The 55,484-nt window shown below is 67.9% G+C and carries 53 protein-coding genes, 1 tRNA gene and 2 pseudogenes (1 of these 56 running past the window's edge); 33 read left to right on the forward strand and 23 right to left on the reverse strand.

The annotated features are described in order from the left end of the window. Nucleotides 1-255: pseudogene (locus AC1DOQ_RS21980) on the forward strand (IS1595 family transposase); the annotation flags it as partial. Nucleotides 256-291: 36 nt separating this feature from the next. Here AC1DOQ_RS21980 and AC1DOQ_RS21985 read toward each other — a convergent pair. From AC1DOQ_RS21985 to AC1DOQ_RS22000, 4 genes and pseudogenes are all read right to left on the reverse strand, one after another. Next, complete coding sequence (locus AC1DOQ_RS21985; RefSeq protein WP_477369103.1) at nt 292-642, reverse strand: hypothetical protein; 351 nt, start codon at nt 640-642, stop codon at nt 292-294. Nucleotides 643-995: 353 nt separating this feature from the next. After that, nucleotides 996-1,409: pseudogene (locus AC1DOQ_RS21990) on the reverse strand (YeeE/YedE family protein); the annotation flags it as partial. Beyond that, a complete protein-coding gene (locus AC1DOQ_RS21995; RefSeq protein WP_477369105.1) occupies nt 1,397-1,828 on the reverse strand; it encodes a YeeE/YedE family protein in 432 nt (143 codons plus the stop codon). The gene AC1DOQ_RS21995 and the pseudogene AC1DOQ_RS21990, both read right to left, overlap by 13 nt. Beyond that, entirely contained in the window at nt 1,818-2,162 is a 345-nt protein-coding gene (locus AC1DOQ_RS22000; RefSeq protein WP_477369107.1) for an ArsR/SmtB family transcription factor, read from the reverse strand. The genes AC1DOQ_RS21995 and AC1DOQ_RS22000 overlap by 11 nt, the downstream gene beginning before the upstream one ends. 82 nt (nt 2,163-2,244) lie before the next feature. Here AC1DOQ_RS22000 and AC1DOQ_RS22005 point away from each other — a divergent pair, with 82 nt between their 5' ends. Then, nucleotides 2,245-3,093 (forward strand): TlpA family protein disulfide reductase, encoded by an 849-nt coding sequence (locus AC1DOQ_RS22005; RefSeq protein ID WP_477369109.1) that lies wholly within the window; start codon nt 2,245-2,247, stop codon nt 3,091-3,093. On the opposite strand, the gene AC1DOQ_RS22010 is transcribed toward AC1DOQ_RS22005, so the two are convergent. Further along, nucleotides 3,054-3,983, reverse strand: a complete 930-nt coding sequence (locus AC1DOQ_RS22010) for a LysR family transcriptional regulator (RefSeq protein WP_477369111.1) — start codon at nt 3,981-3,983, stop codon at nt 3,054-3,056. The genes AC1DOQ_RS22005 and AC1DOQ_RS22010 overlap by 40 nt on opposite strands. Nucleotides 3,984-4,104: 121 nt before the next feature. On the opposite strand from AC1DOQ_RS22010, the gene gcl reads away from it, so the two are divergent. From gcl to pyk, 5 genes are all read left to right on the forward strand, one after another. Beyond that, nucleotides 4,105-5,883 carry a glyoxylate carboligase gene (gcl, locus tag AC1DOQ_RS22015; protein WP_477369113.1) on the forward strand — a complete coding sequence of 593 codons (1,779 nt, stop codon included), beginning with the start codon at nt 4,105-4,107 and terminating at the stop codon, nt 5,881-5,883. Nucleotides 5,884-5,896: 13 nt separating this feature from the next. Next, nucleotides 5,897-6,676, forward strand: coding sequence for a hydroxypyruvate isomerase (hyi, locus tag AC1DOQ_RS22020; RefSeq protein ID WP_477369115.1), 780 nt, complete (start codon nt 5,897-5,899; stop codon nt 6,674-6,676). Between the two features lie 35 nt (nt 6,677-6,711). Beyond that, a complete protein-coding gene (locus AC1DOQ_RS22025; protein ID WP_477369116.1) occupies nt 6,712-7,614 on the forward strand; it encodes a 2-hydroxy-3-oxopropionate reductase in 903 nt (300 codons plus the stop codon). Next, nucleotides 7,614-8,888, forward strand: coding sequence for a glycerate kinase type-2 family protein (locus AC1DOQ_RS22030; RefSeq protein ID WP_477369118.1), 1,275 nt, complete (start codon nt 7,614-7,616; stop codon nt 8,886-8,888). The genes AC1DOQ_RS22025 and AC1DOQ_RS22030 overlap by 1 nt, the downstream gene beginning before the upstream one ends. A gap of 85 nt (nt 8,889-8,973) precedes the next feature. Beyond that, nucleotides 8,974-10,398: a pyruvate kinase gene (pyk, locus tag AC1DOQ_RS22035; RefSeq protein ID WP_477369120.1), complete on the forward strand. Its 1,425-nt coding sequence runs from the start codon at nt 8,974-8,976 to the stop codon at nt 10,396-10,398. Between the two features lie 143 nt (nt 10,399-10,541). Here pyk and AC1DOQ_RS22040 read toward each other — a convergent pair whose 3' ends face one another. The 4 genes from AC1DOQ_RS22040 to AC1DOQ_RS22055 are packed head-to-tail and all read right to left on the reverse strand — an operon-like array spanning nt 10,542 to nt 15,270. Continuing rightward, nucleotides 10,542-11,792: a M20/M25/M40 family metallo-hydrolase gene (locus tag AC1DOQ_RS22040; protein ID WP_477369122.1), complete on the reverse strand. Its 1,251-nt coding sequence runs from the start codon at nt 11,790-11,792 to the stop codon at nt 10,542-10,544. 1 nt (nt 11,793) lies between these two features. Next, nucleotides 11,794-13,563, reverse strand: a complete 1,770-nt coding sequence (uraD, locus tag AC1DOQ_RS22045) for a 2-oxo-4-hydroxy-4-carboxy-5-ureidoimidazoline decarboxylase (protein WP_477369124.1) — start codon at nt 13,561-13,563, stop codon at nt 11,794-11,796. A 2-nt stretch (nt 13,564-13,565) separates the two neighbouring features. Next, the gene (gene puuE, locus AC1DOQ_RS22050; RefSeq protein ID WP_477369126.1) at nt 13,566-14,510 is read right to left on the reverse strand and encodes an allantoinase PuuE; all 945 of its coding nucleotides are present in this window, start codon (nt 14,508-14,510) and stop codon (nt 13,566-13,568) included. Nucleotides 14,511-14,520: 10 nt separating this feature from the next. Further along, nucleotides 14,521-15,270, reverse strand: coding sequence for a GntR family transcriptional regulator (locus tag AC1DOQ_RS22055; protein ID WP_477369128.1), 750 nt, complete (start codon nt 15,268-15,270; stop codon nt 14,521-14,523). 114 nt (nt 15,271-15,384) lie between these two features. On the opposite strand from AC1DOQ_RS22055, the gene uraH reads away from it, so the two are divergent. The 4 genes from uraH to AC1DOQ_RS22075 all read left to right on the forward strand — a co-directional run bounded on the left by uraH (nt 15,385) and on the right by AC1DOQ_RS22075 (nt 19,618). Then, complete coding sequence (gene uraH, locus AC1DOQ_RS22060) at nt 15,385-15,741, forward strand: hydroxyisourate hydrolase (protein WP_477369130.1); 357 nt, start codon at nt 15,385-15,387, stop codon at nt 15,739-15,741. Between the two features lie 193 nt (nt 15,742-15,934). Beyond that, complete coding sequence (locus AC1DOQ_RS22065; RefSeq protein ID WP_477369132.1) at nt 15,935-17,197, forward strand: urate hydroxylase PuuD; 1,263 nt, start codon at nt 15,935-15,937, stop codon at nt 17,195-17,197. A 70-nt stretch (nt 17,198-17,267) separates the two neighbouring features. Further along, a complete protein-coding gene (locus AC1DOQ_RS22070) occupies nt 17,268-18,779 on the forward strand; it encodes a nucleobase:cation symporter-2 family protein (protein WP_477369134.1) in 1,512 nt (503 codons plus the stop codon). Next, the gene (locus AC1DOQ_RS22075; RefSeq protein WP_477369136.1) at nt 18,776-19,618 is read left to right on the forward strand and encodes an outer envelope protein; all 843 of its coding nucleotides are present in this window, start codon (nt 18,776-18,778) and stop codon (nt 19,616-19,618) included. Before AC1DOQ_RS22070 ends, AC1DOQ_RS22075 begins: the two co-directional genes overlap by 4 nt. A 7-nt stretch (nt 19,619-19,625) precedes the next feature. Here AC1DOQ_RS22075 and AC1DOQ_RS22080 read toward each other — a convergent pair whose 3' ends face one another. The 10 genes from AC1DOQ_RS22080 to AC1DOQ_RS22125 form a co-directional block, all read right to left on the reverse strand. Then, nucleotides 19,626-20,360: a transporter substrate-binding domain-containing protein gene (locus AC1DOQ_RS22080; RefSeq protein ID WP_477369138.1), complete on the reverse strand. Its 735-nt coding sequence runs from the start codon at nt 20,358-20,360 to the stop codon at nt 19,626-19,628. Next, complete coding sequence (locus tag AC1DOQ_RS22085) at nt 20,357-22,492, reverse strand: FUSC family protein (RefSeq protein WP_477369140.1); 2,136 nt, start codon at nt 22,490-22,492, stop codon at nt 20,357-20,359. Before AC1DOQ_RS22085 ends, AC1DOQ_RS22080 begins: the two co-directional genes overlap by 4 nt. 106 nt (nt 22,493-22,598) lie before the next feature. Continuing rightward, nucleotides 22,599-23,378: a 3-oxoadipate enol-lactonase gene (gene pcaD, locus AC1DOQ_RS22090; protein WP_477369143.1), complete on the reverse strand. Its 780-nt coding sequence runs from the start codon at nt 23,376-23,378 to the stop codon at nt 22,599-22,601. A 9-nt stretch (nt 23,379-23,387) separates the two neighbouring features. Continuing rightward, on the reverse strand, nt 23,388-24,173 hold the full coding sequence (locus AC1DOQ_RS22095; RefSeq protein ID WP_477369145.1) for a 1,6-dihydroxycyclohexa-2,4-diene-1-carboxylate dehydrogenase: 786 nt from the start codon (nt 24,171-24,173) through the stop codon (nt 23,388-23,390). Beyond that, entirely contained in the window at nt 24,170-25,207 is a 1,038-nt protein-coding gene (gene benC, locus AC1DOQ_RS22100; protein ID WP_477369147.1) for a benzoate 1,2-dioxygenase electron transfer component BenC, read from the reverse strand. Before benC ends, AC1DOQ_RS22095 begins: the two co-directional genes overlap by 4 nt. 29 nt (nt 25,208-25,236) lie before the next feature. Further along, a complete protein-coding gene (gene benB, locus AC1DOQ_RS22105; protein WP_477369149.1) occupies nt 25,237-25,728 on the reverse strand; it encodes a benzoate 1,2-dioxygenase small subunit in 492 nt (163 codons plus the stop codon). Continuing rightward, entirely contained in the window at nt 25,725-27,095 is a 1,371-nt protein-coding gene (gene benA / locus AC1DOQ_RS22110; protein WP_477369151.1) for a benzoate 1,2-dioxygenase large subunit, read from the reverse strand. The genes benB and benA overlap by 4 nt, the downstream gene beginning before the upstream one ends. 8 nt (nt 27,096-27,103) lie before the next feature. Next, nucleotides 27,104-28,024, reverse strand: a complete 921-nt coding sequence (catA, locus tag AC1DOQ_RS22115) for a catechol 1,2-dioxygenase (RefSeq protein ID WP_477369153.1) — start codon at nt 28,022-28,024, stop codon at nt 27,104-27,106. A gap of 23 nt (nt 28,025-28,047) precedes the next feature. Continuing rightward, nucleotides 28,048-28,338 carry a muconolactone Delta-isomerase gene (catC, locus tag AC1DOQ_RS22120; RefSeq protein WP_477369155.1) on the reverse strand — a complete coding sequence of 97 codons (291 nt, stop codon included), beginning with the start codon at nt 28,336-28,338 and terminating at the stop codon, nt 28,048-28,050. A gap of 22 nt (nt 28,339-28,360) precedes the next feature. Continuing rightward, nucleotides 28,361-29,470, reverse strand: coding sequence for a muconate/chloromuconate family cycloisomerase (locus tag AC1DOQ_RS22125; protein ID WP_477369157.1), 1,110 nt, complete (start codon nt 29,468-29,470; stop codon nt 28,361-28,363). Nucleotides 29,471-29,572: 102 nt separating this feature from the next. On the opposite strand from AC1DOQ_RS22125, the gene AC1DOQ_RS22130 reads away from it, so the two are divergent. Continuing rightward, the gene (locus tag AC1DOQ_RS22130; protein ID WP_477369159.1) at nt 29,573-30,487 is read left to right on the forward strand and encodes a LysR family transcriptional regulator; all 915 of its coding nucleotides are present in this window, start codon (nt 29,573-29,575) and stop codon (nt 30,485-30,487) included. A 67-nt stretch (nt 30,488-30,554) separates the two neighbouring features. On the opposite strand, the gene AC1DOQ_RS22135 is transcribed toward AC1DOQ_RS22130, so the two are convergent. Beyond that, nucleotides 30,555-31,490 (reverse strand): LysR family transcriptional regulator, encoded by a 936-nt coding sequence (locus AC1DOQ_RS22135; RefSeq protein ID WP_477369161.1) that lies wholly within the window; start codon nt 31,488-31,490, stop codon nt 30,555-30,557. Between the two features lie 90 nt (nt 31,491-31,580). Between AC1DOQ_RS22135 and AC1DOQ_RS22140 the strand changes: the two genes are divergently transcribed. The 6 genes from AC1DOQ_RS22140 (at nt 31,581) to AC1DOQ_RS22165 (ending at nt 38,080) form a co-directional block, all read left to right on the forward strand. Further along, nucleotides 31,581-32,345 (forward strand): SDR family oxidoreductase, encoded by a 765-nt coding sequence (locus AC1DOQ_RS22140; RefSeq protein WP_477369163.1) that lies wholly within the window; start codon nt 31,581-31,583, stop codon nt 32,343-32,345. Between the two features lie 14 nt (nt 32,346-32,359). After that, complete coding sequence (locus AC1DOQ_RS22145; protein ID WP_477369165.1) at nt 32,360-32,830, forward strand: lipocalin-like domain-containing protein; 471 nt, start codon at nt 32,360-32,362, stop codon at nt 32,828-32,830. Between the two features lies 1 nt (nt 32,831). After that, nucleotides 32,832-34,061 (forward strand): L-lactate MFS transporter, encoded by a 1,230-nt coding sequence (locus tag AC1DOQ_RS22150; protein ID WP_477369167.1) that lies wholly within the window; start codon nt 32,832-32,834, stop codon nt 34,059-34,061. Between the two features lie 37 nt (nt 34,062-34,098). Next, complete coding sequence (locus AC1DOQ_RS22155; protein WP_477369169.1) at nt 34,099-35,391, forward strand: NAD(P)/FAD-dependent oxidoreductase; 1,293 nt, start codon at nt 34,099-34,101, stop codon at nt 35,389-35,391. A 3-nt stretch (nt 35,392-35,394) separates the two neighbouring features. After that, nucleotides 35,395-36,723, forward strand: coding sequence for a carbohydrate porin (locus AC1DOQ_RS22160; protein WP_477369171.1), 1,329 nt, complete (start codon nt 35,395-35,397; stop codon nt 36,721-36,723). Between the two features lie 61 nt (nt 36,724-36,784). After that, nucleotides 36,785-38,080, forward strand: coding sequence for a M20 family metallopeptidase (locus AC1DOQ_RS22165; RefSeq protein WP_477369173.1), 1,296 nt, complete (start codon nt 36,785-36,787; stop codon nt 38,078-38,080). On the opposite strand, the gene AC1DOQ_RS22170 is transcribed toward AC1DOQ_RS22165, so the two are convergent. Continuing rightward, nucleotides 38,077-38,976 carry a LysR family transcriptional regulator gene (locus tag AC1DOQ_RS22170; RefSeq protein ID WP_477369175.1) on the reverse strand — a complete coding sequence of 300 codons (900 nt, stop codon included), beginning with the start codon at nt 38,974-38,976 and terminating at the stop codon, nt 38,077-38,079. The two genes, AC1DOQ_RS22165 and AC1DOQ_RS22170, sit on opposite strands and share 4 nt — an antisense overlap. Nucleotides 38,977-39,080: 104 nt before the next feature. On the opposite strand from AC1DOQ_RS22170, the gene AC1DOQ_RS22175 reads away from it, so the two are divergent. The 10 genes from AC1DOQ_RS22175 (at nt 39,081) to AC1DOQ_RS22220 (ending at nt 49,602) form a co-directional block, all read left to right on the forward strand. Then, entirely contained in the window at nt 39,081-39,725 is a 645-nt protein-coding gene (locus tag AC1DOQ_RS22175) for a trimeric intracellular cation channel family protein (RefSeq protein ID WP_477369177.1), read from the forward strand. A gap of 3 nt (nt 39,726-39,728) precedes the next feature. After that, nucleotides 39,729-41,435, forward strand: coding sequence for a peptidoglycan D,D-transpeptidase FtsI family protein (locus AC1DOQ_RS22180; RefSeq protein WP_477369179.1), 1,707 nt, complete (start codon nt 39,729-39,731; stop codon nt 41,433-41,435). Nucleotides 41,436-41,566: 131 nt separating this feature from the next. Further along, entirely contained in the window at nt 41,567-42,544 is a 978-nt protein-coding gene (locus AC1DOQ_RS22185) for a sensor domain-containing diguanylate cyclase (protein WP_477369181.1), read from the forward strand. Between the two features lie 93 nt (nt 42,545-42,637). Continuing rightward, nucleotides 42,638-43,858, forward strand: coding sequence for an EmrA/EmrK family multidrug efflux transporter periplasmic adaptor subunit (locus AC1DOQ_RS22190; protein ID WP_477369183.1), 1,221 nt, complete (start codon nt 42,638-42,640; stop codon nt 43,856-43,858). Between the two features lie 6 nt (nt 43,859-43,864). Continuing rightward, complete coding sequence (locus tag AC1DOQ_RS22195; RefSeq protein ID WP_477369185.1) at nt 43,865-45,424, forward strand: MFS transporter; 1,560 nt, start codon at nt 43,865-43,867, stop codon at nt 45,422-45,424. A 109-nt stretch (nt 45,425-45,533) separates the two neighbouring features. After that, nucleotides 45,534-46,244 (forward strand): methyltransferase domain-containing protein, encoded by a 711-nt coding sequence (locus AC1DOQ_RS22200; protein WP_477369187.1) that lies wholly within the window; start codon nt 45,534-45,536, stop codon nt 46,242-46,244. A 13-nt stretch (nt 46,245-46,257) separates the two neighbouring features. Then, the gene (locus AC1DOQ_RS22205; RefSeq protein ID WP_477369189.1) at nt 46,258-46,977 is read left to right on the forward strand and encodes a methyltransferase family protein; all 720 of its coding nucleotides are present in this window, start codon (nt 46,258-46,260) and stop codon (nt 46,975-46,977) included. Between the two features lie 127 nt (nt 46,978-47,104). Further along, on the forward strand, nt 47,105-48,004 hold the full coding sequence (locus AC1DOQ_RS22210; protein ID WP_477369191.1) for a LysR family transcriptional regulator: 900 nt from the start codon (nt 47,105-47,107) through the stop codon (nt 48,002-48,004). Nucleotides 48,005-48,109: 105 nt separating this feature from the next. Then, nucleotides 48,110-48,895, forward strand: a complete 786-nt coding sequence (locus tag AC1DOQ_RS22215) for a dioxygenase family protein (RefSeq protein ID WP_477369193.1) — start codon at nt 48,110-48,112, stop codon at nt 48,893-48,895. A gap of 20 nt (nt 48,896-48,915) precedes the next feature. Further along, nucleotides 48,916-49,602, forward strand: a complete 687-nt coding sequence (locus AC1DOQ_RS22220) for an alpha/beta hydrolase (protein WP_477369285.1) — start codon at nt 48,916-48,918, stop codon at nt 49,600-49,602. Between the two features lie 7 nt (nt 49,603-49,609). Here AC1DOQ_RS22220 and AC1DOQ_RS22225 read toward each other — a convergent pair. Continuing rightward, nucleotides 49,610-49,694, reverse strand: a tRNA-Leu gene (locus AC1DOQ_RS22225). Between the two features lie 73 nt (nt 49,695-49,767). Beyond that, on the reverse strand, nt 49,768-50,571 hold the full coding sequence (locus tag AC1DOQ_RS22230; protein ID WP_477369195.1) for a lysostaphin resistance A-like protein: 804 nt from the start codon (nt 50,569-50,571) through the stop codon (nt 49,768-49,770). Nucleotides 50,572-50,695: 124 nt separating this feature from the next. On the opposite strand from AC1DOQ_RS22230, the gene AC1DOQ_RS22235 reads away from it, so the two are divergent. From AC1DOQ_RS22235 to AC1DOQ_RS22255, 5 genes are all read left to right on the forward strand, one after another. Next, complete coding sequence (locus AC1DOQ_RS22235; RefSeq protein ID WP_477369197.1) at nt 50,696-51,481, forward strand: hypothetical protein; 786 nt, start codon at nt 50,696-50,698, stop codon at nt 51,479-51,481. 55 nt (nt 51,482-51,536) lie between these two features. Then, a complete protein-coding gene (locus AC1DOQ_RS22240) occupies nt 51,537-53,786 on the forward strand; it encodes a penicillin acylase family protein (protein ID WP_477369199.1) in 2,250 nt (749 codons plus the stop codon). A gap of 150 nt (nt 53,787-53,936) precedes the next feature. Next, nucleotides 53,937-54,560 (forward strand): PEP-CTERM sorting domain-containing protein, encoded by a 624-nt coding sequence (locus tag AC1DOQ_RS22245; RefSeq protein WP_477369201.1) that lies wholly within the window; start codon nt 53,937-53,939, stop codon nt 54,558-54,560. A gap of 75 nt (nt 54,561-54,635) precedes the next feature. Further along, entirely contained in the window at nt 54,636-55,187 is a 552-nt protein-coding gene (locus AC1DOQ_RS22250; RefSeq protein ID WP_477369203.1) for a thymidine kinase, read from the forward strand. A 14-nt stretch (nt 55,188-55,201) separates the two neighbouring features. Beyond that, a protein-coding gene (locus tag AC1DOQ_RS22255; protein ID WP_477369205.1) for a hypothetical protein crosses the window boundary here: on the forward strand, nt 55,202-55,484 show its 5' portion. It continues 227 nt past the right edge of the window; 283 of the gene's 510 nt are visible here — the first part of the coding sequence; it begins with the start codon at nt 55,202-55,204; the stop codon falls past the right edge of the window.

Genomic DNA, 55,484 nt, shown 5'->3' on the forward strand with positions numbered 1-55,484 from the left:
GCGTATCGGCGCTTTGCCGCGCGATCAGGGATCACGCACGCGTGGGTGAACGTGCAGGCGGGAGAGCGCGCACGCGGCGCGATCCACGTGCAAAACGTGAACGGCTGGCATAGCCGGTTCAAGCGCTGGCTGGCGCGGTTCCGCGGCGTGGCGAGCCGTTACCTGATCAATTATTCAGGCTGGCAGCGCATGCTGGATGCGCGCAAGCTGACGAGGCCGCGGCATCTGCTGCAAGCCGCCGTCCAGCTCAGCTAACTGGCGCAGTGACCGAATTAACGCGAACACAGCCTTTTACTTGCCGTGGGCGGGCTTGTGAGGCGCGCTGCAAGCCCGCGTGCAACGCAGGTACTTGTCTTCGCAAGCCCCGATGCGCTCGGACTGGCGGCGATGGAAGCTGTCGCTGTCGGCAACCTGTTCCTGCACCGACTGGCCCTGGCTGTGGCTGGCCGTATTCGCGAAGGGGTTCTTCCGCGATACCGACTCCCCGATCAATTCATCGTTGCCGGTGGCCTTGCGCGCCGTGACCTTGCATTCCTGGCGCTCGCTGCCGCACATCGATTTGCAGAAGCCGGCATCCTCGGCGGCCCAGGCGGAAGGGACGGCGGCAGCGAGGAGGGCTGCCAGGCAGGCGGTACGGAACATGATCAGGTCTCCTGAGATTGAATGGTTAAAGTATAAACTTTCCTCAGGGCAGGGCAAGACCCGACTTGCATGACTCGCACCCGCGCACGACCGTGCGTTTGCAGCCGGTCAGATCGGGGCGTATGCTTGTGCATACAACATTGCTACAAATGGAGACAAACATGAAACTTCGGCTCGCACCCGTGCACCTGACGTCCCGTTTCCATGGTCCCCTGCGCTTCGGCAGCCGCTGGCGCGGCCACGAGCTAATGCTGCGACTCTGCCAGGTGGTGGTGTTTTTCTTGCTGGCGGTGGTCGGCGGACAGTTCATCGCCCTGCTGATCCGGCACACCGTGCGCGCGCTCGCCGCCTCCTGAGCCGCGCCGCTCCAGTAGTTCGAAGGCGGCCATCCCGGCCAGCATCGCAGCGCTGAAGATCAGGGGCTTGACGCCCCCTGCCGCCAGCGAGGCCAGCGCCGGCCCCGGGCAGAAGCCGGCCAATCCCCAGCCGGCGCCGAATGCCAGGCTGCCGAGCACCAGCCGCCGATCGATCCGGGTGGCGGTCGGCAGGCGCATGGGGCCGCCGAGCAGGGCGCGTTCGCGCATGCCGGCAAGACGGAAGGCCAGCAGGCCGACCAGGATGGCGCCGCCCATCACGAAGGCCAGCGAAGGATCCCAGTTGCCGGCGATATCGAGAAAGCCCTGGACCTTGGCGGGATTCGTCATGCCCGCCACGATCAGGCCGATCCCGAACACCAGGCCGACGATGAAGGCGCTCAGGACAGCCATGAGCGCACCACAAACACGGTGAGGAAGCCGGCCAGCATGAAGGCGGCCGTGCCCACCAGCGAGCGCGGCGACAGGCGCGACAGTCCGCAGACGCCATGGCCGCTGGTGCAGCCGGCGCCGTAGCGGGTGCCGAGGCCGACCAGCAGGCCGGCCGCCACCAGCGTGCCCTCGCCGGCGTCGATGCGGACCGCGGGCAGGCGTGCGAACAACGTCCATGCGAGCGGAGCCAGCACCAGCCCGCCCAGGAAGGCCAGGCGCCACGCGACGTCGCCGCGCGCCGGACGCAGCAGGCCGCCGAGGATGCCGCTGATGCCGGCGATCCGCCCGTTCAGCAGGACGAAGGCCGAGGCCGCCAGGCCGATCAGCAGTCCTCCCGCCAGCGCCGTCCATGGCGAAAAGTGAAGCCAGTCAATCGTCATGCTGATTCTCCTGCGGCTTGACGCAGTAGAGCCGATAGAGCACCTGCAGCACCTCCGTCGCTTCCTTGCTGGCCAGCGCGTAATAGATCTGCTTGCCTTCGCGCCGCGTTTGCACCAGTTGTTCTTCGCGCAGCACGCCTAGCTGCTGGGAGAGGGTCGGTTGCTGGATGCCGAGCATGGCTTCGAGTTCGCTGACGCAGAATTCGCCCTGGGTGAGCTGGCACAGCAGCAGCAGGCGGTCCGGATTGCCCAGCACTTTCAATAATCCGCAGGCGCGGGCGGCGGCGGCCCGCATTTCCTCGAGATCGAGCTTGTCTTTATCTTGTGTCACCATATCGCATCGTTGATTAGATCTGCCTGAACATATTATATGAAGTTACGATCTATAATCCAATAGATTGTTGATGCTCCCCGATATGACTGATCTCGCACTCGGCCCCTTCATGCTGCCCCTGCCTACCTTGCTGGTATTCGTCGCCCTGGCCGCGGCGCTCGTGCTCGGCGCGCGGCTGGCGAAGCGCCGGCAGCTGGACGCCGAAGGTCCGCTGTGGCTGCTGGCGGCCTGGATCCTGCTCGCGGCGCGTGCCGGCTTCGTCCTGCGCTACCACACCCTGTATTTCGCGGAACCCCTGCGCATCCTCGACCTGCGCGACGGCGGCTTCATGCCGGCGGCCGGCCTGGCGGCGGCCGGCGCGGCGGCTGCCTGGATCGCGTGGCGCTCCACCCGGAGGACTCCGCTGCTGGGCGCACTCGCCGCGGGCGTGCTGCTCTGGAGCGCCGGGAATGCCGCGCTCAAGCAGTGGCCGCCGCAACAGCGCCTGCCGGCGGCGGAGTTCGCCACCCTGGAGGGGCGGGCCTTGCGGCTGCCCTCCGATACGGGCCGGCCGGTGGTGGTGAATCTATGGGCCAGTTGGTGCGCGCCATGCCGGCGCGAGATGCCGGCCCTGGCCAGGGCCCAGGCCGAGCATCCGGAAGTGGACTTCCTGTTCGCCAACCAGGGCGAGTCGGCGGAGGCGGTGAAGGCCTATCTGTCGGCGCAGGGCCTGGCACTGCGCAACGTGGTCCTCGACACGACCAGGACGCTCGCCCGGCAGAGCAACTCGGTCGGCCTGCCGACGACCCTGTTCTTCGATGCGCGCGGCCGGCTCGTCGACCGCCGCGCCGGCGAGCTGTCGCCCGCGACCATCGCCCAGCGGCTCGAGATCCTGGCCCGGCCGCCGTCGGCTCAGGCGTCTGCCGCTCCCGCGCCCGGTCCTTCCCAATAGCCCGGGCGGTTGTAGATCGCCTTCAGGTAGTCGATGAAGTGCCGGATCTTGGCCGGCAGGTAGCGCTGCTGCGGATACACGGCCTGGATCGGATAGTCGTGCACCGCGAACGCGTCCAGCACCGTCACCAGTTCCCCGCGTTTCAGCTCGGCCTGGATCTCCCAGGTCGAGCGCCAGCCGATACCCAGCCCCTGCTTGACCCAGCCGAACAGCAGTTCGCCGTCGTTGCAGGCGAGGTCGCCGTCGACCCGTACCGCGAACAGCTTGCCGTCGCGCTGGAAGGTCCAGCCGCGCTGCTGGCCGCCCTGCAGGTTGAAGGCCAGGCAGTTGTGGCGCACCAGGTCTTCCGGCACGGCGGGCATGCCGTGGCGTTCGAAGTAGGCCGGGGTGCCGCACACCACGCGCCGGTTCGGGAACAGCGGGACCGCCACATAGTTCGGGTCCTGCACTTCGCCGATGCGGATCGACATGTCGTAACCCTCGCGCACCAGGTCGACCACGCTGTCGGTGAAATTGAAGGACATCTTGAGGTCGGGATGGATGGCACGGAAGGCCGGCGCATGCGGTGCCACATGCGAGCGCCCGAAGGCCGCCGGCGCCGACACCACCAGGTGGCCGCGCACCGTGCTGCGGCCCTCGCTGATGCTGTTCTCGGTGATGTCGAAGTCGCGCAGCAGCTGGCGGCAGGGTTCGATGAACTGTTCGCCGAGGGCCGTCAAGGTGAGCCCGCGCGTGGAGCGGTGCATCAGGCGCACGCCGAGGCGCTGCTCGAGCGCGTCCAGGCGCCGTCCCATCACCACCGGCGTCACACCCTCCACCATCGCGGCGGCGGCGAAGCTGCCTTTTTCGGTGACCAGCACGAAGCTGCGGATTTCGGTATAGCGGTCCATGGCCGGCGCACTCCATACTTTAAGTATCGACAGACTCGATAGTAGCAGCAATTCAACAGTCCCGGCTTTGTCGCTATTCTGGCTTCCATCATCCGATCAATCCACGGCAAGGGAGGCGACTATGGCCCGTATGAGGGCAATCGATGCGGCAGCGGCAGTGCTGCGCAGGGAAGGGGTGGGCAAGGTGTTCGGCGTGCCGGGCGCGGCCATCAACCCGCTGTATTCCGCGATGAAGAAGAGCGGCGGCTTCGAGCACGTGCTGGCGCGCCACGTCGAGGGCGCTTCCCACATGGCCGAGGGCTATACCCGCGCGCGGGCCGGCAACATCGGCGTGTGCATCGGCACCTCCGGCCCGGCCGGCACCGACATGATCACCGGCCTCTACTCCGCCTGGGCCGATTCGATACCTATCCTATGCATTACGGGCCAGGCACCGCGCGCCCGGCTGTACAAGGAAGACTTCCAGGCGGTCGACATCGAATCGATCGCCAAGCCGGTGACCAAGTGGGCGGTCACGGTGCGCGAGCCGGCCCTGGTGCCGCGCGTGTTCCAGCAAGCCTTCCACATCATGCGTTCCGGCCGTCCGGGCCCGGTGCTGATCGACCTGCCTTTCGACGTCCAGATGGCCGAAATCGAATTCGACATCGAGACCTATGCCTCGCTGCCGGTCTACAAGCCGGCCGCCACCCGCGCCCAGGCCGAAAAGGCGCTGTCGATGCTGAACGCGGCCGAGCGCCCGCTGATCGTCTGCGGCGGCGGCGTGATCAATGCCGATGCGGCCGCCAGGCTGCAGGAATTCGCGGAGCTGGTCGGCGTGCCGGTGATCCCGACCCTGATGGGCTGGGGCGCGATTCCGGACGACCATCCGCTGATGGCGGGCATGGTCGGCCTGCAGACCTCCCACCGCTACGGCAACGCCACCATGCTGGCCTCCGACTTCGTGATCGGCATCGGCAACCGCTGGGCGAACCGCCATACCGGCTCGGTCGACGTCTATACCAAGGGGCGCAAGTTCGTCCACATCGACATCGAACCGACCCAGATCGGCCGCGTGTTCGACCCGGATTTCGGCATCGTGTCGGATGCCGGCGCCGCGCTCGACCTGCTGATCGACGTGGCCCGCGGGCTCAAGCTGATCGACGGCCTGCCGGACCGCAGCGCCTGGGCCGAAGAGTGCCGGGCCCGCAAGCGCACCATGCTGCGCAAGACCCACTTCGAGGACGCCCCGCTCAAGCCGCAGCGCGTGTACGAGGAGATGAACCGCGCCTTCGGGCCGGACGCCTGCTACGTCAGCACGATCGGCCTGTCGCAGATCGCCGCCGCCCAATTCCTGCACGTGTACAAGGAGCGCCACTGGATCAACTGCGGCCAGGCCGGTCCGCTGGGCTGGACCATTCCCGCCGCGCTGGGTGTGTGCGCCGCCGACCCGCAGCGCGAGGTGGTCGCCATCTCCGGCGACTACGACTTCCAGTTCATGATCGAGGAATTGGCCGTGGGCGCCCAGTTCAAGCTGCCCTACCTGCACGTGGTGGTCAACAACGCCTACCTCGGCCTGATCCGCCAGGCCCAGCGCGGCTTCGACATGGATTACTGCGTGCAGCTCGCCTTCGAGAACATCAACGCGCCGGCGCTGGAGAGCTACGGGGTCGACCACGTGGCGGTGGCCGAGGGCCTCGGCTGCAAGGCGATCCGGGTGCGCCGCGCCGAGGACATCCAGCCGGCCTTCGCCCAGGCCAGGGGCTGGATGCGCGAGCACCGCGTGCCGGTGATCGTCGAGATCATCCTGGAGCGCGTCACGAATATCGCGATGGGCACCGAGATCGACGCCGTCAACGAATTCGAAGCGCTGGCCGACAGCATCGCCGATGCGCCAACCGCCATCGCCCATGCCAACACCTGAAGGAGACAAGGACATGCCGAAGTTCGCAGCCAACCTGACCATGCTGTTCAACGAGATCCCCTTCCTCGACCGTTTCCAGGCCGCCGCCGATGCCGGTTTCAAGGGGGTCGAATACCTGTTCCCCTACGCCTTCGAGGCCGGCGCGCTGGCCGAACGCCTGGACCGCCACCAGCTGGTCCAGGTCCTGCACAACCTGCCGGCCGGCGACTGGGACCAGGGCGAGCGCGGTATCGCCTGCCACCCGGATCGCGTCGGCGAATTCCAGGACGGCGTCGGCCGCGCCATCGACTATGCCCGCCAGCTCGGCTGCAAGCAGCTGAATTGCCTGGCCGGCATCGCCCCGGCCGGGGCCGATCCGGAGCGCGTGCGTCAGACTTTCGTCGACAACCTCCGCTTCGCCTCCGCCAAGCTGAAGGACGCCGGGATCCGCCTGCTGGTCGAGCCGGTCAACGACCGCGACATTCCCGGCTTCTGGCTGAACCGCACCGGGCAGGCCATCGCCGTCATCGACGAAGTCGGCTCGGACAATCTGTTCCTGCAGTACGACATCTACCACGCCCAGCGCATGGAGGGAGAGCTGGGCAACACGATCGCCAGGCACCTGGCGCGAATCGCCCACATCCAGGTGGCGGACAACCCGGGCCGTAACGAGCCGGGCACCGGCGAGATCAACTATCCCTGGCTGTTCCGCCATATCGACCAGCTGGGCTACGAAGGCTGGATCGGTTGCGAGTACAAACCAGCCGCGGACACCCACGCAGGCCTGGGCTGGATCCAGGCGCTGGCCGGCTGAGCACACGAACAAACATCGAGAACGAGGAGAAGGACATGGCAAAGATCGGATTCATCGGCCTGGGCATCATGGGTGCCCCGATGGCGGGCCACCTGGCGAGCAACGGCCACACCCTGTACACCTACACCCACGGCGAGACGCCGGCCAGCCTGCTGGACGCCGGCGCGCGCGCCTGCGGCAGCAGCGCCGAAGTGGCGCAGCAAGCCGACATCGTCATCATCATGGTGCCGGACACGCCGCAGGTGGAAGAGGTGCTGTTCGCGCCGGATGGCGTCGCGGCTGGCCTGAAGGATGGGCTCAACCGCGGCAAGGTGGTGGTCGACATGAGCTCGATCTCGCCGGTCGCTACCAAGGATTTCGCGCGCCGCATCAAGGAACTCGGCTGCGAATACCTGGACGCGCCGGTGTCGGGCGGCGAGGTCGGCGCCAAGGCGGCTTCGCTCACCATCATGGTAGGCGGCAGCGAAGCGGCCTTCGACCGCGTGCGTCCGCTATTCCAGCTGATGGGCAAGAACATCACCCTGGTCGGCGGCAACGGCGACGGCCAGATCACCAAGGTCGCCAACCAGATCATCGTGGCGCTGACCATCGAGGCGGTCGGCGAGGCGCTGCTGCTGGCGGCCAAGGCCGGCGCCGATCCGGCCCGCGTGCGCGAGGCCCTGATGGGCGGCTTCGCCTCTTCGCGCATCCTCGAAGTGCACGGCGACCGCATGGTCAAGCGCAGCTTCGCGCCGGGCTTCCGCATCGACCTGCACCGCAAGGACCTGAACCTGGCGCTGGCCACCGGCCGCCAGCTCGGTGTTGCGCTGCCGAACACCGCCACCGCCCAGGAATTGTTCAACACCTGCGCGGCCCACGGTGGCGGCAACTGGGACCACTCGGCCATGGTGCGCGCGCTGGAGATCATGTCCAACTTCGCGGTCGCCCAGGAAGCCTGATGGATACGGCGACGGTCACCGATCCGCGCGCGCTGCTCGCACGCATGTTCCAGGCCGCGGTCGACGCCGCCCAGCCGGCGCGCCGCATCCCGGCCTGCCTGCCCGAGCCGCCGAAGGGGCGTACGATCGTCATCGGTGCCGGCAAGGCGTCGGGCGCGATGGCGCAGGCCCTCGAGCGGCACTGGCCCGGACCGCTCAGTGGCCTGGTCGTGACCCGCTACGGCTATGCCGTGCCCTGCGAGCGCATCACGATCGTCGAGGCGGCGCATCCGGTGCCGGATGCTGCCGGCCTGGATGCGGCGCGCCGGATGCTGGAGACGGTGCGGGGACTCGGCCCCGACGACCTGGTGATCTGCCTGATCTCGGGCGGCGGCTCGGCCCTGCTGCCGCTGCCGGGCGGGGGCATCACGCTGGCAGACAAGCAAGCCATCAACCGCGCGCTGCTGGCCTGCGGCGCCAGCATCACCGAGATGAATTGCGTGCGCCGCCACCTGTCCGCCATCAAGGGCGGGCGCCTGGCCGCGGCCTGCCATCCGGCGCGCGTCGTCAACCTCCTGATTTCGGACGTGCCCGGCGACGACCCGATCGACATCGCCTCCGGTCCCACGGTAGCCGACCCGACCACCTGCCTCGACGCGCTGGCCATCGTGCGGCGCTACGGCATCGGGTTGCCGGCCGGCGCCCGCCGGCTGCTCGAAAGCGGTGAGGGCGAAAGCGTCAAGCCGGGCGACCCGCGCCTGGCGAACGTCAGTACCCGCATCATCGCTTCGCCGCAGATGGCGCTGGAAGCGGCGGCCGCGGTGGCGCGCGAAGCCGGCGTCATCCCGCTGATCCTCGGCGACAGCATCGAGGGCGAAGCACGTGAGGTGGCCAAGGTCATGGCAGGCATCGCGCTGCAGGCGCGGCGCCATGGCCAGCCGCTGGCGGCGCCCTGCGTGCTGCTGTCCGGCGGCGAGACCACGGTGACCCTGCGCGGCCAGGGCAGGGGGGGACGCAACGTCGAGTTCCTGCTGGCCCTCGCGCTGGCGCTGAACGGCGCGCCCGGCATCCACGCGCTGGCGGCCGACACCGACGGCGTCGACGGCGCGGAAGAGGTGGCCGGGGCCTTCATGTCGCCGGACACCCTGGCGCGCGCCTGGGCCAAGGGCATGCCGCCGCGCGACAGCCTGGACGATAATGATGCCCATACCTTCTTCGGCGCGCTCGGCGACGCCCTGGTCACCGGGCCGACCTTGACCAATGTAAACGACTTCCGGGCGATACTGCTCGTGTAAGCTGCCCAAGCGGCACCCGCTTTCCTCCATTGGCAGGCGCGGCGCAGCAGCGCTGTGCCTGCCTTTTTTTTCGACAGGACTTGCCATGCTACGCCAACGCCGTTCCCGCATCCTCGCCACCCTCGGTCCCTCCAGCGCCACCTACGAGCGCATCCACGCGCTGGCCGTCGCCGGCGCCGACGTGTTCCGCCTGAACTTCAGCCACGGCAGCCATGCCGACCACGCCGCCCGCTACGCGACCATCCGCGAAGTGGAGCGCGAACTGCAGCGCCCGATCGGCATCCTGATGGACCTGCAGGGTCCGAAACTGCGGGTCGGCCGCCTGGCCGGCGGCAGGGCGATGCTGGAGGCCGGCAAGCGCTTCCGGCTCGACCTCGACCCGGCGAGCGGCGACGCCGAACGCGCCGAGCTGCCGCATCCGGAGATCTTCGCGGCCCTGCACCCCGGCACCGAGCTGCTGCTGGACGACGGCAAGCTGCGCCTGCGCGTGGATGCCTGCGGCCCGGACTTCGCCGACACCACGGTGCTGGTCGGCGGCCCGCTGCTGGAGCGCAAGGGCGTCAACGTGCCGGGCGTGGTGCTGCCGATCTCGCCGCTGACCGCCAAGGACCGCGCCGACCTTGCCTTCGGCCTCGAGCTGGGCGTCGACTGGGTCGCGCTGTCCTTCGTCCAGCGCGCGGACGACATCCGCGAAGCGCGCGCGCTGGTGGGCGACCGCGCCTGGATCATGGCCAAGCTGGAAAAGCCGGCCGCCATCGATGCGCTGGACGAGATCGTCGCGCAGTCGGACGGCATCATGGTCGCGCGCGGCGACCTCGGGGTGGAACTGCCGCCGCAGCAGGTGCCGGTCCTGCAGCGCCGCATCGTGCACGCGGCGCGCGCGGCCGGCCGTCCGGTGGTCGTCGCCACGCAGATGCTGGAATCGATGGTGACGGCGCCGGTACCGACCCGCGCCGAGGTGTCCGACGTCGCCAGCGCGATCTACGAAGGCGCCGATGCCGTGATGCTGTCGGCCGAGTCGGCGTCCGGCCAGTATCCGGTGGAGGCAGTGACGGTGATGGACGACGTGATCCGCGAGGTCGAGAAGGATCCGCGCTGGCGCGTGGGCCTGGACGCCAGCCACACGCCCGCCGAGGCGACCACCGCGGACGCGATCTGCTGCGCCCTGCGGCGCGTCGCCAGCCTGCTGGTGCCGGCGGCCATCGTCGCCTATACCGCGAGCGGCGCCAGCTGCCTGCGCGCCAGCCGCGAACGCCCGGCCGCGCCGATCCTGGCCCTGACCCCGAATCAATCGATCGCGCGCCGCCTGGCGCTGGTATGGGGCGTGCATCCGCTGGCTTTCGTGGAAGCCAGGACCCTGGGCGGGATGGTGGCGGATGGCGCGGTGGCGGCCGTGCAGCATGGGCTGGCCGGGCCGGACGATGACGTCGTGGTGGTGGCGGGATTTCCGTCGGGGCGGGCCGGCAGCACCAATCTGCTGCATGTGGCGCGGGTGCGCGAAGTGATTTGAGCAAGTTGAGTACGTCGTTCCCGCGAAGGCGGGAACCCAAGTTTGTACGCGCTGCGTCAGCTCATGCAGAACCTGGATCCCGCCTGCGCGGGGAGTCGTGTCGGGCAATGCCCGGCACGACGGGGTAGGCGGCAACGGCGGTATCAGTCCAGCAAATCGAACAGCGTACGCGCAACCACCTTGGTCGCGCGGCGCAAATCCTCCAGATCGATATGCTCGTCCGCCCGCTTGGCATTGCTCTCGCCCACCGTGCGCGGGCCGGCGCCGTACAGCACGGCCGGGATGCCGCGCTCGCCGAACAGGCGCGCATCGGTGTACAGCGGGGTGCCGGCCGCTTCGATCGGTTCGTCGAACACGGCGCTGGCGTGGCGCGACAGGGCATCGACCATCGGCTGGTTGCCCGGCAGGGGCTTGAGCGCGTTGGCCAGCAGCAGGCGGCGGATCTCGATCGTGATGCCCGGGCAATCGGCCACCGCTTCCTGGATCAGCTTGCGCAGCGAGGCTTCGACTTCCGCCGGGTTCTCTTCCGGGATCATGCGGCGGTCCAGCTTGAGCACCACCTTGCCCGGCACCACATTCGTGTTGGTGCCGCCTTCGATCAGGCCGACGTTCAGGTAGGGGTGATTGATGCCCTTGACCTGGCTGCGGGTCTGCTTGTAGATGCGGTTCTGGTCGTACAGCGCGACCAGGATGCGGGTCGCGGCCTGCAGGGCGTCGACGCCGGTCTCCGGCACCGCCGCGTGGCCCATCTTGCCGTTGACCGTGACTTCCATCTGCAGGCAGCCGTTGTGGGCGGTGACGACCTGGTAGCTGAAACCGGCCGCGATCAGGAGGTCGGGCTTGACCAGGCCCTGTTCCAGCAGCCAGCCGGGACCGAGTTCGCCGCCGAATTCCTCGTCGTAGGTGAAGTAGAGTTCGACGCCGCCCTTCAGCGGGGCGCCCAGCGCTTCCAGCGCGCGGGTGGCGAAGGTGAAGGTCGCGAAGTCGCACTTGCTGACGGCGGCGGCGCGGCCGTACAGCTTGCCGCCGGCGATCTCGGCGCCGTAGGGCGGATGGGTCCAGCCTTCGCCCGGCGGCACCACGTCGCCGTGGGCGTTCAGGCCGATGGTGCGGCCATTGCCGTCGTCGTCGCCAAAGCGGCGGCGCACCACCAGGTTGGTGACGGTCTGCAGGCCGGCCTGCTCGACAAGCGGTGCCGGTACCGCATGGCGCTCGGCTGCGTAGCCGAAGCCCTGCAGCAGTTCGGCGGTGCGCTCGGCGTGCGGCGCGTTGTTGCCCGGCGGGGTGTCGGTGGGAACGCGCACCAGCTCCTGCAGGAAGCGCACCTCCTCGTCGAAGTGGGCGTCGATCCAGGCGTCGAGGTTCTCGTAAGGGGCAGCGGTATTAGTGGTCATGTCAGGTCCGTGGCATTTGGTCGAGCAGGGTGGAAAAGGCGCGCACGCACAGGTCGGCGTCGTCGTTGGTGATGGATTCCAGCGGGTTGTGGCTGATGCCGGCGTTCAGGCCGCGCAGGAACAGCATGGCCTGCGGCATCATCCGGTGCAGCATCATGGCGTCGTGGCCGGCGCCGCTGGGCATGCGGAACACGGGCAGGCCGAGGGTCTCGACGGCGCGTTCCCAGCGCTGGCGCCATGCCGGGTCGCAGGGCGCCGCCGCCGCACGCATCGATTCTTCGAGCGTGTACTGCAGGCCGCGGCGAGCGCAGATCTCGCGCAGCTTTTCCTGGATGTCGCGGGCGCAGGCGTCGCGGACCTCGTTCGTGGTGGCGCGCACGTCGAGGCTGAAGCGGCAGCGTCCGGGCACCACGTTGATCGAACCGTTCGGCACTTCCAGCATGCCGACGGTGGCGACCAGGTCGGGGACCAGGCCGCCGCGCTCCTCGGCGTACAGCACCAGTTCGGCGGCTGCGGCGGCGGCGTCGCGCCGCATCGTCATCGGCGTGGTGCCGGCGTGGCTGGCCATGCCGACGATCTCGCCGAAGAAACGTACGCTGCCGTTGATCGAGGTGACCACGCCCAGCGGCAGGTCGGCGTCGTTCAGCACCGGACCCTGTTCGATATGGGTCTCGACGAAGCCCAGGTAGCCGGCGGGATCGCGCTTGAGCAGAGCGATGTCGTCGACGTTCAGGCCGGCCTGCTCGATGGCGGCGCGCATGGTGACGCCGTCGGCGTCGGCCTGTTCGAGCCAGCCGTGGTCGAAGCTGCCGGTGAGGGCGCCCGAGCCCAGGAACACCGCCTTGTAGCGCTGGCCTTCCTCTTCGGCGAAGGCGACCACCTCGATGCCGTAGCCCAGGCGGCGGCCCTGGCGATGCAGTTCGCGCACGCAGGCCATCGGCACCAGGATGCCCAGGCGGCCGTCGTACTTGCCGCCGTTGCGCACCGTGTCGTAATGGGAGCCGGTCAGCAGGCGCTTCGCCTGCGGGTCGGCGCCGTGGTAGATACCGACCACGTTGCCGACCGCGTCGATGCGGACCTCGTCGAAGCCGCAGTCTTCGCGCATCCAGTGCGCCAGCTGGGCCGCGCAGGCGCGGTGGGCCTCGGTCAGGTAGGTGACGCACAGTTCGCCGCGCTCGGCGTAGCCGGGGTCGCTGTGCACGGCCAGTTCCTCGGCCCAGTCCCACACCAGGTTGCCGAGCACCGGTTCGTGGCCGAACTTGTCGTTCAGGCGGATCTCGGCGATGCGGTGGATGTTGCGCAGCGCTTCCGCCAGTTCGAAGTCGGGCTGGTTGGCGAGGCGGCGGGCGAAGGTGGCGATGATCTCGCGCTTGGTCAGGCCGGCGCCGCGCGGGCCGCGCACCGCGAGGATGAAGGGGAAGCCGAACTTCGCGTTGTAGTCGGCATTGAGCTGCTGGATGGTGGCGAATTCCTCCGGCGTGCAGTCGGTCAGGCCGGCCTTGTTCTGCTCATTGGTCGATTCCGCCGTCAGCGATTTCGACACCATCGCCTTGCCCGCCAGTTCCGGGTGGGCGCGGATCAGGCCCAGCTTGGCTTCGCCGGGCGCGCTGCGCACCGCCTCGACCAGCGCCAGCTTTAGCTGGGCCAGCGTGGAGAAGGGCCGTTGCCGCCAGGCGCGCGCCGCGATCCAGGGCGAGTGTTCGTAGACGCCGTCCAGCAGGGCGGTGAATTCCGCCTCGTCGGCGGCATTGAGTCGTTCGAGGGTCAGCATGTTTACTCCCAGGGAAAGGCGGTGGCCGGGTCGTAGGGGTGGGCCTGTTTCCAGTGGCGCGCGATGTCGATGCGGCGCGCGATCCAGACGCGCTCGTGTTGCTGCACGTAGTCGAGGAAGCGCTGCAGCGCGCGGAAACGGCCGGGCCGGCCGAGCAGGCGGCAGTGCATGCCGATGCTCATCATCGTGGGGCGCTCCGCGCCTTCGGCGTAATGCACGTCGAAGGCGTCGCGCAGGTAGGCGAAGAAGGGATCGCCGTGCGAGAAGCCCTGTGGCAGGGCGAATCGCATGTCGTTGCAGTCCAGCGTGTACGGCACCACCAGTTGCGGCACCTGCTCGCCGTCGCTGAGGCGTACCCGCATCCAGAAGGGCAGGTCGTCGCCGTAATAGTCGCTGTCGTATTCGAAGCCGCCGTAGTCGGCCACCAGGCGCCGCGTGTTCGGGCTGTCGCGGCCGGTGTACCAGCCGAGCGGGCGCTCGCCCGTCAGGCGCTCGATGGCCTGCATGCCGAGCGCCATGTGTTCGCGCTCGGTGGCTTCGTCGACATTCTGGTAGCTGATCCAGCGCCAGCCGTGGCAGGCGATCTCGTGACCCAGGTCCTTGAAGGCGGCGGCGACGTCCGGGCAGCGCTCGAGCGCCATCCCGACGCCGAACACGGTCAGCGGCAGGCCGCGTTTCTCGAATTCGCGCAGGATGCGCCAGACCCCGACCCGCGAGCCGTATTCATAGATGCCTTCCATGCTCAGGTGGCGGTCGGGGAAGGCCGCCGGATTGAACATCTCGGATAGGAACTGCTCGCTGCCGGCGTCGCCGTGCAGCACGCTGTTCTCGCCGCCTTCTTCGAAATTCAGGACGAACTGCACGGCGACCCTGGCCTGGCCGGGCCATTCGGCATGCGGTGGCGTGGGGCCGTAGCCCTTCAGGTCGCGTGGGTAGTGTTGGGTCATGGAGTCCCTTTCAGTGATTCAGGATGTTCGCGAGGTCGATCCGCTGCGGATCGAGATCGAGGTTGCGCTGGACGTTGCCGAGATGCTTGTCGACCAGGCGCACGGCGGCGCGCACGTCGCGCCGCTCGAAAGCGTCGACGATGGCCACATGCTCGCTGTGCGATTCCTCCGCCGACTGCGAGGACTGGCGCATCAGCGCGATCAGCGAGGAACGGGTCAGCAGCTCGCTCAGCATCTGTTCCAGCACCTGGTTGCCCAGCATCCGCGCCAGTACGATGTGGAAGTCGGCCAGCAGGCGGGTGCGGCCGGGCACTTCCGCATTGCTGACGGCGGCGCGCTCCTGGTCCAGGTGGGCGCGCAGCTGGCGGATCTGCTCGTCGGTGATGGTCGCGCACAGCTGTCGGGTGACGGCGGTTTCGAGGATGGCGCGCACTTCGAAGACGTCCTGCGCTTCCTCGGCGGTCGGGGTGGCGACGAAGGCGCCGCGTGCCGGCTCCAGCACCACCAGGCGGTCGCGGCTCAGCTGGTTGAAGGCTTGCCGCACCACGGTGCGCGAGACCTTGAAGATATCGCCGATCTTCTGTTCGGACAGTTTGGTGCCGGGCATCAGGCGGCGCTCGGCAATCGCATTGGTAATGGAGTCGACGATGCGCTGGGTGGCGCTGGTGGGCGCATCCCCGGCCTCGAGCCCGGCGCCGGACGAAGCCGGGACGTCGAGCTGGGGCGGGACGATCTTGAGCGGCGGGCGGGAGCGGGTCATGGTTCGGCAATCGAATAAATAGTTGACATCGTGTTTGAAGTGTATACACTTTTTTTAAAAATGAAAACAGAAAGTGTATGCAATCCTGCGTACACATCATCTCAAAGGAGAACCATGGGACACCTCAGCACCCACGTGCTCGACCTCATGCACGGCTGCCCGGCGGCCGGCATGCGCGTCAGCCTGCAAGCGATCGACGGCGCCACCGCCCGCACGATCAAGACCCTCACCCTGAATGCCGACGGCCGCACCGACGGCGGTCCGCTTCTCGACGCCTCGACCATGGCGGCCGGGCGTTACCGCCTGGTGTTCTCGGTGGCGGAGTACTTCCGCGGCCGCGGCGTCACGCTGCCGGAACCGGCGTTCATCGACGAGGTGCCGATCGATTTCGGCATCGCCGACGCCAACGGCCACTACCATGTGCCGCTGCTGGTCAGCCCCTGGGCTTACTCGACTTACCGCGGGTCGTAGCGGTTTCGGCGCACGATAAAAATTTTATATCCAAACATAAAAGAATCGTATACAGTTGTTTGCGTCGCCGCGGAGCGCATCGGCAGGCGGAAAAGATCCTGCCGATGGTTGCGATGATTTGCCCCTCACAGAGCCCGCTGTGGTGATGGGACAGTACGGATTTTTGCCGTACTCTCTTTTCGCTTGAGGCTCTATGGAAACCTATCTGCTCGACTGGGCCAACCTGTTGCTGCGTTGGACCCACGTGATCACGGCGGTCGCCTGGATCGGCGCATCCTTCTACTTCGTCTTCCTCGATAACTCGCTGCACAAGCCCACCGCGCCCGACCTGGTCGAAAAAGGCGTGGACGGCGAACTCTGGGCCGTGCACGGCGGCGGCTTCTACCACCCGCAAAAATACCTGGTCGCACCCAAGGCCATGCCCGAGAACCTGCACTGGTTCTACTGGGAGAGCTACGCCACCTGGCTGTCCGGCTTCGGCCTCTTCACGGTGCTCTACCTGTTCAATGCCGGCACCTTCATGGTCGACAAGACGGTCCACGACTGGTCATCCGGTGCCGCCGTCGCCACCGCGCTCGGCTTCCTGGTCGCCTTCTGGTTCGTCTACGACGTCATCTGCCGCGCCTTCGGCCGCAGGAAGAACGGCGACCTGATCGTCGGCGCCTGCGTGTTCGCGTTCGTGATCACAGCAAGCTGGCTGGCCTGCCAGCTGTATGCCGGCCGCGCCGCCTTCCTGCTGGTGGGCGCGATGCTCGCCACCTCGATGAGCGCCAACGTCTTCTTCTGGATCATCCCCGGCCAGCGCAAGGTCGTGGCCCAGTTGAAGGCCGGCCAGCCGGTCGATCCGATCTACGGCTGGCGCGCAAAGCAGCGCAGCGTGCACAACACCTACTTCACCCTGCCGGTGCTGGTGGCGATGCTGTCGAACCACTACGGCTGGCTGTACTCGGGCCGGAACAACTGGTTCGTGCTGGTGCTGCTGATGCTGGCCGGCGCCCTGATCCGCCACAGCTTCGTGGCGCGCCACAAGGCCCTGGTGCTGGGCAAGCGCGTCCCGTGGGAACACGCGGTCGGGGGCGTCGCCGCACTGCTGGCGCTGGCCGTCTGGCTGGTGCCGGCGCCGGAAGCCGAAGCGCCGATGGTCGCCGGCGCACCCGCCGCCGCTCCTGCCGCGGTTCCTGCCGCCGCCGATGCTGCCGGCGCCACCGCGCACCAGGTCAGCTTCCAGCAAGTCAAGGGCGTGATCGACCAGCGCTGCGTGATGTGCCACTCGGCCCAGGTGCAGAGCAAGGGCCTGGCCTTCGACAATCCCGCATCGATCAAGCGCCACGCGCAACAAATGTATCAGCAGGCCGTGGTACTGAAACTCATGCCGTTGAATAACGCCACGCAGATCACCGCCGGAGAGCGGGACTTGCTGAAGCGTTGGTACGAAGAGGGCGCCCCGGTGGAATAAGCAGCCGGGATGGCCAGCAGCATGCATTCTTTGGTTTCGGACGTACGTCAATAATAATCAGGAGACAAGCATGAAACACCAGAGCCGCCATCCGGTGGATGAAAGACTACCCCTTGGGAGATTGACCGCCCTGGGGCTGCAGCATGTGCTGGTCATGTACGCGGGCGCCATCGCGGTGCCCCTGATCGTGGGCCGCGCCCTCAAGCTCTCGCCGGCGGAAGTCACGATGCTGATTTCGGCCGACCTGTTCTGCTGCGGCCTGGTGACCCTCATCCAGTCGCTCGGCCTGTCTCCATGGTTCGGCATCAAGCTGCCGGTCATGATGGGCGTGACCTTCGCGGCGGTCGGTCCGATGGTGGCGATCGCGAATGCCGTTCCCGGCGTCGACGGGGCGCGGGCGATCTTCGGCGCCGGCATCGGCGCCGGCGTGCTGGCGATCCTGATCGCGCCGCTGATGAGCCGCATGCTGCGCTTCTTTCCGCCGGTCGTCACCGGCACCATCATCCTGGTCATCGGCGTCAGCCTGATGCGGGTCGGGGTGGGTTGGGCGATGGGCGGCCCGGATACGGCCGCCCAGAGCGTCGACGTGGCGCGCCTGGCCGTGATGGTCGACGATGCGAGGGCGGCCGCGGCCGCTGCCGCCGCGGCGGCGCCGGAACAGGCCGTGGCGCCGGCGCTGAAGCTGGCCGGTCCGGTGCCGATGTCGCCGAACCCGTCCTATGGCGCGCTGGACAACCTGGCGATCGCCGGCTTCGTGCTGCTGGTGGTGCTGGCCCTGGTGAAGTACGGCCGCGGCTTCATCTGCAATATCTCGGTCCTGCTGGGCATCGTGGCCGGCTGCGGCGTGGCCTACAGTGTCGGCAAGATGCACTTCGATAAGGTCGGCAAGGCCGCCTGGTTCGAGGTCGTGACCCCGTTCGCCTTCGGCATGCCGACCTTCGACATCGTCATGATCCTCACCCTGACGGTTGTCATGATGGTGGTGATGATCGAGTCTGCCGGCATGTTCCTGGCCCTGTCGGACATGACCGGCAAGGAGATCGACCGCAAGAGCCTGGCCGCGGGCCTGCGCACCGACGCCCTCGGCACCCTGCTGGGCGGCGTGCTGAACACCTTCCCGCACACCAGCTTTTCGCAGAACGTCGGCCTGGTGGCCGTGACCGGCGTGAAAAGCCGCTGGGTCTGCGTGGCGGGCGGCATCATCATGATCGTGCTGGGCATGCTGCCGAAGATGGCCTCGCTGGTCGAAGCCATTCCCCAGTTCGTGCTGGGCGGCGCCGGCCTGGTCATGTTCGGCATGGTGGCCGCGGCCGGCATCCGCATCCTGACCCGGGTCGACTTCAAGACCAACCGCTTCAACCTCTACATCGTCGCGCTGTCGATCGGCTTCGGCCTGATTCCGCTGGTGGCGCCGCGCTGGGCCCAGCAGATGTCGCACAGCCTGCATCCGCTGCTGGAATCCGGCATCCTGCTGACCGCGCTCGCCGCCGTGGCGCTGAACCTGTTCTTCAACGGTACCCGCGGCATACCCGAAGAATCGCATGAGGAAGTGGAACCGATGGCAGAAGGGAGCAAGGCATGAAGCGCGCAGTACTGACATTCGCATTGATCGCCGGCGTGGCGGCGTCGAGCATGGCCGCCGACTGGAGCGACACCTCGATCGCCTACCGTACCGGCACCCGCTTCGCCGAGCCCTTCAACGCCAACGACATCCGCAAGGACATCCTGCAGTTCACGCATGCCAGCGGCTACAAGTACGGCAGTAACTTCGTCAACCTGGACATCCTGCTGTCCGACAAGACCGACCCCTCGTCGAAAGGGGCCAGCTCCGGCGCCCAGGAATTCTACGTGGTCTACCGCCACACGCTCGAATGGGGCAAGCTCACCGGAGCGCCGGTGCGCTTCGGCCCGGTGAAGGACCTCGGCCTGACCGGCGGCTTCGACATCAACACCAAGACCGACGCCGGTTACAACTCCAAGAAGCGCATGCTGGTGCTGGGGCCGACCCTGATGTTCGACGTGCCCGGCCTGCTCAACGTCGGCGTGTATGAGCTATGGGAGAGCAATGCGCCCTACAGCAGCTTCACCGGGGTCGGCACGCCGCGCTACCACTACGATCCGCATCCGATGCTGGGCGCGGTCTGGGCCTTCCCGCTGGGGACCAGCAAGCTGTCCTTCGAAGGCTATGCCAACGTCATCGCCGCCAAGGGCCGGAACGAGTTCGGCCGGGGCACCAAGCCCGAGACGAACATCGACATGCAGCTGATGCTCGACGTCGGCGCGCTGCTCGACACCAAGCCGAAGCGCTTCCGCGCCGGTATCGCCTACCAGTACTGGCGCAACAAGTTCGGCAACGACAGCAACACGATTCCCGGCGCCACCGCCAGGACGCCGATGGTCAAGGCCCAGTACCACTTCTAGCGCCGCATCACGCCGCCGCAGGCGCCACCGAGGCGCCGTCGATGCGGTGGCGGGCGAGGGCCGCGGCCACGTAGCCGCTGGCTTTCATGTGTTCGACGAAGCGCGCGAGGAAGGCTGCGGCGTCGGCGCCACGGCGCTTCGGCGTGCCCATCGCCTGCCGGATGACCATGAAGCGGCCGTCCAGCAGGCGCAGGCCGCCGAAGCGCCGCGCATCCGCTTCCAGCTGCTGCTTCACGCCGGCCGCGACTTCCGCACCCGATTCCATGAAGGTGTCGACCACGGTGGGCGAGCTCGGCGCCCGCAGGAGCTGCGCATGTTGCAGCGTGCGGCTCAGGTGGAGATCGTAGGCGCTGCCCTTGCCGACCACGACGCGGTGCGCGGCGATGTCGACTTCCTCGTTGGCCCGGAGCGGCGATTCCTGCCTCACCAGATAGCAGCCTTCGATCAGCACATAGGCCGCGCTGAAGGCGATGTTTGCGCCGCGCAGCGGGTCGATGGCGAAGAAGCCAATGTCGGCCTGCTCCGAGGCGAGCGCGTCGACCGACTCGCCGGCCGTATCGACGACCACCAGCTCCAGTTCCACGCCCAGCAGGCGCGCGAATTCGCCGGCCAGGTCGACGGAGACGCCGCGGGCCCTGCCATCGTCGGCTTTGTACGCCAGGATCGGATTGCCGAGGTTGATGGCGGCGCGCAGCTTGCCGGCGGGAGCGAAGGCGGCGAGGAGGGCAGGAGTCGGGGTCATGGCATGCCGCTTGGTGTTTTAAGAACGTGGTCGATCGCAACGCTGCAAACCGCCACCTCGGCCGCATCCTGCTGCAGCAGACGCAGCCGGCGCTGCAGCGGCCCCCAGCCAGGCCACGCCGCGATCCAGACCGTTCGTTCGCCGGCGGGCGCAGGGCCGGCCGGCGGCGCGTCCCCGAGCGTGGCCCGGACTTCGGCGAACATCCGTTCGAGGGCGGCGTCGACCTCGGCGTGCGGCAGGTTTTCCGCGTAGCGCTGCAGCAGCAGGCGCAGCGCCGCCATGTGGGCCACCAGCAGGTAGTTCTGCACCGTGAAGCGGGCCAGCTCGGCCGGGGCGAGCTGCTTGTTCGCCGGCTCGTCCAGCATGCGGCCGAGCGCCGCGCTCAGCGCCGCCAGGCTGTCCATGAAGCGCTTGCGGGCGATCCGGTAGTGGAAATCGTCGCCGCTGCGGCGCCGCAGCAGTTCGCAGGCGGCGTCCACGTACTTGCGGTTGGCGTCGCGCACCGCGTCCACCAGCAGCGGCAGGTTCTGGTATTCCCAGCTCGGCAGGACGTAGCTGAAGAAGGTGGCGATCAGGGTGCCGACCACGGTGTCCAGCAGGCGTTCGCCGATGGCGCCGCCGCCGTGCGGCACCGTCAGGCCGATCAGCAGCAGGGCCTGGACGCTGGCGGCGATCGCCGTGTAGCGGTATTTCACGTACAGGAAGGTCGGTCCGGCCGCGGTGGCGACGAACAGGAAGCCGAACAGGATGGCCGGCGCGTGGACGAAGTGCAGGATCACGGCGGTCAGCATGCAGCCGATCAGGGTGCCGGTCAGGCGGTCGGCGCGGCGCTGGCGGGTGATGCTGAAGCTGGGCTTGAGGACCACGGCGATGGTCAGCGCGGTCCAGTAGCCGTGCGTCTTGTAGGGCAGCCATTCGGCCGACATCAGGCCCACCGAGATCGCCATCGCCACCCGCAGGGCGTAGCGGAAGGTCGGCGAGGTCCAGTGCAGGTTGGCCAGCAGGATGCCGATGTTGTAGCGCTGCTGGGTGAGGAGGGGCGTCAGGTCGGCGTCGCGCGCCATCGGCAGTTCACCCTGTGGCGCCTGGCTGGCCGCGTGCAGGCGCGCGATCATCGCGATCAGCTCGCGGATCTTGTTGGACGTCCCGCGCAGCACGGCCAGGGCGCCCTCGGCCGCGCCCTCGCCGGGAGCCAGGGTGCGTAGGGCTTCGTCGAGCGCGCGCAGTTCGGCGCGGTAGTCGAAAGCGGCATGGGAGGGCCGGTTGCGCGTCATCGCATAGGCCACCGATTCGATGTCCAGCGCGGCCTTGCCGATCAGGTCGCCCAGCAGCGGCAGGACCGGGCCGTCGGCGAAGTAGTCGCGCAGCAGGGCGTAATCGGTGTGGGTCGACAGCAGCAGCTCGTACAGGTCGAACATGGCGTAGTGGACCTGCACCAGCACCGCCTCGTCGGGCCTGGGCTTGCCGCGCAGGATCAGGTCGCGCGAGGCCTGCTGGCGCTCGGCCAGCACGCTTTGCTGGCGCACCAGCTTTTCCAGCTGCGCCGGCAGCGGATTCGCCAGGTCGTAGCAGCCGGCCTTGTTGCTGGTATAGGCCGCCAGCTCGTACAGCGCTTCGGCCAGCACCTGCTGCTTGAGGCGGCGCCGCAGGATCCACACGACCACCATCGCATAGGCCATGTAGCCGGCGCCGCCCAGCAGGAACAGGCCGCCGTGGCGCAGCGCCTGCAAGGGCGTGGCCGCCGCCTCGCTCGACAGCATCATCACGAACAGGGCCACGAACTGCAGCGGCATCGCCTTCCGGCCATACACCACCATCATGCTGGACAGGAAGGAAACCAGCACGATCACGCTGCGCAGCAGCCAGGGCACCGGCGAAGACAGGCTGACCAGCAGGGCCACCAGGGAGCATGACAGCACCCCGGCCAGCATCTCGTTGAACTTGTGGCGCAGGGGGCCGGGCATGTCCATCAGGCTGGTGCACAGTGCGCCGATGGCGACCGCCATCGCGGCCGGCAGGTCGGCGGCGAGATAGGTCAGGTAGGTCAGGCCGACGATGCCGGTGGCGATCCGCAGGCCGGTGTAGAAATAGTGGCTGAAGAGGAAGGTGCGCGGTGCTAGGGCGTAGTGCATGGGATCGAATGGGCCGCGCCTGCCAGGAGTCGGGTAGGCTTTGCTGGCGATTTTAGCAAAAAACGCCAGCCGGGCCGATTCATCGCACGGCCATTCGTGTCCGTCTTTACGCCGGCAGGAAGCGCCGCAGCAGTGCCGTGAATTCCTCCGCGGCCTCGATATTCGACAGGTGGGACGCGTCCAGCACCGCCAGCTGCGCCCCCGCCACCTGTCCGGCCAGCCATTCGCCGTCGGCCACCGTAGTGACCGGATCGTGGCGGCCCGCGATCACCAGCGTGGGGCTGGCGATGCCCTGCACCTGTTCGCGCAGGTCGCAGCGGGACAGGGCGTCGCAGCAGGCGGCATAGCCTTCGGCATCCTGTGCGCGCAGCTGCCCGATCAGGTGGCGCACCGCGGCCGGCTGGCGCGCGATGAACGGCATGGTGAACCAGCGCGACGCGGCGCCATCCGCCACCGCGCCCATGCCTTCGACGCGGACCAGCGCGGCGCGCGTGGCCCAGCCATCCAGGTTGCCGATGCGGGCCGCGGTATTCGCCAGCACCAGCTTGTCGACGCGCTGCGGCGCATGGATGGCCAGCCACTGGCCGGTCAAGCCACCCATCGAGATCCCGCAGAAGTGCGTGCGCGCGATGCCGAGATGGTCGAGCAGGCCGAGCACGTCCAGGCCCAGGCGCGCAATCCCGGCCTGCCCGTTGCCGCGCGCGGAGCCGCCATGACCGCGGGTGTCGTAGCGCACCACATGAAAGTCCTCGGCCAGCGCCGCGGCCTGCGCGTCCCACATGCCGAGGTCGGTGCCGAGCGAATTCGAAAGGAGGAGGCAGGGCTTCTTGCGGTCGCCATCGGTCCGGTAGTAGAGCCGGCCGTCATCCAGGTGTGCGTAAGGCATGCGGTCTCCTCAGCCCAGGTCGCCGCCGGCCACGGGCAGGACGGTACCGGTGATATACGAAGCCTCGCGCGAGGCCAGGAACAGGATCGCGCCAACCTGCTCGTCGATGCTGCCGTAGCGGTGCATCAGGCTGGTGGCCATGGTCTGGTCGACGATGCCCTGGTACCACGCCTGTTCCGGCCCGCTGAGCGGGTTCGGGTTGCGCGGGACCTTGCGCGGCGGCGCCTCGGTGCCGCCGGTGGCCACCGCGTTGACGCGGATGTTGTCGCCCGCATGCTCGAAGGCCAGGCTGGCGGTGAGCGCGTTGACGCCGCCCTTGGCGGCCGAATACGGGATGCGGTAGATCCCGCGCGTCGCCACCGAGGACACGTTGACGATGGCGCCCGCCTGGCGCGAGATCATCGACGGCAGCACGGCGCGGCAGCACCACAGGGTCGGGAACAGCGAGCGCCGGATCTCCGCCTCGATCTGCCATTCCTCGTATTCCTGGTAAGGCTTGGCCCAGATGGTGCCGCCGACGTTGTTGACCAGGATGTCGATGCGGCCATAGTCGTCGAGCGCGCGCGCCATCAAGGCCTGGGCGCCATCCCAGGTCTCGAGGTCGACTTCCGACACCACGACTTGCGCGCCGAGGGCGGCCACCTCCTGCGCGACTTCGTTCACCAGCGACGAGCGGTCGGCCAGCACCAGCTGGGCGCCTTCGCGGGCGGCGGCCAGCGCCACGCCGCGGCCGATGCCCTGGGCGGCGCCGGTCACGACCATGACCTGGTCCTTGAAACGGTCCGGATGGATCATGCGGCACCTCCCTTGCCGGCGGCGGCGCTGGCGGAGAATCTCTCGAAATAGAAGTTGGCCGGCTTCATGCCGGTGCTGTCCAGCCAGCCGCGCACCGCCTCGACCATCGGCACCGGTCCGCACAGGTAGAGGTCGACGTCGCCGCCGTTCATCCAGGCCGCCTCGACGTGGGCCGTGGCATAGCCCTTGCGCGCATGGCTGCTGGCTTCGGCGGAAACGCAAGTCAGGTACTCGAACTGCGGATGCGCCGCGGCGATGCGGTCCAGGCGGGCGAGTTCGACCAGGTCGTGGTCGTTGGTCACCGCGTAGACCAGCCGCACCGGCTGGGTGAAGCCCTTGGCGGCCATGACGTCCAGCATCGACAGGAAGGGAGCGATGCCGGTGCCGCCGGCCAGCAGCAGCAGCGGGCGCGCCAGCGGCCGCAGGTAGAAGCTGCCGAAGGGACCGCTGAACGAGATTTCCTGGCCCGGCGCGGCGCGCTGCGTGAGGTAGCCGCTCATTAGGCCGTCCGGCACGTTGCGCACCACGAAGCTGGCGTGCGCCGCGCCAGGGGCGGAGCTGAAGGAATAGGAGCGGGTCTCGGCCGTGCCGGGCACTGTGACGTTGACGTACTGGCCCGGCAGGAAGTCCAGCAGCTCCGGCTGGTCCAGCGCCACCGAGAAGCGGATGGTCGAGGCCGAGAGCTGCTCGACGGCGGCGAGCTTGCCCTGGTAGTCGGCGACGCCGGTCTTGCACGCGCTTGACGTGGCGGGAATCTTCACCACGCAATCGGAGGTGGGACGCATCTGGCAGGCCAGCACGTAGCCGGCGGCAGCGTCCTTGTCGTCGAGCGCGTCCTCGATATAGCTGTCGGGCGGCATCTCGTACTGCCCGGACTCGCACAGGCCGCGGCAGGTGCCGCAGGCGCCGTCGCGGCAGTCGAGGGGAATGTTGACCTTCTGGCGGTAGGCCGCGTCGGCCAGTTTTTCGTTGTCGTTGCAGCTGATGAAGCGGGTGACCCCGTCCTCGAACTGCAGCGCGATCGTATGCGTCATGATCGGCTCCTGCTGTGCTTGTGCGTTGCTTAGATGTGGTAGATGTCGATGACCTGGCTGATGTAGTCGTTCTTCAGGACGACGTACTTGTCCAGGATCTGCGGACGCGGACCGGAAAAATCGATCGCGTAGCGCGACATGCCGAAATAGCTGTGGTTCGTGTGGTAGCGGTGGCTCAGCGTGTGCCAGTTGAAGCGCACGGTGACCACGCCGCCTTCGACGCCTTCGATTTCCACGTTGGCGATGTTGTGGCTGGTGCGGGTATCGGGAATCGTCGCGCTGGAGCGCTCGGTCTTGATCCGGAATACGCGGTCTTCCAGGCCCTGGCGGTTCGGGTAGAAGATCAGCGAGATCTCGCGCTGCGGATCGGTGACCAGCTTGTCGTCATCGTCCCAGGACGGCATCCAGAAGCGCGCGTCCGGGTGGTAGCACTGCAGCCACTCGTCCCACTGCTCGTCGTCGAGCAGGCGGGCTTCGCGGTAGAGGAAGGCGAGGATGTCCTGCATGGCGACCGCGCTCATTTCGCTTCTCCTTTGGCGTCGAAGGCCTTTTTCATGACGTCCAGCCAGTAGCGGTGCTGCACCGTGTACAGGCCTTCGTCCTCGGTGCGCACACCGCTCATCACCGGCGCCAGGCCGATGTCCCTTGCCGCCTCGTCGGGGCCGTGGATCCAGTGGGTGGCGCCGCGGCACATGTCGTTCCAGGCCATCGCCGCGCCGGCATAGCCCTGCTGGCAGGCGCGGAATTCCTCCAGGTCGTCCGGGGTCGCCATGCCGCTGACGTTGAAGAAATCCTCGTACTGGCGGATGCGGTGGGCGCGCGCCTCGTCCGATTCGCCCTTCGGCGCGATGCAGTAGATCGTCACCTCGGTCTTGTCCACCGACAGCGGGCGCAGCACCCGGATCTGGGAGCTGAACTGGTCCATCAGGTAGACGTTCGGGTACAGGCACAGGTTGCGCGAGCGCTCCACCATCCAGCCGGCCATGGCCTTGCCATGCTTCTCGGCGTATTCGGCCTGGCGCGCGTGGTTGGGGCGGTCTTCCGGGTTCGCCCACTGCGACCACAGCAGCATGTGGCCGTTCTCGAAGGCATAGAAGCCACCGCCCTGGCGGCCCCAGTTGCCGGCATCCATCGCGCGGATCTTGTCCTCGCCCGCCGCCTGTTCTTCCTTGCGGTGGTTGGTGGTGGCGGCGTAGTTCCAGTGCACGGCCGTCACGTGGTAGCCGTCGGCGCCGTTCTCGGCCTGCAGCTTCCAGTTGCCATCGTAGGTGTAGGTCGAGGAGCCGCGCAGCACTTCCAGCCCTTCCGGCGACTGGTCGACGATCATGTCGATGATCTTGCCTGCCTCGCCCAGGAACTCCTCGAGCGGCGCCACGTCCGGGTTCAGGCTGCCGAACAGGAAGCCCTTGTAGCTGCCGAAGCGCGCCAGCTTCTTGAGGTCGTGCGAACCTTCCTTGTTGAAGCATTCCGGGTAGCCGGCTTCGGCCGGGTCCTTCACCTTCAGCAGCTTGCCGCTGTTGTTGAAGGTCCAGCCGTGGAATGGGCAGGTATAGGTCGCCTTGTTGCCGCGCTTGTGGCGGCACAGCTGGGCGCCGCGGTGGCTGCAGGCGTTGATGAAGGCATTCAGCTCGCCGTTACGGTTGCGCGCGATGAAGACCGGCTGGCGGCCGATATGGGTCGTGTAGTAGTCGTTGACGTTGGCGACCTGGCTCTCGTGCGCGAGGTAGATCCAGTTGCCTTCGAAGATATGCTGCATCTCCATTTCGAACAGGCCTTCGTCGGTGAAGGCGTTGCGGTGCAGGCGGTACTGGCCGGTGGCGGCATCTTCCACCAGGTAGTCGTCCAGGCTCGTGGGCTTGAACGCGTTGACGGGACGGATCGGGATCATGGCAGGCCTCAGGCGGCGGCGCGGTTACGCTCGACGACGGTGCTCGGTGCGGCGTCGGTGTCGCGGTACAGGTGGAAGTCGAAATCGATCGAGGCGAAGGGCTTGTCCAGCTGCTTCGCGGCGATCCGGGCCGGGTCGTCGACGCGGACGATCGGCGGCACCAGGCCTTCGCGGCTGGCGAAGGCGAAGTCGTCCCACAGGTATTCGTCGCCGTCGATGTTGATCTGGGTGGTCAGCTTGCGCTGCCCCGGGGCGCTCACGAAGAAGTGGATGTGGGCCGGGCGCTGGCCGTGGCGGCCGAGCAGGTTCAGCAGCTGCTGGGTGGTGCCGTCCGGCGGACAGCCGTAGCCGACCGGGATGATGCTGCGGAACTGGTAGCGGCCGTCGGCGTCGGTGACGATGGTGCGGCGCAGGTTGAAGTCGGACTGGCTGCGGTCGAAGAACGAGTAGTTGCCCAGCAGGTTGGCGTGCCAGACTTCGACCTTCGCGTTCGGCAGCGGCTTGCCTTCCTGGTCGAATACGGTGCCCTGCATGAACAGGGTTTCCGCTTGATCGCTCTCGGTGCCGTCGTCGAGGCGGGCGAAGCCCACGCTCTCCGGCGCGCCGGCCACGTACAGCGGGCCTTCGATGGTGCGCGGGGTGCCGCCTTCGAGGCCGGCCTTCCGTTCGGCCTCGTCGGCGCGGATGTCGAGGAAGCGCTCCAGTCCCAGGCCCGCGGCCAGCAGGCCCAGTTCGCTGGCGGCGCCGGCGGCCGACATGTAGCCGATGCCGTGCCAGAATTCGGTCGGCGTGATGTCCAGGTCTTCGATCGCCTTGCACAGGTCGCCCAGCAGGCGCACCACGACCTGCTGCACGCGCGGGTCGGCGGGGCGGTCGGCGGCGTCCACGATCCAGTTCTTTACCAGGGTGTCGATGTCTGCGTGATTCATTGTGGTCTCCTTTGTGTTATGGCTTACTGGTCGTTGCTGCGGATCGAGGACGGATGGCGGCACAGCGGCATCACTTCGATCTGCATATAGGGGAACAGGGGCAGGGCGGTGAGCAGCGCGTGCAGCTCTTCGACGCTGTCGGCGTCGAAGATGCTGACGTTGGCGTACTGGCCGGCGATGCGCCAGATGTGGCGCCACTTGCCTTCCTGCTGCAGGCGTTGGGAATATTCTTTTTCGACCTGCTTGAGCTTTGCGGCGTCGTCCTGCGGCATCGAAGCCGGCAGGTTGACGTTCATTCGTACATGGAACAACATGGGTCTCTCCTTGGGGGCATCCTTAGTTGCGCTGCATCCGGCGCAGTTTCTCGATATCGATCTCGACGCCCAGGCCCGGGCCGGCCGGCACCTGCAGCATGAAATCGCGGTAGACCAGCGGCTCGCGCAGCACTTCCTCGGTCAGCAGCAGGGGGCCGAACAGTTCGGTGTCCCAGGCCAGTTCGGGGAAGGTGGCGCAGAGGTGGGCGGTGGCGGCGGTGCCGATCCCGCCTTCGAGCATGGTGCCGCCGTACAGGCCGACGCCTGCCAGGCGCGCCACGGTCGCCACTTCGAGCGCCGGCAGCAGGCCGCCGGACTGGGCGATCTTGACCGCGTACACGTCGGCCGCATCCATGCGCGCCAGCGCCATCGCGTCGTCGGGACCGTGCAGGGCCTCGTCGGCCATGATGGCGACGTCGAAGCGCTGCTTCAGGCGCGCCATGGCGCCGGCGTTGACGGCTTTCACCGGCTGCTCGACCAGGTCGATGCCGCCGGCTTCGAGGGCCGCGATGCCGCGCACGGCATCTAGCTCGCTCCAGGCCTGGTTGACGTCGACCCGCACGCTGGCGCGGTCGCCGAGGGCGCGCTTGATCGCCAGCACGTGCTCGACGTCGTCGGCGACGCTGCGCAGGCCGATCTTCAGCTTGAAGATGCGGTGGCGGCGGATCTCCAGCATGTGCTCGGCCTCGGCGATGTCCTTGGCGGTGTCGCCGCTGGCCAGGGTCCAGGCCACCGGCAGGGCGTCGCGCACGCGGCCGCCCAGCAGTTCGGACAGCGGGACACCGAGGCGGCGCGCCTGGGCGTCGAGCAGGGCGGTCTCGAGGGCGCATTTGGCGAAGCGGTTGCCCTGGATGATCTTGCGGATCTTCGCCATCGCCTTGGCCGGCTGGGCGGCCTCCATGCCGACGAGCAGGGGAGCGATGTGGGTGTCGATGTTGACCTTGACGCTTTCCGGGCTCTCGTCGCCGTAGTTCAGGCCGCCGATGGTGGTGGCTTCGCCCCAGCCTTCGATGCCGTCGGCGCAGAGGACCCGCACCAGCACCAGGGTCTGGGTGCTCATCGTCGCCACGGACAGCTTGTGCGGACGGATCGTCGGCACGTCGACGAGGATGGTTTCGATAGTTTGAATCATATTTATTTCGTATAATGCGCTGAGGTGATGACACGATATTCCTGCGAATGATGGGCGTCCAACACCGTTTTGGTATCCCTTTAATACCTGTAAGGTATGGTTATGGAATTGCGACACTTGCGGTACTTCGTGGCGGTAGCGGAGGAAAGGAATTTCACGCGGGCGGCCGAGCGCCTGCACATCGCCCAGCCGCCACTCAGCCGGCAGATCCAGCAGCTCGAGGAATACCTGGGAGTCGCGCTGATCGAAAAGGGGTCGCGGCCCCTGAAGCTGACCGAGGCCGGCCAGTTCTTCCTGGCCCACGCGAAGCCGCTGCTCGACCAGGTGCGGGACCTGAAGGCGATGACCCAGCGGGTGGGCAAGCTGGAACGCACGCTGTCGGTGGGCTTCGTGGCCTCGACCTTGTACGGCCTGCTGCCCGACATCATCCGCCGCTACCGCGAGCGCCACCCCGAGGTCGAGGTGACCCTGCACGAGATGACCACGGTGGACCAGTTGAAGGCACTGAAGGAGGGACGGATCGACGTCGGCTTCGGCCGCATCAAGAGCGAGGATCCGAGCATCCGCCGGATCCGGCTGCGCGACGAAAGGATGGTGGCGGCGGTGCCGTCCGGCCACCGGCTGGCGCAGCGGCGGGAAGGCCTGCGCCTGCTGGACCTGCTGCACGAGCCGCTATTGGTGTATCCGAAGGCGCCGCGGCCCAGCTTCGCCGACCAGGTGCTGGCCGCGTTCAGCGAAGCGAACCTGGTGCCGGACCATGTGACCGAGGTGCGCGAGCTGCAGATCGCGATGGGGCTGGTGGCGGCCGGGCAGGGCATCTCGATCGTGCCGGAAAGCGTGGTGGGGATGCACCACCGGAACGTGGCTTACCTGAAGATCGAGGACAAGTACGCTTTTTCGCCGGTCCTGTTCAGCGTGCGCCACATGGACCGCTCGCCCGAACTGGAGAACATGCTGGCGGCGGTGTACTCGATCTATGACGACATGGGCCTGCCCTACGAGAAGGAGCGCCTATAAAGGCGGCTCAAGGCGGCAAAGCACCGATGTCCAGGCTCTCAACCAGCCGAAACAAGCTCTTGCAACTTCACATCTGGGCCGCCACGGAAATCCCGGCCGCCCTCGCGGCGAGTTCGCGCAGCCATTCGAGCCCCGGCTCCTTGTGGTTGCGCGGATGCCAGGCCATCGCCAGCGCGAAGGGGGGCGCATCGAAGGGCAGCGCGAACATGTCCAGCCGGTCCGCGTAGCCGGCCAGCAGGCCGGCCGGCAGGGTCGACACATAATCCGACTTCTCCAGCACCGCGGGCACCATCCCGAACTGGGGCACCGACAGCACGAGATTGCGCCGGTAACCCAGTTGTTCCAGGGTTTCATCCATATAGCCATGCAAGGGTCCGCGCAGCGGCGAGGCCACCACATGGCGCAGCCCCAGGTAGGTCTCCAGGTCCAGCGTTCCGGTGCCGCGCGGATGGCCCTTGCGCTGCGCCATCACGAAGGGCTGGGTCGGCAGCACACGCATCTTCGCGTTTTCCGGAATCGCGCGCTGCGCGTCGATCAGCAGGTCGATCTCTCCTGATTCCAGCAGGGCCGCAGCCGCGCCCGGCTCCGCCATGCTCATCGTCATCCGCACGCCCGGCCCCGCGCTGCCGCCCAGGAGCTCGATCAGCGGCAGCCCGACCACGGTGGTGGCGTTGTCGCCGAGCGCCACCTGGAAGGTGCGCTGTCCGGTATGCGGATCGAAGCCGGCTTCGCTGCCCAGCACCGCGCCGAGGTCGGCCAGCGCCTTGCGCAGCGGCGCACGCAGCGCCAGTGCGCGTGCCGTGGCGATCATGCCGCGGCCGCTTTCCGCCGGCAGCAGCAGCGGGTCGCCGAACAGCTGGCGCAACCGCGCCAGCTGGGCGGAGAGTGCCGGCTGGCTGATGTGCAAGCGTGCGGCCGCGCGGGTCACGTTGGACTCGGCCAGCAGCGCGTCGAGCGACACCAGCAGGTTCAGGTCGATCGACGAGAGTTCTTTCGTATCCATGTGGCTTATACGTCCTATGCTTTTGTTTGATTTCAATTATAGGTCGCCCAAGCCTATAGTGGCCAGGTCACTCTTATATAGGACTCAGCCATGAAAACCCAACGTGTACTCGTCACCGCAGGCGCCTCCGGCATCGGGCGCGAGATCGTGCGCGCCTTCGTCGCCCAGGGCGCCGAGGTCTATGTCGTCGACCTGAACGCGGACGGCCTCGCCGACCTGGCGAAAGAATCCGACCGTATCCATACCGCCGTATGCGACATGTCCAGCCGCAGCCAGATCGAGGCCATGGTGCCGGCGGCGGCCGCCGCGCTGGGCGGCATCGACGTGCTGGTGAACAACGCCGGCATATCCGGCCCGACCTCCCCGGTCGAGAGCTTCGACCCGGACGCCTGGGACAGCGTGATGCAGGTGAACGTCAACGGCACCTTCAACGTCACCCGCCTCGCGATTCCCTACCTGAAGCAGTCGGAGGCCGGCTCGGTCATCGTGATGTCCTCGGTCGCCGGCCGCTTCGGCTACCCGAACCGCAGCGCCTACTCGGCCAGCAAATGGGCGCTGGTCGGCTTCACCAAGTCGCTGTCGCGCGAACTGGGCGCGGACGGCATCCGCGTCAACGCGATCCTGCCGGGCGCCGTCGCCGGCGAGCGTATCGAAAAGGTGCTGGCCGGCCGCGCCGCCGTCAGCGGCCGTCCGGTGGAGGAAGAACGTCGCGCCGCCATGGCGATCCAGTCGCTGCAGCGCTTCGTCGACCCGCGCGACATCGCCGCCCTGGCCGTCTTCATCAGTTCCGATGCCGGCAAGTCGATCTCGGGCCAGATGCTGCCGATCGATAACGACATCCAGACCGCAAGCTGAAAGGGAGAATCACCATGTCCGACACCACCACCACCACCACCCTGCGCGAGCGCCTGATCGGCGCCTGGAAGCTCGTCTCCTACGTCGAACAGCCGGTCGACGGCTCCGCGCCTTTCTACCCGTTCGGCGAAACGCCGCAGGGCATCATCATGTACACGCCGGACGGTTTCATGTCGGCCCAGTTGTGCCATGCGCAACGCATGCCCTTCGCCTCCGGCGACTGGTTCAAGGGCACGCCGGAGGAATACGAGGCGGAAGCCAGCTCCTACATTGCCTATACCGGCCCCTTCCACGTCGACGAGGAACTGCAGTCGCTGACCCACAGCATGTTCATCTCGCTGTTCCCGAACTGGAAAGGCCAGACCCAGCCGCGGGTGGTGAAGATCGAGGGCGATTACCTGTATCTCGGCACCGCCAGCCCGATCCAGTCGCAGGGCAAGACCGTGAACTCGGCCCTGAAGTGGAAACGCGCCTCGGCCGCCTGACATGAACCAGCCCTCGATCCCGAACGGCAGGCGCTGGCTGTACCTGGCCACCGCGGTGCTGACCCTGATGTGCACCGGCTCGATCTATGCGTTCAGCGTGTTTTCCGGCCCGCTCGCCGTCGAACGGGGCTGGAGCGCGGCCCAGGTCACGCTGGCCTTCACGGTCAACACCGCGGTGTGCCCGATCCCGATGATCCTGGCCGGCAAATGGGTCGACCGCGGCTATGCCCGCGCCAGCATGATGCTGGGCGGCTGCATGTTCGGCCTGGCCTTCGTGATCATCGCCAGCGTGCCCGGCCTGAGCGCGCTCTACCTCGGCTACGGCGTGCTGGGCGGGATCGGCATCTCGCTCGCCTATGCCGGCGCGCTCGGCAACGTGGCGCGCTATTTCCCGGACAAGCGCGGTCTGGCGACCGGCCTGGTCACCGCCGGCAACGGCGCCGCCGCGCTGGTCACCGCGCCGCTGGCGGCATCCCTGATCGCCTCCGGCGGCGTGCTGTCGGCCCTGCGCATCCTCGGCATCGGCTTCTTCGTGGTGGCGCTGGCATGCGGCCTGCTGACGAAGACGGCGCCGGCGGGCTTCCGGCCGGCCGGCTGGACGCCGCCGCAGTCCGGCGCCGCATCCGACGGACTGGGCTGGCGCGCGATGCTGGCCACACCGGTGTTCTACCTGCTGCTGGCGTTGCTGGCCTCGGGCGCGATGTCGGGCCTGATGATCGCCGCCAACGCATCGCAGATCGGCCAGAACATGTTCCACGTCAGCGCCGGCGTCGCCGCCGCCTGCGTCGGGCTGTACGCCGCCAGCAATGCGCTGGGGCGCTTCTTCTGGGGCGCGGTGTCCGACCGGATCGGCGGACCGAACACCCTGATCGTGATCTTCGTGCTGGTCGCCGCCATGCTGGGCGTGCTGGCGGGGTCGACCTCGGTCAGCGGCTTCATCGTCGGCATGTGCGGCATCGGCCTGGCCTTCGGCGGCGTGATGGGCGTGTTTCCGGCGCTGGTGGCGGCGCGCTTCGGCCTCCGGTATTTCGGCGAGAACTACGGGATCATGTTCTGCGGCTATGCACTGGCGGCCTTCTGCGGCCCGCGCCTGGGCGCCTCGATGGCGGCCCTCAACGGCGGCGACTTCAGCAAGGCCTTCCTGGTGGCCATCGTCGTCTGCGTGGGCGGCCTCGGCCTCGCGCTAGTGCTGCGCGGTCTTGGGCGCCGCGCCCCCACCGCGGCCGCATGAGCGGTCCCCTATCGGCTTCAATCCAAAGAGAGCATCCATGTCACATCGTATAGTCATCGTCGGCGGCGGCGCCGGCGGGCTCGAACTCGCGACCCGGCTCGGGCGCACGCTCGGCAAGCGCGGGCAGGCGGTCGTCACCCTGGTCGACGCCCAGCTGACCCATGTCTGGAAGCCCCTGCTGCACGAGGTGGCGGCGGGTTCGCTCAACGTGCCGGCGAACGAGCTGAACTACGTCGCCCAGGCCAAGTGGAACCACTTCCGGTTCCTTCACGGGCGCCTGACCGGCCTCGACCGCGGTCGCCGGACGATCCGCCTGCGTCAGGTCCTCGACGACGCCGCCGCCGTGCCCGAGGCCGAGATTCCCTACGATACCCTGGTGATCGCGGTCGGCAGCGTCGCCAACGACTTCGGCACGCCCGGCGCGGCCGAACACTGCATCTTCCTGGATACTCCCGAGCAGGCCGGCCGCTTCCACCGCCGGCTGCTCGGCCATTACCTGCGGGCCCAGGCCAGCGCAGCCACCGACGCCGGGCTCGGCATCGCCATCGTCGGCGCCGGCGCGACCGGCGTCGAGCTGGCCGCCGAGCTGGCCAACGCGGCCCGGGAGCTGCCCGGCTACGGGCTGAGCGCGATCCGTCCGGAAAACGTGCGCATCACCGTGCTCGACGGCGCGCCGCGGGTGCTGCCGGGGCTCGGCGAGCGCATCGGCCAGGAGGCGCACCGGACGCTCGAGAGCCTGGGCATTGCCGTCATCACGTCGGCACGGGTGACCGAGGTCACCGCACACGGCATCCGCACCGCCGACGGCGGCATGGTCGAAGCGTCGCTGAAGGTATGGGCGGCCGGCATCAAGGCGCCGGTCCTGCTGCGCGGGCTGGGCGGCCTGGAGACCAACCGCATCGACCAGCTGGTGGTGCGTCCGACCCTGCAGACCACCCGCGACGACACCGTCTTCGCGCTCGGCGACTGCGCCGCCTGCGAGCTCGGCGACGGCAGCGGGCGCAACGTGCCGCCGCGCGCCCAGGCCGCCCACCAGCAGGCGGCGCTGTTGGCGCGCAATATCCAGGCCAGGATCGCCGGCGCCCCGCTGGCCGACTACCGCTACCGCGACTACGGCTCGCTCGTGTCGCTGTCGCGCTTCAGCGCGGTCGGCAACCTGATGGGCAGCCTGATGGGCAGTATTCGCGTGGAAGGGCGGCTGGCCCGGCTGTTCTACGTTTCCCTGTACCGCATGCACCAGCTGACTTTGGGCGGCTTGCTGCGCACCGCGCTGCTGATCCTGGGCGACCGGATCAGCCGCCGGACTTCACCGCGGCTGAAGCTGCACTGAACGATGAAACCGACCGTCATTTCCCTGCTTGCCCTCGCGCTCGCCCAGGCCTGGGCCACGCCGGCCCGCGCCGGCGAGCCGGTGTCCGCCGTCGATACCCTGGCCGCGCACGGCGTCACCCTGGGCGCGATCTACGTCAACGAAACCGCCGGCAACGTGTCCGGCGGCCTGCAACAGGGCGCCGCGGTGTCCCACTACCTGCTCGGCGGCGCCGACGTCGACCTCGGCAAGGCGGCCGGCTGGCAGGGCGCCATCCTGCACGCCAAGGTCATCGCCATCAAGTCGCATGGCCTCAACGAGGACTACATCGGCGGCGGCATCGATACCCAGGAAAACTACGCGCCGTTTCCCTTCGTGCGTTTTGCCGATCTCTCGCTTGAACGGACCATGGCGCTGGGGAAGGGCGCCACGCTGCAGTTGCAGGCCGGCCTGATGGGGGCCTCGGCCTACTTCGCGCGCTCGCCCTATGCCTGCGAGTTCATGAACCATGCGTTCTGCGGCGCGATCTGGGGCCTGGGCCAGGACAGCGGGACCGCCAACGCGCCGCTCGCGACCTGGGCCGGGCGCGCGCTGCTGCGCTCCGGCCATGCCTATGCCCAGGCCGGCCTGTTCATGAGCGACACCAACGTCACCAACCCCGACGCCCACTTGTTCGACTTCAACAAGACCCGCTTCACCGGCCGCAACTGGCTGTTCGAGGCCGGCCACGAGACCAGCCTGGCGGACGAGGACAAGCCGCATTACGTCCGCCTGGGCGGCTGGTACCTGCACGCGCCGCGCAACGATGCCTACTACAACGCGCAGGGAAAATCGTATGCGCTCGAGGGAGGCAAGCATGCGGTCATGCATTACGGCTCGGGCGCCTATCTGACGGCAGGCAAGGTGATCGCCAGGCCGGATCCGCACGGCACGGCCAACCTGGCCGTGTTCGGGAGCGTGCTGCGCAGCTTTAACGGTGGCGAGCCGATCGCCTCGGCGCTCAAGCTGGGCATCGTGCAGAACGGCACCTTCGCCTCACGGCCGCACGACGCCTTCATGCTGGGCGTGGCCGACACCGCCTACGGCCGCTCGCTGGGGCGCTTCCTGGCCGAGAAACGGGCCCTCCAGGGCGGCACGGGCGCTCCCAGCCGCCACGAATACACGATCGAGATCGGATACCGGGCCGAGCTGATGTCGGGCGTGATGCTGACGCCGAACATCCAGTACGAGATCCATCCCGGCACCCGCGGCTTCCCGACCGCCGGCCGGGAGATCGGCGACCCGCTGGTGCTCGGCCTCAAGCTGACCATGGACCTTGGGCGGGTCGGCGGTTTCGCGCGTGCGCCACGTTGAATCGGCCATGTCTATACTCGGAGGCGCACCGGCGCTCCGGTGCGCATTCCGGGGAGTCGCCATGGACAATCGCCTCGGGCAAGCCACGGGCCAGGTGCTTGCCCCCTTGAAGGAATTGCTGCCGGCGCTCGAAGCGCTGTACACCGACGTGCATGCGCATCCGGAACTGTCGATGCAGGAACACCGCACGGCCGGGCTGGCCGCAGACCGCCTGCGCGCGGCCGGCTATGACGTCACGGCCGGCATCGGCGGCACCGGCGTGGTCGGGGTGCTGCGCAATGGCCCGGGTCCGACCGTGATGCTGCGCGCCGACATGGACGCGCTGCCGGTCAGGGAGATGACCGGATTGCCGTATGCGAGCACGCTCGATGCCGTCGACCGCGAGGGCCGCACGGTGCCGGTGATGCATGCCTGCGGCCATGACATGCACGTGGCGTGGCTGGCCGGCGCCGCCAGCCTGCTGGCGCAAGGACGCGCGGCCTGGAGCGGCACCCTGGCGGCCGTGTTCCAGCCGGGCGAGGAAACCGCCGAAGGCGCGCGCGCCATGCTCGACGACGGCCTGTACAAGCACTTCCCGAAACCCGACGTCATCCTCGGCCAGCACGTGATGGTGGCGTCTGCGGGCGAGGTCGGCGGACGCACCGGCACCATCACCTCCGCCGCCGACAGCCTGCAGGTCCGCCTGTTCGGCCGCGGCGCGCACGGCTCCATGCCGCAGGCCTCGATCGACCCGGTGGTGATGGCGGCGGCGACGGTGTTGCGCCTGCAGACGATCGTCGCGCGCGAGCTGTCGCCGAACGAGGCGGCGGTCGTCACCGTCGGCTCGCTGCAGGCCGGCACCAAGGAAAACGTGATTCCGGACGAGGCCCTCATCAAGCTCAACGTGCGCAGCTACGACCCCAAGGTGCGCCAGCGCGTGCTGGACGCCATCGAGCGGATCGTCAACGCCGAGGCGGCCGCTTCCGGCGCGCCCAGGCCGCCCGAGATCACCATGCTGGACAGCTATCCGATGGGCGTCAACGACGGCGGCGCGAGCACACGCGTGGGCGACGCCTTCCGCCACTATTTTCCCGCCGCGCGGGTGCACCAGACCGGACCGACCTCGGCCAGCGAGGATTTCGGCTCCTTCGGCCAGGCATGGCAGGTGCCGGCCGTGTTCTGGTTCGTCGGCGGCACCGACCCCGACACCTATGCGAAGGCGAAGGCGGCGGGCGAAGTCAACAAGATCCCGAGCAACCATAGCCCGTACTTCGCGCCGGTTCTCCATCCGACCCTGGAGACCGGGGTGGAAACCCTGGTGGTGGCGGCGCTGGCGTGGCTGGCGCAAGGCGCTGCCGCCGCGCCGGACGCTTCCTAGTCGCGCAGCCGCTCGGCGGCAAAACGGCGCAACACCGCCATCACCGGCGCCTCGGTGCGGCCGGCCAGGGTCACGTAGGCAAAGCGCGCCTTCGCCTCCAGCCGCGGCCGCACCGGGAGCTCGACCAGCCGGCCGGCCTCGATCCCTTCGCGCGCGGCCGCGGCCAGGCCGAGGAACAAGGCCTGCGAGCGCTCGACGGCGCCGATCAGGCTGCCCACGTCCTCGCACTGCAGGGTCGTCATGCGTTCCGGATTCGCCTGCGGTCCGTAGAGCTCGACCAGCAGGCGCGCGATCTCGTCCGACAGGGGCGCGGAGGCGATGGGGTAGGCCAGCGCCTGCGCCGGCGTCACCTCGTCCAGCCCGGCCAGCGGATGACCGGCGCGGCATACGAAGCAGGTGCGCAGTTCGCCGACGATCTCGACCCGCAGGTCGGCGGACGGCGGCACGCTGCGCGCATCGACGATCAGCGCGTCGAGCTGGTTGGCGCGCAGCTGCATGAGCTGCAGCCCGGTCGGGCCGCGCGTGATGCCGACCTGGACGCTCGGATGCTCCTGCGCCATATGGCAGAGCAGGGGCGTCATCAGCATGGCGCCGGGATTCGAACCCATCCCGATCCGCATCGACCCGCCTTCGCCCTGCATGAACAGCTCGGCGCTGCGGCGCAGCTCGCCCGCATCGCGCACCAGCCGCTCGGCGCGCGCCACCACGTCCTTGCCCAGCGGCGTCAATTCGTTGCGCTTGCCGATCCGGTCGAGCAGGGGCGCGCCCAGCTCTTCCTCCAGACCCTGGATACTGCGGCTGAGGGCAGACTGGGTGATGAACAGCTGTTCCGCCGCCCGGCTGAAGGAGCGCGTGCGCGCCAGGGCCAACAGATGTTCCAGCTGCCTGATGTTCACGTGATGATCGAAATGAATGGTTCCGAGAAAAAGAATGCATTGGACACATGCATTGGCGGATCGTACCATGGCCGCGCTTTTGCCGTATCGACCCCGGACCCCGAATGACCCTGCTTCACACGATCTACCTGGTTGCCATCGCCGCCGAAGCGGCGTCCGGGGCCCTGATGGGCATGCGGCGGCGCATGGACCTGTTCGGGCTGTGCGTGGTAGGCACCGTCACTGCCCTCGGCGGCGGTACCGTGCGCGACATGATCCTCGGCCACTATCCGCTCGGCTGGGTCGCGCATCCCGAATACCTCGCCTTCACGGTCGGCGCCGCGATCGTCGCCGCCCTGCTGGCACGGGGGATGCACCGCCTGAAGACCGCCTTCCTGTGGATGGACGCGCTCGGGCTGGTGGCCTTCACGGTGATAGGCTGCGATATCGCGGCCGGCACCGGTGCCAACCCGGTGGTGGTGATCCTGATGGGCACGACCACCGGGGTGTGCGGCGGCCTGCTGCGCGACGTCCTGTGCAACCAGGTGCCGCTGGTGCTGCGGCGCGACCTGTACGCCACCGTCTCGCTGGTGACCGGCCTGCTGTACGTCGGCCTGCTGCGCGCCGGCGTCGGCGACGGGCTCGCCACCTTCAGCGCCATCGGGACCGGCTTCGCCCTGCGCCTGCTGGCAATCCGCTTTGCGCTGGCGCTACCGGTGCTGGAAGCCGACATCAGTTCTTTCGACGACGAGCTCGGCGAGCGTCACTGACCCATGTATCCGGTTCCCGGGCACCCGCCGGCCTGGCGCTCGCGCCTGGTGTTGTCCCTCATGTTCGCGGCCTTCGCGACGCTGGCCCTGCGCGCGGTCTGGCTGCAGCTCGTCGCCGACGAGTTCCTGCGCCGGCAGGGGGCGGCGCGGCATGTGCGCACGCAGGAGCTGGCGGCGAGCCGCGGGCGCATCCTCGACCGCAACGGCCATGTGCTGGCGATGTCGCTGCCGGTGAAGGCCGTGTGGGCGGTGCCCGAGGAGGTGCGCGGCGCCTCGGCGCAGCAGCTCGACGCCCTGGCGCGGCTGCTGGACCTGGGACGGCCGGAGCTGGATGCGAAGCTTGCATCGCGGCGCAGCCTGGTCTACCTGAAGCGCCAGGTCGAGCAGGATACCGTCGAGCGCATCCTGCAACTGGGCATCCGCGGCATCGAGACGCGCGGGGAATACAAGCGCCACTACCCCTACGCAGAGCTGACCGCCCACGTGGTCGGCTTCACCAGCGTCGAGGATGCCGGCCAGGAAGGCATGGAGCTGGCCCATGATGCCACCCTGGCCGGCGCCGCCGGCAGCCGCCGGGTGCTCAAGGACCGCCTCGGCCACCTGCTCGAAGACATGGGCACGACGCGGCCGGCACGCGACGGTCGAGACCTCACGCTGTCGATCGACCGCAACATCCAGCATATCGCGCATACCCGCCTGAAGGCGGCGCTGAAGAAGCACCAGGCCAGGGCCGCCGGCATCGTCGTGCTCGACGTGCGGACCGGCGAGGTGCTGGCGCTGGCCAACCTGCCGGACTACGACCCCAACGACCGTGGCCGCCTGACCGGCGCCCAGCTGCGCAACCGGGTGCTGACGGACACCTTCGAGCCGGGGTCGGTGATGAAACCCTTCACCATCGCACAGGCCCTCGAAAGCGGCGTGGCGACGCCGGACACGATCGTCGAGACGGCGCCGGGCCGCCTGTCGATCGGCCGCGCCGTCATCCACGATGCCAGTCCACACGGGACCCTGACGGTGGCGGAGGTGCTGCAGAAATCCTCGAACGTGGGCACCGCAAAGCTGGCGCTGCGGATGGCGCCGGGCGAGATGTGGGCCTTGCTGACCAAAGCCGGCTTCGGTCAGGCCCCAGGGCTCGGCTTTCCCGGCAGCGCCGCCGGAAGGCTGCGGCCCTACGCGAGCTGGAAACCGATCGAGCAGGCCACGATCAGCTATGGCCACGGAGTCTCGACCTCGCTGATGCAGATGGCGCAGTCCTACCTGATGTTCGCCCGCGACGGCGACACGATCCCGGTGACCTTGCTGAAGACGGACGCCGCGCCCGCCGCCCAGGCCGTGATCTCGGGAGCGACCGCAAGCGCGGTGCGCGGCATGATGGAGCGCGCCGCCGCACCCGGCGGCACCGCGCCGCGCGCCCGGATCCCCGGCTACCGCGTGGCCGGCAAGACCAGCACTGCGCACAAGGCGGTCGGCGGGCGCTACACCAGCACCTATGTTGCCGGCTTCGTCGGTTTCGCGCCGGTGTCGGCGCCACGCGTGATCGTGGCGGTCATGATCGATGAACCCTCGGCCGGCGGCCACTACGGCGGCACGGTGGCGGCGCCGGTGTTCGCGGCGGTCGTGCAGGACACGCTGCGGGCGCTGAACGTGGCGCCCGATGCGCCGGTCGACGACATCATCGTTCCTCTCGAGGCGGTGGACGAAGAGCCCTGAGCCGGCCGGGAGACGGCATCCCGGCCGCGGCCGCCGGACAACAAATGCCGCCGATCCGCGCTCTCTTGTTGACGCGCCGTCTCCATTCATACTACATTGCCTTCCCCCGTATTTTCCGTATGGAAAGCAATATGAGCAAGGAAGTAACGAATTGGCAAGCGCCGCCTTCACCGGAAGACGGCATCCATGACTTCGCATCCGCCTTGCTGGTGCAGCTGGTCGTTCCCGCCTTCGTGCTGAATGCGGAAGGTCGGGTGGCGATCTGGAACCATGCCTGCGAGCGCCTCACCGGCATTCCGGCCGCCGAGATGATCGGGACGGCCAATCACTCGCTCGGCTTCTACCATACGGCGCGGCCGACCCTGGCGGACCTGATCCTGACCGACCGCATCGAGGACGCGAAGACCCTGTACCGGATCTACGACGACGGCGAGCACCGGGGCACGGTGAGCGGCGCCGGCTGGTGCGACATGCCGCGCACCGGCGAACGGCGCTTCCTGGTGATGGATGCCGGTCCGGTCTATGGCCGCTCGGGTCAGCTGTTCGGGGTGCTCGAGACCTGGCGCGACATGACGGTGCAGAAGGAAGCCCAGCTCGCGCTGGAACGCCTGGTCATGCGCGACGGGCTGACCGGCATCGCGAACCGCCGCTGCTTCGACGAGACCCTGCGCAAGGAGTGGGAGCAGGCGCGCCGGACCGGCCATCCCTTGTCCCTGCTGCTGCTCGACGTCGACCACTTCAAGCGCTACAACGACAGCTACGGCCATCCGGCCGGCGACGAATGCCTGCAGCGGGTGGCCGCGATCGCGGCCGGGCAGGTGCGGGTCTACGACCTCGCAGCGCGCTACGGCGGCGAAGAGTTCGCGGTGATCCTGCCGCAGCAATCCCTGGCCGGCGCCGGCGCCGTGGCGGAACGGATCCGCGCCGCCGTCGAGGGCAGCGGGCCGGCCGAAAGGAAGGCGACCGTCAGCATCGGGGCGGCCACCTTCGCGGGCGAGGAGCCGGCGTCGCTGGAGGCCCTGCTCGCGCGCGCGGATGCCGCGCTCTATCGCGCCAAGCACGGGGGGCGCAACCGTGTCGTCCTGGACGGCGAGTCGGGCGCAGACTAGATACTTCATTGTTGAAATAAATTCGGCGGCGAAGTAATATGTATCTCGCCGGCGCAATGCAAAGCATCGCGCCAGCGTCACCGACACAGATACATGACCCAACAACACACGAAGCAGCCGCCCGCAGCGCCTTCGCCGGCGCCGGCGTCCCGCCGCCGCCGGCTGTTCACGGCGATCGCCGTTGGCGGACTGCTGGCCGCCTTCGCCGGCGCCGGCATCTACTGGACGACCTCCATGCAGTACCGCGAGCTCACCGAGGACGCCTACGTGGAGGGCAACCTGGTGCCGGTGACGACCCAGGTCGCCGGCACCGTGACGGCAATCGGTGCCGACAACACCGACCGCGTCGCCGCCGGACACGAACTCGTCAGGCTCAGCGCGGTGGATGCCAAGCTGGCCCTGGCGCGCAGCGAGGCGGCGCTGGCGAAGACGGTGCGCCAGGTGCGCGCCCAGTATGCCTCGGCGGCGCAGATGCAGGCCAACGCCGAGCTGCGCCGCGCCGAACTGGGCAAGGTGCAGGAGGACTTCGAGCGCCGCTCGCGGCTCGCCCATTCGGGCGCGATCTCGGGTGAGGAACTGGCCCATGCGCGCGACGCGGTGCGCGCCGCGCGCGCGGCGCTCGACTCGGCGGAGCGGCAGGCGGCCGCCAGCCATGCCTACGTCGACGGCACCATGGTGGCCACCCATCCGGAGGTGCTGGGCGCGGCGGCGCAGGTGAAGGACGCCTACGTCGCCATGGTCCGGACCTCGGTGCCGGCGCCGATGGGCGGCGTGGTCGCGCGGCGCAACGTCCAGGTCGGGCAGCGGGTGGCGGCGGGCACGGTGCTGATGACCATCGTGCCGGTCGAGACGATCTGGGTGACGGCGAACTTCAAGGAATCGCAACTGCGGCATATCCGCAGCGGACAGCCGGTCACGCTCACCGCCGACGCCTACGGCAAGGATGTGGTCTACCACGGCAAGGTGGTCGGCGAGGAAGCCGGCACCGGCAGTGCGTTCTCGCTGATGCCGGCCCAGAACGCGACCGGCAACTGGATCAAGGTGGTGCAGCGGGTTCCGGTGCGCATCGCGCTGGATTCGCGCGAAGTCGAGCAGCATCCGCTCCAGCTCGGGCTCTCCATGCGGGTCCGCGTCGACACCCGCCAGCGCGGCTGGCCGCGACTGGCGCGCGCGCCGGCGCCGCGCCAGTCCTACCGCACCGACGTGTTCGACACCGAGGACTGGGCCGCCGATTCGCTGGTCGCCAGCATCATTGCGGCGAACGCGGCGAACGCGGCGAACGCGGCGGATGGGCGTGCGCTGGCGCGCCGGTAACCGGGCATGCAGATCGCGCCACCCCGGCATCCGCGCCTGCTGCTGCTGACGATCTTCCTGCTGACCGCGACCGAATACCTGCAGACCGGGATGGTGGCCTTCGGCGCCGGCCCGATCATGGGCGGGATCGGCGCGGCCCCCGAGGAATTCAGCCTGATCGGCGTGATCTACGCCTGCGTCGCGGTCGCCGTGATCAGCAAGCAGCGCTGGCTGGCCGAGCGTCTCGGCTGGCGCCGTTTCTTGCTGTGCTCGCTGTTCGTGTTCGCCTGCGGCGCGGCGATCTGCGGGGCCAGCGAGTCGAGCGGGCAGTTCACCATCGGGCGCATCGTGATGGCGCTGGGCGGCGGCAGCTTCATGACCTCCGCGCGCCTGCTGATCAACCTGTTTCCGCCGAGTCCGGCCCGCTTCACCGGTATTCGCTTTTTCGCCACCGCTCTGGCGGTCGGCAGTTCCGGCGGTCCGCTGCTGGCGTCGGCGGCGGTGTCGAACGAGGGCTGGCAGTGGATCTTCGCGATACTGATCGGCCTTGCCGTCCTCATCGCCGTGCTGGCCGCCGCCTGCCTGCCGGCCGAGGTCCCGCCGCGCGAGCTGCGCACGCAATCGCATCCGGCGCTGCTGATGGCGCTGGTGGCCGGTAGCTTCGCGGTCCTGTATGCCCTGCAGCGCTCGTATTACGATTTCTACAGCGACCTGCCGATGCTGCTCGCCGCCGCCGCCCTCGGCGCCCTGGCCCTCGGCTACTTCGTGCTGGCCATGCACCGCGGCGAGCGTCCGCTGCTCCATCTGCGCGAACTGCGCAGCGCTCGCTACTGGAGCGGCGTGACGCTATTCACCTTCTGCTATGCGCTGATGGGCGCCACCAGCTACATGCTGCCGGCCGTGCTGCAGCGCGGCCTGGGCTTCGCCTGGGAGGCGATCGGCCCGGTGCAGGCGGCGGGCCTGGCCGCGACCATCCTGACCTGGATGCTGATGCAGATGGCCCTGCCCAGGCGGCCCGCCGCCAGCAAGTATTACCTGGCCGGCTTCCTGTTCCTGGCCTGGTTCGGCTGGCGCATCGCCGGGCTGAATCCGCAGGCCGACCTGTGGCGCGACGTGGTCCCGGCGCTGGCCTGCTACGGCGTGTTCGTGATGCTGGTGCTGGCGACGACCGCCATGCACACCTTCCGGGAGGTGCAGCACCACGAGGCGGTGTTCTCGCACGCCCAGCAGGTCAAGAACATGCTGGCGCAGTTCGGCTCGGCCCTGGGCGTGGCGGCGTCCACGGCCGCGCTGCAGGCGCGCATCACGGCCCATTACACGGCCCTCAACAGCCATTTCGCCCCCGGCGATGCGGCTTATGGCCAGGCGCTGCGGACGCTGGGCGAGTCGCTGGCGCGTCAAGGCGCCGCGCAGCCGGAGGCGCTGGCCGCGGCCAGCCTGGCGCAGTCGCTGGCGCAGCAGGCCACGCTGCTGGCCGCGCTCGACTACTTCCAGATAGTCGGCTATGTCGGCCTGGCGGGCGCGGCCATCGTGCTGGCGCAACGGGCCCTGAACGCGGTCCGCAGCCGAAATATACTTCAGAACTGAATTGTTCAGTGCTAAAATATATGCCGATGCCGTGGCGGCGAGGCCCAGTGAGTCATGGGCCAGCCGGCCGAGCCGGGAGAAGCGGCGCCCGCATGAAAGGAATGACGCGATGACAACCGTCGACAAGAACATCAACCAGCACAATGCCGGCTGGTCCTTCGATAATATCAGCGAAGACTTCGATGCCCATATCCAGCGCTCGATTCCGCTGTACGAGAACGGCCACCGCCTGGTATGCCACTACAGCGACTTCTTCCTGAAAGCCGACAGCCTGGTGTACGACATCGGCTGCTCGACCGGGCAGATGCTCGGCAAGCTCGCCCGCCACCACCGCCACAAGCAGGACCTGAAGCTGGTCGGGATCGACAACGTCCGCGACATGGTCGAGAAGGCGCGTGAACTGAATGCCGCCGACGGCCGCATCGGCTTCACGCACGCGAACGTGCTGGACATCCAGTTCGAACCGACGGACCTGATCGTGTCGAACTACACCATCCAGTTCCTGCCGCCGCGCGTGCGGCAGGAACTGATCGACAAGATCTATCGCGCCCTGAACTGGGGCGGCGCCTTCTTCATGTTCGAGAAGGTCCGCGCGCCCGACGGACGCTTCCAGGACTATGCCAACCAGGCCTATATCGAGTTCAAGCTGGAGAACGGCTTCAACGAAGCGGAGATCATCAACAAGTCGCGCAGCATCAAGGGCGTGATGGAGCCGTTCTCCACGCGGGGCAACCTCGACATGCTGAAACGGGCCGGCTTCGAGGACGTGATGACGATCCAGAAGTATGTCTGCTTCGAAGGCTTCCTGGCCGTCAAATAAGGGCGCTCCCCACATGAAAAGACAAATCGGACATTTCCTGTTCAAGTACAGGAACGCGCTCGGCCCCTGCCTGTTCCTGGCCGCGCTGTTCGCGGGACGGCCCGCCCATCCCTTCGGCAGCGCCGGTTGGAACACCGCGTTCGACCTCGCCGGCGTGCTCTGCGCCCTGCTGGGCCAGGCGCTGCGCATCTTCACCATCGGCTACGAATACATCGAGCGGGGAGGGAAGGACCGGCAGGTCTATGCCAGCACCCTGGTCCAGGGCGGGGTCTTCGCGCACTGCCGCAATCCTCTTTACGTCGGCAACCTGCTGATGGCGGCCGGATTCGCGCTCATCTTCCATTCCCCCGTGTTCTACCTGGTGGTGTTGCCCGCGGTACTGTTCGCCTACAGCTGCATCGTGGCGGCCGAGGAAGCCTTCCTGGCGAATAAATTTGGCCCGGAATACCTGCGATATTGCGCTCAGGTGAGCCGCTGGTGGCCGAGAATCGACGGCTGGAAGCAGTCGGTGGGGAGCATGCGCTTCAACTGGCGGCGCGTGCTGGTCAAGGAGTACAACACGATGTTCGTGCTGGTCCTGTCGCTGACGGTGCTGAAGCTGTGGAGCGAATACCTGATCGCCGGTGAACAGTCGCGGCCATCCACCGACGCGCTGGTGGCCGGGCTGATGGTCTGGCTGTCGTGCTACCTCTTCGTGCGCTCGCTGAAGAAGACCGGCGCGGTCCAGGCCTGAGGCCTGCAACCCTTCGTTGCCGATCCAGGCCGGGAGTGGAACCCGGCCTGGAAAGGGATCGTCTTCATGCCGCCCGTCCAGCGCTAATCATCGTAGAATCGGCCATATTGTTTCACTTGCCGAGATGATGGACAAATTCCAGGAAATGAAGGTGTTCTCGGCCGTGGTCGAGGCAGGGAGCTTCACCGGCGCGGCCCACGCGCTGGCGATGTCGAAGGCGGCGGTGTCCCGCTACGTGGCCGATCTCGAGCAAAGGCTGGGCGTGCGCCTGCTGCACCGGACCACGCGCAGGCTGTCGCCGACGGCGGAAGGCGAGGTCTTCCACGCCCGCTGCCGCGAGCTGCTGGAAAACCTCGACGAAGCCGAGGCCGAGATCACGTCGCGCAGCGGCGAGGCGAGCGGACTGCTGAAGGCGAACGTTCCGCTCAGCTTCGGCCTCATGCACCTAGCGCCCCTGTGGCCGGCGCTGATGGCGCGCCATCCCCGCCTGGCGCTCGACGTCACGCTGTCCGACCGGGTGGCCGACCTGGTCGACGAAGGCTTCGACCTCGCGGTCCGCATCGGGCAGCTGCCGGCGTCCTCGCTGGTCGGCCGCAAGCTGGCGTCGACGCGGCTGGTGCTGTGCGCCTCGCCCGCCTACCTGCAGGCACGCGGCGAACCCACGCGCCCGGACCAGCTGCCGGCGCACGACGTGATCTCGTACAGCCTGTTCTCCGCGGGCGAACACTGGCGTTTTGCCGGCCCCGCCGGCGAGGTCACGGTGAAGGTCGCGCCGCGCATGCGGACCAATAGCGGCGACACCTGCCGCGCCGCCGCGCTGCAGGCCCAGGGCATCATCCTCCAGCCCAGCTTCCTGGTCGGGACCGACCTGGCGGCGGGCCGGCTGAAGGAGATCATGCCGGACTACCGCGCAGACACGCTGGGCATCTACGCGGTCTACCCGTCGAAGAAATTCCTGGCGCCGAAGGTGAGGGTGGCGATCGATTTCCTGTCCGAGGTGTTTGCCAAGCCCGTCTGGGGCGACTGATGCTTGGGTTGTTCCAATTTATGGAACAGTATTGTGTCAATAAGGCTGTTTATTCCGCCGATCGGCAAGATTACACTGGAAGCTGTTGATCGAACGAGGTAAGACATGAACAGGCTTCCGACATTATTCGTTTCCCACGGCTCGCCCATGCTGGCGCTGCAGGACAGTCCCGCGCGCCGCTTCCTGCAGGAGCTCGGCAAGTCGCTGCCGCGGCCGCGCGCCATCGTGGTCGTCTCCGCGCACTGGGAGACCGCCAACGGCCCGGCGGTGAGCCTGGCGCCGCAGCCCGAGACCATCCACGACTTCGGCGGCTTCCCGCGCGCCCTGTTCGAGATGCGCTATCCGGCGCCCGGCGCGCCCGAGGCCGCCGAGCGCGCCGCCGCGCTGCTCGAGGCGGCCGGCATTCCCGTCGGCCGCAGCATGCAGCGCGGCCTCGACCACGGCGCCTGGGTGCCGCTTCGCCTGATGTATCCGGACGCCGACATCCCTGTTGCCCAGCTGTCGGTGGTGCGCGGCGCCAGCCCCGCGGTGCACGAGCAGATCGGGGGCGCGCTGGCCGCATTGCGTGACGAGGGCGTGCTGGTGCTGGCCTCCGGCTCGCTGACCCACAACCTGTACGAGTTCCGCGGCCAGCATCTGGACGCCCCGGTGCCGCACTGGGTGGCGGAGTTCGAGGCCTGGATGAAGGCGCGCCTGGAGAACGACGACCGGGCCGCGCTGCTGGATTACCGCCGCGCCGCGCCCTTCGCCGCCGAAAACCATCCGACCGACGAGCACCWGCTGCCGCTGTACGTGGCGATGGGCGCGGCGGGACCCGGTGCCAGGGCCAGGCAGATCCACGCCAGCTACGAGCATGGGATACTCGCCATGGATGCCTACGCTTTCGAATGAAGAGAATGAAAAGGAACGATATGTCCGACACGCTGGCTGAACTTCTCACGGACCCGGTGTCCGGGCTCGCCTACCGCATCCGCCCGCCGCAAGCGGCACAGGGCGCCGCTCCCTGCCTGCTGCTCCTGCACGGCGTGGGCTCCAACGAGTCGGGATTCGTCGAGATGGCGCGCCGGCTCGATCCGCGCCTGGCGGTGATCCTGGTGCGCGGCCCGCTGGTGTTCGCGCCCGGCCGCTTCGGCTGGTTCCAGGTGAAGTTCACGCCCGCCGGACCGGCCATCGATCCGGCCCAGGCCGAGGAATCGCGTCTCAAGCTGCTGCAGTTCATCGGCCGGCTGCCGGCGCTGCATGGCGTCGACCCGCACAAGACCTGGATCGCCGGCTTCAGCCAGGGCGGCATCATGAGCGCCGGTGTCGGGCTGACGGCACCGGGCAGCGTGGCCGGTTTCGGCCTGCTCAGCGGCCGCATCCTGCCCGAGATCCTGCCGCTGGTGGACCGCAGCGATCCCTTGCTCGGCAGGCTGCAGGCCTTCGTCAGCCACGGCGTGGACGACCAGACCCTCGGGATCCATTTCGCCCACAAGGCGAAGGCGCTGCTGGAGGAGTTGGGCGTGCCGATGGAATACCGCGAGTATGCGGCCGGCCACGCGCTCGACGGCGACATGGTCGGGGACTTCCAGCGGTGGTTGGGAGTGCGGATCGGCTAGATCCTGGTGGTGCCGGTGACCGGAATCGAACCGGTACGGGTTGCCCCGGCGGATTTTAAGTCCGCTACGTCTACCAATTTCGTCACACCGGCATATGTGTGAGAGCCCTTGCAGGCGGGCGCCGAATTCTAGCACAGCCGCTCCCGCCGCGGGGACGATTCGAAGTCAAACAGGCAAGATCGTCGCACCCGGGCGCGGGCGGCGGCCGGCGGCCAGCACGACCACGCCCAGCATCGCCAGGTGCGTCAGCGAAGACAGGGCCGGCCCGAGCAAGGGATCGAGCAGCTCGATATTTGCGACCCGGTCGCCCAGCTGGCCGGCGAAATTCCAGCCCCAGTGCAGCCCGACCGCGGCCCACAGCGAGCGGCTGTAGTACAGCGCCGCCGCATAGGCGAGCCCGAAGCAGAAGATCCGGCCCAGTTCGAGCGCGCCTTCCTGGTAGCGGTAGATGTGGTTCAGGGTGAACAGCAGGGCCGAGCAGACGATGAACAGGCGCCGCCGCGACAGCGCGGGCAGGGCGCGCATCAGGAAGCCGCGCGTGACGATGTCCTCGGCGATCGAGGGGATGAAGGTTTCGGGCAGCAGGGTCAGCACCGACAGGAAGAGCGCGCCGGCCGTCAGCCCCGGCGGGAAGGCGATGCCGTAGATGCCGGTACCGCTGCCGACCGCCAGCGCCGCGGCCTTGGCCAGCAGCGCCAGCGCGAAGGCCGCCGCCAGCAGCAGGCCCCAGCCCGGCCGCAGGCCCAGGTACCAGGCGCCCAGGCCGGGATAGCCGAGCCAGCGGCCCACCAGCCAGGCGATCGGCAGGAAGGCGACCATCAGCGCGGCCTGGACCGGGAAGCTGTGCAGGATGTGGCCACCCAGGCCCTCGGGCAGCTGGTAGGCGATGAACAGCAGCAGGAAGGCGAGCGCCAGCCGTCCCTTCGAGGCGGGTGCCGTATGCATGTCGTGGTCGGACCGGGTCATCATGGTATGTACGCTGAAAATCATTAAGCTTATGTTAATGATGCGCGGTCGTCAACGCAGTACTTGCTTTTGAAGAAGCATGCAAGGTGGTAGCATTCGGGTCCAGTTGTTGCTGCAAGGACCAGAATTGAACATCACGATTAACGACGAACTCCGTACCTACGTCGACCCCCTCACTCCCGCCGAACACGAAGCCCTGGAGCGCAGCCTGCTAACCGAAGGATGCCGCGAAGCGCTGATCCTGTGGCGCGACGTGCTGATCGACGGCCATAACCGCTACGCCATCTGCACCCAGCACGGTATCCCGTTCCGGACTGTCCAGAACGACAATTTCGACTCGATCGACGACGTCAAGCTGTGGATGATCGACAACCAGCTGGCGCGCCGCAGCGTCACCGATTTCCAGCGCGGCCTGATGGCCCTGCGCAAGAAGGAGATCCTGGCCGCGCGCGTGGTCCAGAAGACCGACGACGAGCTGCAGACCGAAGCCGACCAGGCCGTCCCCTTCACGCCGCCGTGGAACACGCGCCAGGAAGTGGCCCGCGCCGCGCGCGTGTCGGCGAATACCATCAGCCAGATCGAACGCATCCAGAAGACGGCGGCGCCGGAACTGGTGGACGCGGTGCGCAGCGGCGCCATCTCGATCAGCTCCGCCGCCAACGTCGCCTCGCTGCCGAAGGAAGCCCAGGTGGCGGCGGTCGCCGGCGGCAAGAAGGAACTGCAGCAGGCCGCACGCCAGGTGCGCGAACAGAAGAGCGCCGCCAAGCCGAAGAAGGAAGCCGAGTTCGAGACGCCCGAAGACCAGATCAAGGCCCTCAAGGCCCAGGTGGCCGAGCTGAAGGACCGCGTCGCCACCCTGATCGGCGAAAACGATGTGCTGAAGCAGAAGCTGGTGCACCTCGGCGCCGCCTGAGCGTGCGGGCGATAACCATAACGATAACGATAACGACATCCCCAGGAGACCATTGATGCAGACTTCCCGCCTGTTCGCCTCGACCGCCCTGAGCCTGGCCGTGCTGGCCGCCTTGCCGCCGGCCGTCCTTGCCGCCGGCGCGCCGAAAGCGGCCCTGCAGTCGACTGCCGCCTTCCCGCCGGCCGAACTGGCGCGCCTGAAGCAGGCCGCCCGGCGCGTGACCATCCTGCGCGACAAGTGGGGCATCCCTCACGTGTTCGGCAAGACGGACGCGGACGCGGTGTTCGGCATGGTGTTCGCGCAGGCCGAGGACGACTTCAACCGGGTCGAGCTCAACTACATCAATGCGATGGGTCGCCTGGCCGAGGTCGAAGGCGAGAAGGAGATCTGGCGCGACCTGCGCATGAAGCTCTACATCGACCCGCTTGAGCTGAAGGCCAAGTACGCGGCCAGCCCGGCCTGGCTGAAGAAGCTGATGAACGGCTGGGCCGATGGCCTGAACTGGTACCTGGCCAGCCATCCGCAGGTGAAGCCCAGGCTGCTGACCCGCTTCGAACCCTGGATGGCGCTCAGCTTCAGCGAGGGCAGCATCGGCGGCGACATCGAGTCGATCAACCTGAAGCAGCTCGAAGCCTTCTACGAAAAGCGGCCGGCGCCCGCGGTTGCCATGACGTTGGCGATGGCCGACCTGGGCAAGGGCTTCGACAAGGAGCCGCAGGGCTCGAACGGCTTCGCGATCGCGCCCCGGCTCAGCGCCGGCAAGCACGCGCTGCTGATGATCAACCCGCACACCTCGTTCTACTTCCGCCCGGAAGTCCACATGGTCAGCGAGGAAGGCCTGAACGCCTACGGCGCCGTGACCTGGGGCCAGTTCTTCATCTACCAGGGTTTCAACGAGCGCCTCGGCTGGATGCACACCTCGGGCGGCGGCGACGTCATCGACGAATACCTGGAAACCGTGGCCGAGCGCGACGGCAAATTCTTCTACAAGTACGGCAAGGAAGAACGCCCGATGCGCAGCCGGACCATCGTGCTGCCGTACAAGACCGCGGACGGCATGGCCAGCCGCAGCGTCACCGCGTACTTTACCCATCACGGCCCGGTGATCCGGGAACAGGGCGGCAAGTGGGTGGCCGTCAAGATGATGGACGATCCGGTGCACGCGCTCGAGCAGTCCTACGGCCGCACCAAGGCGCGCGACTATGCCGCCTTCCTGAAGGTGATGGACCTGCGCACCAACTCCTCGAACAACACCGTGTACGCGGACGCCGACGGCAATATCGCCTACTTCCACGGCAACTTCATCCCGCGCCGCGATCCGCGCTTCGACTGGACCCATCCGGTCGACGGCAGCGATCCGGCCACCGAGTGGCAGGGCCTGCACGAGGTGAAGGAGACCATCACCGTCCTCAATCCGAAGAGCGGCTATATCTCGAACACCAACAACTGGCCCTGCACCGGCTTCGGCGCCAGCAGCCCCGACTGCAAGGCCTATCCGAAATATATGTGGTCGCTGCCGCAGAATGCCCGCGGCGTGCACGCCGAACGGGTGCTGCACGATGCGAAGGACCTGACCCTCGACGGCCTGATCGGCAAGGCCTACGATCCCTACCTGACCGCCTTCGAGCCGCTGGTGCCGGCGCTGCTCAAGGACTGGGACGCGCTGCCGCAGGGCGATGCCCTCAAGGCGCGCCTGGCCGAACAGGTGGCGCAGCTGGCAGGCTGGGACCTGCGCTGGGCGGTGGACTCGGTCCCGACCTCGGTGGCCGTCTACTGGGGCCAGGACATGGTCAAGCAGGCGGCCCAGCGCGCCCGCGCCCAGGAAACCCCGGTGGTCGACTTCATCCAGACCAGGCTTACGCCGCAAGAACGCCTGGAGTCGCTGGCGCGCGCGTCCGACAAGCTGCAGGCCGATTTCGGCAGCTGGAAGACGCCCTGGGGCGAGATCAACCGCTTCCAGCGCATCAGCGGCGAGGTCGAGCAGCACTACGACGACAGCAAGCCCAGCATCCCGGTCGGCTTCACCTCGGCCAACTGGGGTTCGCTGGCCTCGTTCGGCATGACCGCGAAACAGACCACCAGGCGCATCTACGGCGACCGCGGCAACAGCTTCGTCGCCGCCGTGGAGTTCGGTCCGCGCCTGCGCGCCAAGAGCATCCTGGCGGGCGGCGAGAGCGGGGATCCGAAGTCGCCGCACTTCGACGACCAGGCCGAGATGTACAGCCGCGGGGAGTTCAAGGACGTCCTGTTCTACAAAGAGGACATCGAGAAACAGCTCGAGCGCAAGTATCACCCGGGGCAGTAAGACGTTCTGAGCCGGCCCTGCGCGCACTTTTATGCACCGCAAGGTGCGCGCTAAATGGCTGTTAGCACGATTGCAACATCGCTCGTGTTCCTGATATCTACTGGTACCAGCCCAAGGGCTGTCCGATCGATGTTCTTCAGGAGTGCAATCGTGCCCACCAAACTGTCTCTGCTCAAACCCCTCTGCGCCGCGGCCTTGCTGTGCGCGGCCGCGGCCGCCCAGGCCGACATCACCGTCTACACGAATCAAGCAGACTTCCTGGCCGCGGTGAAGGCGCCCGGCGTCGACACCTACGACGACCTGACCGTCACGCTGTACGGCGAGACCCTGACCCGTCACGCGGGCGCCTATGGGTATGACGTCTACGCCGCCACCGGCCTGTATGGCGCGGGCGGCATCGGCGGCGACTTCTGGCTGTCGAATAACACGCCGATCGCTCCGATCGTGTTTTCCAACTTTAGCGGCGGGGTGAGCGCCTTCGGCGGCAACTTCTTCGCTTCCGACGTCTTCGGCCAGTACACGACCGGCAACCTGATCCTCACCGCCATCGACGGCAGCGCGCTGAGCTATGGGCTGGGCGGCGCCGCGACCACCGATTTCCTCGGCTTCGTGTCGACCGTGCCGCTGGCGGCGGTGACGATCGCCACCGACGGCGGGATCGGGGTCTGGCCGACCGCCAACAACGTCGTGCTGGCGGTGCCGGAGCCGGCCGGCTACGGCATGCTGCTGGCCGGGCTGGGCTTGGTCGGACTGGTGAGCCGCCGCAGGCGTTGAACGGTTTTCCATTGCCGGTCCGCTTGCTATAATTTTGCAAGTTAACAAGTCCAACGGGACTCAGGCGGAACGGCAGTGGCAAAACTCTATTTCAGGTATTCGGCGATGAACGCCGGCAAATCCACCTCGCTGCTGCAGGTGGCCCACAACTACGAAGAGCAGGGCCAGGTGGTCCAGCTGTACACCGCCGCCATCGACAACCGCTACGGCGTCGGCCGGATCACCTCGCGCCTGGGGCCGCAGCGCGAAGTGGGCCTGTTCGACCAGGACACCGATTTCCTCGCCAGCGCGCCGGACGTGGCCTGCGTGCTGGTCGACGAAGCGCAGTTCCTGACCAAGGAGCAGGTGGTCCAGCTGCACCGCCTGGCCCAGGTGCGCGGCGTGCCGGTGATCTGCTACGGCCTGCGCAGCGATTTCCGCGGCGACCCCTTCCCCGGCTCGGCCTACCTGCTGGCGCTGGCCGACGACATCGAGGAAATCAAGAACATCTGCACCTGCGGCAAGAAGGCGACCATGAACATCCGCGTCGACGCCGAAGGCCGCCGCATCCGCGAAGGCGAGCAGGTCAGCATCGGCGGCAACGAAAGCTACCGCCAGGCCTGCGGGCGCTGCTTCTACAAGGGCTGAGGGGAAGCACCAGGATGGCCGACATCCTGCTCTACCTGGTGCCCTCGCTGGCGCTGGCCTTCCTGATCTGGATGGTGACCTCGCTGCATCCGCTGTTCTTCGTGTTCAGCGCGGTCGGCACCCTGTGCCACGAGCTGGCGCATTTTTCGGTCGGCCTGCTGCTGGGCGCCGACCCGACCGGCTTCTCGATCATTCCGCGCCGCCAGGGACGCACCTGGGAACTGGGCTCGGTCACCTTCGCCAACCTGCGCTGGTATAACGCGGCCCCGGCCGCGCTGGCGCCGCTGCTGGTGCTGC

Source organism: Massilia sp. 01N417 (assembly GCF_056399645.1).

Bases quoted from the DNA above. Each gene is read 5' to 3' on its own strand.
- AC1DOQ_RS22095 (WP_477369145.1), bottom strand. From the start codon at position 24,173: ATGATCCATCCGGACCGTTTCAAGGACCAGGTCATGGTCGTGACCGGC.
- uraH (WP_477369130.1), top strand. From the start codon at position 15,385: ATGGGACACCTCAGCACCCACGTGCTCGACCTCATGCACGGCTGCCCG.
- AC1DOQ_RS22240 (WP_477369199.1), top strand. From the start codon at position 51,537: ATGCAGACTTCCCGCCTGTTCGCCTCGACCGCCCTGAGCCTGGCCGTG.
- AC1DOQ_RS22210 (WP_477369191.1), top strand. From the start codon at position 47,105: ATGGACAAATTCCAGGAAATGAAGGTGTTCTCGGCCGTGGTCGAGGCA.
- AC1DOQ_RS22010 (WP_477369111.1), bottom strand. From the start codon at position 3,983: ATGGACCGCTATACCGAAATCCGCAGCTTCGTGCTGGTCACCGAAAAA.
- benB (WP_477369149.1), bottom strand. From the start codon at position 25,728: ATGAGCGCGGTCGCCATGCAGGACATCCTCGCCTTCCTCTACCGCGAA.
- AC1DOQ_RS22200 (WP_477369187.1), top strand. From the start codon at position 45,534: ATGACAACCGTCGACAAGAACATCAACCAGCACAATGCCGGCTGGTCC.
- AC1DOQ_RS22230 (WP_477369195.1), bottom strand. From the start codon at position 50,571: ATGATGACCCGGTCCGACCACGACATGCATACGGCACCCGCCTCGAAG.
- AC1DOQ_RS22065 (WP_477369132.1), top strand. From the start codon at position 15,935: ATGGAAACCTATCTGCTCGACTGGGCCAACCTGTTGCTGCGTTGGACC.
- AC1DOQ_RS22195 (WP_477369185.1), top strand. From the start codon at position 43,865: ATGCAGATCGCGCCACCCCGGCATCCGCGCCTGCTGCTGCTGACGATC.
- AC1DOQ_RS22185 (WP_477369181.1), top strand. From the start codon at position 41,567: ATGAGCAAGGAAGTAACGAATTGGCAAGCGCCGCCTTCACCGGAAGAC.
- AC1DOQ_RS22000 (WP_477369107.1), bottom strand. From the start codon at position 2,162: ATGGTGACACAAGATAAAGACAAGCTCGATCTCGAGGAAATGCGGGCC.
- AC1DOQ_RS22055 (WP_477369128.1), bottom strand. From the start codon at position 15,270: ATGACCCGCTCCCGCCCGCCGCTCAAGATCGTCCCGCCCCAGCTCGAC.
- AC1DOQ_RS22135 (WP_477369161.1), bottom strand. From the start codon at position 31,490: ATGGATACGAAAGAACTCTCGTCGATCGACCTGAACCTGCTGGTGTCG.
- AC1DOQ_RS22175 (WP_477369177.1), top strand. From the start codon at position 39,081: ATGACCCTGCTTCACACGATCTACCTGGTTGCCATCGCCGCCGAAGCG.
- AC1DOQ_RS22145 (WP_477369165.1), top strand. From the start codon at position 32,360: ATGTCCGACACCACCACCACCACCACCCTGCGCGAGCGCCTGATCGGC.
- gcl (WP_477369113.1), top strand. From the start codon at position 4,105: ATGGCCCGTATGAGGGCAATCGATGCGGCAGCGGCAGTGCTGCGCAGG.
- pcaD (WP_477369143.1), bottom strand. From the start codon at position 23,378: ATGCCTTACGCACACCTGGATGACGGCCGGCTCTACTACCGGACCGAT.
- AC1DOQ_RS22155 (WP_477369169.1), top strand. From the start codon at position 34,099: ATGTCACATCGTATAGTCATCGTCGGCGGCGGCGCCGGCGGGCTCGAA.
- hyi (WP_477369115.1), top strand. From the start codon at position 5,897: ATGCCGAAGTTCGCAGCCAACCTGACCATGCTGTTCAACGAGATCCCC.
- AC1DOQ_RS22140 (WP_477369163.1), top strand. From the start codon at position 31,581: ATGAAAACCCAACGTGTACTCGTCACCGCAGGCGCCTCCGGCATCGGG.
- AC1DOQ_RS22165 (WP_477369173.1), top strand. From the start codon at position 36,785: ATGGACAATCGCCTCGGGCAAGCCACGGGCCAGGTGCTTGCCCCCTTG.
- benA (WP_477369151.1), bottom strand. From the start codon at position 27,095: ATGATCCCGATCCGTCCCGTCAACGCGTTCAAGCCCACGAGCCTGGAC.
- pyk (WP_477369120.1), top strand. From the start codon at position 8,974: ATGCTACGCCAACGCCGTTCCCGCATCCTCGCCACCCTCGGTCCCTCC.
- AC1DOQ_RS22160 (WP_477369171.1), top strand. From the start codon at position 35,395: ATGAAACCGACCGTCATTTCCCTGCTTGCCCTCGCGCTCGCCCAGGCC.
- AC1DOQ_RS22075 (WP_477369136.1), top strand. From the start codon at position 18,776: ATGAAGCGCGCAGTACTGACATTCGCATTGATCGCCGGCGTGGCGGCG.
- AC1DOQ_RS22125 (WP_477369157.1), bottom strand. From the start codon at position 29,470: ATGATTCAAACTATCGAAACCATCCTCGTCGACGTGCCGACGATCCGT.
- AC1DOQ_RS22070 (WP_477369134.1), top strand. From the start codon at position 17,268: ATGAAACACCAGAGCCGCCATCCGGTGGATGAAAGACTACCCCTTGGG.
- AC1DOQ_RS21985 (WP_477369103.1), bottom strand. From the start codon at position 642: ATGTTCCGTACCGCCTGCCTGGCAGCCCTCCTCGCTGCCGCCGTCCCT.
- AC1DOQ_RS22040 (WP_477369122.1), bottom strand. From the start codon at position 11,792: ATGACCACTAATACCGCTGCCCCTTACGAGAACCTCGACGCCTGGATC.
- catC (WP_477369155.1), bottom strand. From the start codon at position 28,338: ATGTTGTTCCATGTACGAATGAACGTCAACCTGCCGGCTTCGATGCCG.
- puuE (WP_477369126.1), bottom strand. From the start codon at position 14,510: ATGACCCAACACTACCCACGCGACCTGAAGGGCTACGGCCCCACGCCA.
- AC1DOQ_RS22180 (WP_477369179.1), top strand. From the start codon at position 39,729: ATGTATCCGGTTCCCGGGCACCCGCCGGCCTGGCGCTCGCGCCTGGTG.
- AC1DOQ_RS22220 (WP_477369285.1), top strand. From the start codon at position 48,916: ATGTCCGACACGCTGGCTGAACTTCTCACGGACCCGGTGTCCGGGCTC.
- catA (WP_477369153.1), bottom strand. From the start codon at position 28,024: ATGAATCACGCAGACATCGACACCCTGGTAAAGAACTGGATCGTGGAC.
- AC1DOQ_RS22085 (WP_477369140.1), bottom strand. From the start codon at position 22,492: ATGCACTACGCCCTAGCACCGCGCACCTTCCTCTTCAGCCACTATTTC.
- AC1DOQ_RS22005 (WP_477369109.1), top strand. From the start codon at position 2,245: ATGACTGATCTCGCACTCGGCCCCTTCATGCTGCCCCTGCCTACCTTG.
- AC1DOQ_RS22205 (WP_477369189.1), top strand. From the start codon at position 46,258: ATGAAAAGACAAATCGGACATTTCCTGTTCAAGTACAGGAACGCGCTC.
- AC1DOQ_RS21995 (WP_477369105.1), bottom strand. From the start codon at position 1,828: ATGACGATTGACTGGCTTCACTTTTCGCCATGGACGGCGCTGGCGGGA.
- AC1DOQ_RS22150 (WP_477369167.1), top strand. From the start codon at position 32,832: ATGAACCAGCCCTCGATCCCGAACGGCAGGCGCTGGCTGTACCTGGCC.
- benC (WP_477369147.1), bottom strand. From the start codon at position 25,207: ATGACGCATACGATCGCGCTGCAGTTCGAGGACGGGGTCACCCGCTTC.
- AC1DOQ_RS22190 (WP_477369183.1), top strand. From the start codon at position 42,638: ATGACCCAACAACACACGAAGCAGCCGCCCGCAGCGCCTTCGCCGGCG.
- AC1DOQ_RS22030 (WP_477369118.1), top strand. From the start codon at position 7,614: ATGGATACGGCGACGGTCACCGATCCGCGCGCGCTGCTCGCACGCATG.
- AC1DOQ_RS22080 (WP_477369138.1), bottom strand. From the start codon at position 20,360: ATGACCCCGACTCCTGCCCTCCTCGCCGCCTTCGCTCCCGCCGGCAAG.
- AC1DOQ_RS22025 (WP_477369116.1), top strand. From the start codon at position 6,712: ATGGCAAAGATCGGATTCATCGGCCTGGGCATCATGGGTGCCCCGATG.
- AC1DOQ_RS22130 (WP_477369159.1), top strand. From the start codon at position 29,573: ATGGAATTGCGACACTTGCGGTACTTCGTGGCGGTAGCGGAGGAAAGG.
- uraD (WP_477369124.1), bottom strand. From the start codon at position 13,563: ATGCTGACCCTCGAACGACTCAATGCCGCCGACGAGGCGGAATTCACC.